Consider the following 56,476-nt stretch of genomic DNA (forward strand, 5'->3'; position numbering starts at 1 on the left):
GCAGGCGCCAGCCCTTCAGACGCGGTACCAGCCAGCGTGCGCCGAAGGTCGAAGGCGTCGAGACGCGCAGGACTTCGGTCTCGCCGCCGTAGGAACGCAGGTAATGCGTGGACATTTCCACCTGGGTGAGGATTTTTCGGACCTCCACCAGGTACAAATCTCCGGCCGGGGTCATCTGCAAACGCCGACGCACCCGGCGGAACAACAAGTGCTGCAACAATTCCTCAAGCTGCGCGACCTGTTTGCTGACGGCGCTCTGGGTCAGGTTCAGTTCTTCGGCGGCCCGGGTGAAGCTCAGGTGCCGGGTCACGGCTTCGAAGCACTGCAACGCAGTGATCGACGGCAAGTGGCGTTTGTTCAGCATGGGTGATCCCTTTTTCTTGTCTTTCTATGCGCAGCATGAATAAACGGAATGATATCTCGCGTAAAGGTCGTTTGTTGCCTCGCCGTACTGACGCTACAACTAAAGGCCTGCCCGGTCGCGACAATGCGTCCGCACACATTCAGTTTTTCGCTTGAGGAGTGACCCATGGTTGCCGCATTGCTTGATCGTCTTGGTGTGAACCCGGCCCTGTACCAGAACGGCAAAGTGCCGGTGCATTCGCCCATCGACGGCAGCCGCATCGCCGCCGTGAACTGGGAAGGCCCGGCCGAAGTCGAGCAGCACATCAGTCGTGCAGATCATGCTTTCGAGCAGTGGCGCAAGGTGCCGGCCCCGCGTCGCGGCGAACTGGTGCGTCAGTTCGGCGAAGTGCTGCGCGAGTACAAGGCTGATCTCGGCGAACTGGTGTCGTGGGAGGCGGGCAAGATCACTCAGGAAGGCCTCGGTGAAGTGCAGGAGATGATCGACATCTGCGACTTCGCCGTCGGTCTGTCCCGTCAGTTGTACGGCTTGACCATCGCTTCCGAGCGCCCGGGCCACCACATGCGTGAAACCTGGCATCCGCTGGGCGTGGTCGGCGTGATCAGTGCGTTCAACTTCCCGGTCGCGGTGTGGGCGTGGAACACCACGCTGGCGCTGGTCTGCGGCAACCCGGTGGTGTGGAAACCGTCGGAGAAAACCCCGCTGACCGCACTGGCCTGCCAGGCACTGTTCGACCGTGTGTTGAAGAATTTCAGCGATGCGCCGGCGCACCTGTGCCAGGTGATCATCGGTGGCCGTGATGCCGGCGAAGCGCTGGTGGATGACCCGCGTGTCGCGCTGATCAGCGCCACCGGCAGCACCCGCATGGGCCGCGAAGTGGCGCCGAAAGTCGCCGCGCGTTTCGCCCGCAGCATCCTCGAACTGGGCGGCAACAACGCGATGATCCTCGGCCCGAGCGCCGATCTGGACATGGCCGTGCGCGCCATTCTGTTCAGTGCGGTCGGCACCGCCGGTCAGCGTTGCACCACCCTGCGTCGCCTGATTGCTCATGAGTCGGTGAAGGAAGAAATCGTCACCCGCCTCAAAGCCGCGTACGCCAAAGTGCGCATCGGCCATCCGCTGGAAGGCAATCTGGTCGGCCCGCTGATCGACAAACACAGCTTCGAAAACATGCAGGACGCGCTGGAGCAGGCGCTGAGTGAGGGTGGCCGGGTGTTCGGCGGCAAGCGTCAGCTGGAAGAGCAGTTCCCCAACGCCTACTACGTGTCGCCGGCCATCGTCGAAATGCCGGAGCAGAGCGACGTGGTCTGCAGCGAAACCTTTGCGCCGATCCTCTACGTGGTCGGCTACAGCGACTTCCAGGAAGCGCTGCGCCTGAACAATGCGGTGCCGCAAGGCCTGTCGTCGTGCATCTTCACCACCGACGTGCGCGAGGCCGAGCAATTCATGTCGGCGGTCGGCAGCGACTGCGGCATCGCCAACGTCAACATCGGCCCGAGCGGCGCGGAAATCGGCGGCGCGTTTGGTGGCGAGAAGGAGACCGGTGGCGGTCGTGAGTCGGGCTCCGACGCCTGGCGCGCGTACATGCGCCGCCAGACCAATACCGTGAACTACTCGCTGGAGCTGCCGCTGGCGCAGGGCATCACCTTCGACTGAGTTTGGAATGAAGCAGATCCCCTGTGGGAGCGGGCTTGCTCGCGAAAGCGGTGGGTCAGTCGACACAGATGTTGGCTGAAACACCGCTTTCGCGAGCAAGCCCGCTCCCACAGGATCAGCAGTGTGTTTGGCAGGTTTCTGTTGGAGTCTGGCAATGCCGTTACGCGAAGAATGTCTGTGGGAAAAACTCACGCCTCAGCGCCCGGATAACACCGCGCTACGGGGCGAGGTCAAAGTCGATGTCTGCGTGATCGGCGCCGGGTTTACCGGGTTGTCGGCGGCGCTGCATCTGTTGGAAAAAGGCAAAAGCGTCTGCGTGCTCGAAGCGCATCGCGCCGGGCATGGCGGCTCCGGACGCAACGTCGGGCTGGTCAACGCCGGCATGTGGATCCCGCCGGACGAGATCGAGGCCGGATTCGGCGAAGCGGTCGGCAGTCAGCTCAACCGCATGCTCGGGGCGGCGCCGGCGCTGGTGTTCAGCCTTGTGGATAAATACAACATCGATTGCCAGTTGCGCCGCGAAGGCACCCTGCACATGGCGCACAACGCCAAGGGCGAAGCGGATCTGCGCAGTCGCGAGCAACAATGGAAGCGCCGCGGGGCGCCGGTTGAACTGCTCACCGGAAAGGCCTGCGAGCAAGCCACCGGTACGCAGAAGATTGCCGCCGCACTGCTCGACCGGCGTGCCGGCACGCTCAACCCGATGGCTTATGTCACCGGCTTGGCCAACGCGGTGAAGGGGCTGGGCGGGCAGATGTTCGATCACTCGCCGGTTACCCGTCTCGAGCGCGTGGGCCAGCTATGGTCGGTGCAGACCGAGCACGGTTCGGTGCTCGCCGGGCAAGTGGTGATCGCCTCCAACGCCTACACCGAAGGCGACTGGACCGAACTCAAGCGCAATTTCTTCCCCGGTTACTACTATCAGGTCGCTTCGGTGCCGCTGACCGAAGACGCGGCCCATGACATCCTCCCCGGCGGGCAGGGCTCGTGGGACACGCGGCAGGTGCTGAGCAGCATCCGTCGTGACAAGGACGGCCGGTTGTTGCTCGGCAGCCTGGGCAACGGCAATCAGAAACCGACGTGGTTCCTCAAAGCCTGGGCCGACCGGGTGCAGCAGCACTACTTCCCCAACCTGAAACCGGTGGAATGGGAATGCACCTGGACCGGGCGCATCGCCTTCACCCCCGATCATTTGATGCGGCTGTTCGAGCCGGCACCCGGACTGGTGGCCGTCACCGGTTACAACGGTCGTGGCGTGACCACCGGCACCGTGGTCGGCAAAGCCTTCGCCGACTACCTGTGTAACGGAAATCCTCAAGCCCTGCCGATCCCCTTCGCACCGATGCAGCCCCTGGCCGGTGTCGGCCTGCGCAGTTGTCTGTACGAGGCCGGGTTCTCGCTGTATCACGCGGGCCAGTGCCTGCGCATCGTCATCTGAGTGTTGAAATATGTTGCCGGAAGCGGCGCTTTTCGGCGTAGCGACTAGCCTGTAATGGTGCGGGTTGTAGCAGTCCCGCACCAGCAGTGTGCAGTTCGGTGACGCGAGCTGTTACAGGCTGGTTGCACGTCGTTTGGTGCCGCGGTTGCAATGATGGCGCAAGCGGGTTGCGCCTCAGATTTAAAAAGGTTTCACCTTCCGCGGTTTAGACGGTTGCACGCCCAATGAAAATGGGAACGAAACAGTCGAAATAACAAGAAAGCAGCGACTTTTTGAAGAATAAAAAACCGATGGCACGGCGCTTGCTCAGAGCATTCAGTGAAGTGAAGTCGCAGTGCCAACTAAAAAAAACCTTGGAGCACCACCTCATGTCCCAGACGTTTTACAAGAAAGGCTTTCTGGCCCTCGCAGTGGCTACTGCGTTGGGTGTTTCTGCGTTTGCTCAAGCTGATGTGAAAATCGGTGTAGCGGGTCCAATGACTGGCGCCAACGCGGCATTTGGCGAGCAGTACATGAAGGGTGCACAGGCAGCGGCGGACGCGGTCAACGCGGCGGGCGGCGTCAACGGCGAGAAAATCGTACTGGTCAAGGGCGATGACGCCTGCGAACCGAAGCAGGCGGTGACAGTCGCCAAGGACCTGGTCAACCAGAAAGTTGCCGGCGTGGTCGGTCACTTCTGCTCTTCCTCCACCATTCCAGCCTCGGAAATCTACGACGAAGCCGGCGTTATCGCGATCACCCCGGGTTCCACCAACCCGCAGGTGACCGAGCGCGGTCTGAGCGCGATGTTCCGTATGTGCGGGCGTGACGACCAGCAAGGCATTGTCGCTGGCGACTACATCGTCGACGTGCTCAAGGGCAAGAAAGTCGCGGTGATCCACGACAAGGACACCTACGGTCAAGGTCTGGCCGATGCGACCAAGGCTCAGTTGATCAAACGCGGCGTGACCCCGGTGATCTACGAAGGCCTGACCCGTGGCGAGAAAGACTTCAGCGCCCTGGTCACCAAGATCCGCGCCGCTGGCGCCGACGTCGTGTACTTCGGCGGTCTGCACCCGGAAGCCGGCCCACTGGTCAAGCAACTGCGGACCGAAGGCCTGAAAGACGTGAAGTTCATGTCTGACGACGGCATCGTTACCGACGAACTGGTGACCACCGCCGGTGGCCCGCAATACGTTGACGGCGTGCTGATGACCTTCGGCGCCGACCCGCGCCTGCTGCCGGAAAGCAAGGCCGTGGTCGAGCAGTTCCGCAAGGCCGGAACCGAGCCTGAAGGCTACACCCTGTACGCCTACGCTTCGATTCAGGCCCTGGCGGCCGGTTTCAATGGTGCCAAGTCCAACAGTGGCGAAAAAGCCGCCGAGTGGCTGAAGGCCAACCCGGTGAAAACCGTCATGGGCGAGAAGTCCTGGGACAAGAAAGGCGACCTGAAAGTGTCCGACTACGTGGTTTACCAGTGGGACGCGAGCGGCAAATACCATCAGCTGGAAAAACAGAAGTAAGGGCTGACGCGATCATCTGACTCCCTCGGTTCCATTGTAGGAGTGAGCCTGCTCGCGATGACGGAGTTACAGGCAACACATGTGTTGAATGTTGATCCGCTATCGCGAGCAGGCTCACTCCTACAAGGGGCGGTGGTGACTGGCTGATCGCGCTCTGACGTTACTCCGACGTAAATCTGTATTTTTCCTAGAAGAACCGCCCGCTCCGGTGGGCAGGTTCTCATTGCGTGAGATTGCGTTATGGATGGTATTTTCCTGCAGCAACTGGTCAACGGCCTGACCCTCGGGTCGGTCTATGGCCTGATCGCCATCGGCTACACAATGGTCTACGGCATCATCGGCATGATCAACTTCGCCCACGGCGAGGTTTACATGATTTCCGCGTACCTCGCGGCAATCAGTCTGGCTCTGCTGGCTTACTTCGGTATCGAATCCTTCCCGCTGTTGATGCTCGGCACGCTGGTCTTCACCATCGTCGTCACCGGCGTCTATGGCTGGGTAATCGAACGCGTCGCCTACAAACCTCTGCGCAACTCCACCCGACTGGCACCGCTGATCAGCGCCATCGGCATCTCCCTGATCCTGCAAAACTATGCCCAGATCAGCCAGGGCGCCCGCCAACAGGGTGTTCCGACGCTGCTCACCGGTGCCTGGCGCATCGACGTCGGCACAGGTTTCGTCCAGCTCACCTACACCAAGGTGTTCATTCTGGTCGCCGCGTTCGTCGGTATGGGCCTGCTGACCTACGTGATCAAGTACACCAAGCTCGGCCGCATGTGCCGCGCCACGCAGCAAGACCGCAAGATGGCTTCGATTCTCGGGATCAACACCGACCGGGTGATTTCCTACGTGTTCATCATCGGTGCAGCGATGGCGGCCCTGGCCGGCGTGCTAATCACCATGAACTACGGCACGTTCGACTTCTACGCAGGCTTCGTCATCGGCATCAAGGCGTTCACCGCCGCCGTGCTTGGCGGGATCGGCTCACTGCCCGGCGCGATGCTCGGCGGGATCATTCTCGGGATCTCCGAGTCGCTGTTCTCGGGCCTGGTCAACTCCGACTACAAAGACGTGTTCAGCTTCTCGCTGCTCGTACTTGTTCTGGTCTTCCGGCCTCAGGGTCTGTTGGGCCGTCCTCTTGTGTCGAAGGTGTAAGCGATGTCTTCAACCACCCAAAAATCCATCGATATCAAAAAAAGTCTGGTTGAGGCGATTCTGGCCGGCCTTATTGCCCTGATCGTGTTCGGCCCGATTGTCGGCGTCGTGCTCGAAGGCTACAGCTTCAATCTTGAGCCGACCCGCGTCGCGTGGCTTATCGGCATCGTGATGATCGGCCGTTTTGCCTTGAGTCTGTTTCTGCAAACGCCCAGGGGCCTGAAGATTCTCGACGGATTCGAGAGCACCGGTTCCGGTGTACACGTACTGCCTGCCGATCATAAATCCTCGCTGCGCTGGATCATCCCGCTGCTGATTGTGCTCGCGGTCATCGTGCCGTTTGTCTCCAACTCGTACCTGCTGGGCGTGGTCATCCTCGGGTTGATCTACGTGCTGCTGGGGCTGGGGCTGAACATCGTGGTCGGTCTGGCCGGCCTGCTCGACCTCGGTTACGTGGCGTTCTACGCCATCGGCGCCTACGGTCTGGCGCTGGGTTATCAATACCTCGGGCTGGGCTTCTGGACCGTGCTGCCACTGGCGGCGATCACCGCGGGCCTGGCCGGCTGCATCCTCGGTTTCCCGGTGCTGCGTCTGCACGGTGACTATCTGGCGATCGTGACCCTGGGCTTCGGTGAAATCATCCGGCTGATCCTCAACAACTGGCTGTCACTGACCGGCGGTCCGAACGGGATGCCGGCGCCACTGCCGACGTTCTTCGGTCTGGAATTCGGCAAACGGGCCAAGGATGGCGGGGTGCCGTTCCATGAGTTCTTCGGCATCGCCTACAACCCGGACGTGAAGTATTACTTCATCTACGCGGTGTTGTTCCTGGTGGTGCTGGCCGTGCTGTACATCAAGCATCGTCTGGTGAAAATGCCGGTGGGTCGCGCCTGGGAAGCCCTGCGCGAAGATGAAATCGCCTGCCGCTCGATGGGCCTGAACCACGTGTTGGTCAAGCTCTCGGCGTTCACCATCGGTGCATCGACTGCAGGCCTGGCCGGGGTGTTTTTCGCCACCTACCAGGGCTTTGTCAACCCGACCTCGTTCACCTTCTTCGAATCGGCACTGATCCTCGCCATCGTCGTGCTCGGCGGCATGGGCTCGACCATCGGCGTGGTGATTGCAGCGTTCGTGCTGACGGTTGCCCCGGAACTGCTGCGCGGCTTCGCCGAATACCGCGTGCTGCTGTTCGGCATCCTGATGGTGTTGATGATGATCTGGCGACCACGCGGGCTGATCCGCATCAGCCGTACCGGGGTCACTCCACGCAAAGGTGCCATTCACTATGAGAGGACTGCGCCATGAGTGAAGTCGTACTCTCTGTGGAAAAACTGATGATGCACTTCGGTGGCATCAAGGCCTTGAGCGATGTCAGCCTCAAGGTCAAACGCAACTCGATCTTCGCCCTGATCGGCCCCAACGGCGCCGGCAAGACCACGGTGTTCAACTGCCTGACCGGGTTCTACAAGGCCTCCGGCGGCAAGATCGAACTCAACGTGCGCGGCAAGCAGACCAACGTCATCCAGCTGCTGGGCGAATCGTTCAAGCCGACTGATTTCGTGTCGCCGAAAAGCTTCCTCAGTCGCCTGTACTACAAGATGTTCGGCGGTACGCACCTGGTGAACCGCGCCGGCCTGGCCCGGACGTTCCAGAACATTCGCCTGTTCAAGGAAATGTCGGTGCTGGAAAACCTGTTGGTGGCGCAGCACATGTGGGTCAACCGCAACATGCTCGCCGGCATCCTCAACACCAAGGGCTACCGCAAGGCCGAAAGCGATGCGCTGGACTGCGCCTTCTACTGGCTGGAAGTGGTCGATCTGGTGGACTGCGCCAACCGTCTGGCCGGTGAACTGTCCTACGGTCAGCAACGCCGTCTGGAAATCGCCCGGGCCATGTGCACGCGGCCGCAGATCATTTGCCTCGACGAACCGGCCGCCGGCCTCAACCCTCAGGAAACCGAAGCGCTGAGCGCGATGATCCGGCTGCTGCGCGACGAGCATGATCTGACCGTGGTGCTGATCGAACACGATATGGGCATGGTCATGAGCATTTCCGACCACATCGTGGTGCTGGATCACGGCGTGGTCATCGCCGAAGGCGGGCCTGACGCGATCCGCCATGATCCAAAAGTGATTGCCGCCTACCTGGGCGCCGACGAAGAGGAGCTGGTATGAGCAAACCGATCCTCGAACTGAAAGACCTGGACGTGTTCTACGGCCCGATCCAGGCCCTCAAAGGCGTGTCGCTGCAGATCAACGAAGGCGAGACCGTCAGCCTGATCGGCTCCAACGGCGCGGGTAAATCGACGCTGCTGATGTCGATCTTCGGCCAGCCGCGCGCGGCGGGCGGGCAGATCCTCTATCAGGGCGTCGACATCACCCACAAGTCCTCGCACTACATCGCCTCCAACGGCATCGCGCAGTCGCCGGAAGGACGGCGGGTGTTCCCCGACATGACCGTCGAGGAGAACCTGCTGATGGGCACCATCCCGATTGGCGACAAGTACGCCAAGGAGGACATGCAGCGCATGTTCGAGCTGTTCCCACGGCTCGAAGAACGCCGTACCCAGCGGGCGATGACCATGTCCGGCGGCGAGCAACAAATGCTCGCCATCGCCCGTGCGCTGATGAGCCGGCCGAAACTGCTGCTGCTCGATGAACCGAGCCTGGGCCTGGCGCCGATCGTGGTGAAACAGATCTTCGCCACCCTGCGGGAACTGGCGAAAACCGGCATGACCATTTTCCTCGTCGAGCAGAACGCCAACCATGCGTTGAAGCTGTCGGATCGGGCGTACGTGATGGTCAACGGCGAGATTCGCCTGACTGGCACTGGTAAAGAGCTGCTGGTGAATGAGGAGGTGCGTAACGCTTATCTGGGCGGGCACTGATTCTTCATGCGTTGTCCACAAGCCCCGCGACGAAAGTCCCGGGGCTTTTTACATCTCAAATCCAGCACAAGTCCCTTGTGGGAGCGGGCTTGCTCGCGAAGAGGGTGTGTCAGATAACACCGTGTTTGATGGCACACCCTCTTCGCGAGCAAGCCCGCTCCCACAGTTGATCTACGCCAGATTTCAGAATTGTGGAAAACAAATTCCCACACCTGCCAAAGCGCGACATATAGACGCTGCAAATGGCTGTTTTTCCACAGTTTCGACTTGTCCCCGTTTGCTGTGGAGCTGGCTGTGAATAACGTGGGTGTAGCTGTCTGCAGGCCATTGGAACCGTGGCTTGTAGCGTGGTGATTGTTTTTTGATCAGGTGCTTTTGCGATAACGATAGACGCCTTTGTCAACCTTTTTATGGCCGCTGCAGAATCGGCAATTCCATGTGCGCAAGCTTGTGGATAAGTCTGTGATTAAACTCTGGAAAGACCGCGCGGAGCACCGTGATTACTGGCCTCGCGCAAACACTGCTGTGACCGTGCAGTCGTGCAGAATGCCATCACCGGCACAACTGCCAGATCAGGGTCAAGCAAAAAACTTTCTATTTCGCCCGCAAAGCCTTGTGTGGCGCGGCTTTACGCTTTTTCACTTGCCCCCGGAAACTGTGGAAGGGGCTGTGGATAACATGCGTGCACATGGCTACAGGCCACGGTGCATATGGTGTGGCGGCCATTGATCAATTAATGAGCAGGATTCGGTGGTTGCCGGTTAAAGCGGGGCCGGGCATGCTGCCTGCTGATTGTCCATTCCAATGACCGCACGGCGGTCGATGCAAGGAGAACACGATGTCCAACACCCTGTTTATTACCGGCGCGACGTCCGGTTTTGGTGAAGCCTGTGCCCGTCGTTTTGCCGAGGCTGGCTGGAAACTGGTGCTGACCGGTCGTCGTGAGGAACGCCTCAATGCGCTGTGCGCAGATCTGTCGAAGCAGACCGAAGTGCATGGTCTGGTGCTCGACGTGCGTGACCGCAAGGCGATGGAAGAGGCAATTGCCAATTTGCCGCCGTCGTTCGCCAAGCTGCGTGGCCTGATCAACAACGCCGGGCTGGCGCTGGGCGTCGATCCGGCGCCCAAATGCGACCTCGACGACTGGGACACCATGGTCGATACCAACGTCAAAGGCCTGATGTACAGCACCCGTCTGCTGTTGCCACGTTTGATCGCCCACGGCCGTGGCGCCGGTATCGTCAACCTCGGCTCCATCGCCGGAAACTACCCGTACCCGGGCAGCCACGTGTATGGCGCGACCAAGGCGTTCGTCAAGCAATTCTCGCTGAACCTGCGCTGCGACCTGCAGGGCACTGGCGTGCGCGTCAGCAACATCGAGCCCGGCCTGTGCGAAAGCGAGTTCTCGCTGGTGCGCTTTGCCGGTGACCAGGAACGCTACAACGCGACCTACGCCGGGGCCGAGCCGATCCAGCCGCAGGACATCGCCGAGACCATCTTCTGGGTACTCAACGCGCCAGCACACATCAACATCAACAGCCTGGAGCTGATGCCGGTGAGCCAGACCTGGGCCGGGTTTGCGATCGAGCGTAACAAGGCGTAGGACCCTGTGGCGAGGGAGCTTGCTCCCGCTGGACTGCGCAGCAGGCCCGTTTTTTTGAACTGAAGAGCGGGGGGCGCTCCGCACCCAGCGGGAGCAAGCTCCCTCGCCACAAAACCGGGCAAAACCGCCAATAAGGTAAACTCATCTCCGACAAACCCCACCGCACCCCGCGGTTCAAAGGTTTTTAGAGGAGGCTACGTGAGTAACCGAGGTGAGCAGTCACTGCTCAAACAATCGACCATCCTGATGTTCGCGGTGTCGATTGCCGGGATCGCTACCGGTTTTGTTTCAGGTTCCCAATCCATCCTTTTCGATGGTTTTTTCTCGCTGATCGCAACGTTCATCAAAGTGCTGATGCTGATCACCGCCCGGCTGATCGCCAAGGAAAGCAATCACCGTTTTCAGTTCGGTTTCTGGCATCTGGAGCCGATGGTGCTGCTGATCGAAGGCAGCTTCCTGCTGTTGATCGCGATCTATGCCTTTCTCAACGGTGTGTTCGGCATCATCAACGGCGGCCGCGAGATCGAGCTGGGCTTGGTGATCATTTATGCGGCGGTGTTCACCGTCGTCGAGTTCGCCTACTTCTTCTATGTGCGTCGGCGCAATCGCAAGCTCAAGTCGAGCCTGATCCAGTTCGACAACATCAGCTGGCTGGTGGACGCGATGCTCTCGGTCGGCCTGTTGATCAGTTTTCTCGCCGCGTTGCTGCTCAAGGCCCAGGGCTTTGACGAGTGGGCGAAGTTTGTCGACCCGCTGATCCTGATCGTCCTGGCGCTGACCATGTTGCCACCAGCGTTCAAGATCATCGGCCCGGCGTTGCGCGATGTACTGGGCATTGCCCCGGACACCCTGGATGATCAGGTGCGCCAAGTGATGGAGGCGGCAAAGGTCGAGCATGGTTTCGACGATTACGTGACCTACGTGCAGAAGCACGGGCGGGCGCGGTTCATCGAGATTCATGTGGTGTTGCCGGCGGATTACCGGCTGCAGAGCGTGGGGCAGCTGGATGCGTTGCGTGAGGAAATCTCGGCGCAGCTCGGCGAGCCGGATGCGGCGCGCTGGTTGACCATCAGCTTTACCGGTGACAAGAAGTGGATTGCCTAGAGACCGTGTAACGGCTATTCGCGAGCAAGCCCGCTCCCACAGGGATCCGAGCTGTTCACAGATTATGTGTTCGGCGAAATTCCCATGTGGGAGCGGGCTTGCTCGCGAAAGCTATTTTTCAATCAACGCAGATATTCGGCTAAACCGCTGTAGCACGTCGCCAAGTGATAAGGCGTCGTCGAAGGCATGTCCTTGCGGCTGACCTCTCCTTGCTCATCCCGGCATTCATGCCACCCGCTCACATGCAGAAATCGCTGTTGCAGCGCCTGCAACTGGCGCAGCACTGTAGCTTCGCTGCCCGCACGCAAGGTCAGCGCGCGCAGGTATTCAGCCTGAGCCCAGATCCGCTGAGTCGAATCTTTCGGGCGACCGTCCAGTTGCAGATCGAGCATCGCCCGCACCGCACCTGAAGGTTGTTCAACGCCGAATTGCTCGGTGAAAGCGAATGCCCGGTCCAGCGCTGCATGCAGTTTCGAACCACGCAGCAGGGCTGAAGACTCGAGCAGGAAATACCATTCGAACTGATGCCCCGGCTCGTACCAGTTATCCACAGCCCCCAGCGGTTTCTCCATCAGCACGCCATGCTGCGGGTCGACGAACTGCTTGTGCATGGCTGTGCATAACTCCACCAGCGCTTGCTGCGTCGCCGCGTCCTCACGTACCGCGAGGGTGGCGAGGAACGCCTCGGCCAGGTGCATCAGCGGGTTTTGCAGCGGGCCGGTTTGCAGGGTGATCCAGTCGCGGTCCAGGCACGCTTCGTACAAGCCATCGCCGGTAGCGAAACGCCGGGCGATGACTTCCAGTGCGGCGTTGAGTGTGGACTCCACCAGCGGCTCGCGGGACTTGGCCCAGTAATGGGCGCAGGCGAACAGGATGAAAGCGTGGGTGTAGAGATCCTTGCGCTGATCCAGCGGCTTGCCTTGCGCGTCGATGCTGTAGAACCAGCCGCCGTGCTCGGCATCATGGAAATGCCGTTGCAGCGAGCGGAAAAGTGCGGCGGCGCGCACCTCGGCGTTATCCACAACCCCGATCAGGCTGGAAAACAGGTACAGCTGCCGTGCGCAGGCCATCGCCCGGTAGCGTTGCGGCGGCAGCGGCTGATGTGCGGCGTCCAGTGCTTCGTAGGGCAGCGCCATGTCGGCATTCCAGCCCGGGCCTTGCCAGAGCGGCACGATCACGTTCAGAAAGTGCTGTTGCACGTCGCTGAACAGGGCGGTCAATTCGGGCAGAGAGGTGGAGCGGGAAGCATGGGGCATTGGCGGACGTCGTCACGGCTGGGGCGATTGCGCGACATGGTAGCAGAGCGACGGCCTGATGAGACGCGGTGTCTGTCAGTCCGCCTTCGCGAGCAAGCCCGCTCCCACAGGTTTTGTGTACACCGCAAATCCAGGGTGGGAGCGGGCTTGCTCGCGAAGAGGCCGGTTCAGGCGATAAAGATCAGCCGGCCAGCAACCATGCACCGGTCACCGCCGAAGCAGCCCCCGCCACTCGCACCAATGGTGCAGCAGCTTGAGGCAACACACGCACCAGGCCATAACCCGCCGCATGCAGCGCCGCCGTCGCCGCGACGAAACCGGCGGCATACGCCCAAGGGCTGCTCATGTCCGGCAGTTCCAGGCCATGCGCCACACCATGGAACAGCGCAAACAACGCCGTCGCGGCCACCGCCATCAGCAGCGGCGGACGCACCGCCAATGCCACGGCCAGGCCCAGTGCCAGCACCGAAGCCGCAATTCCGCTTTCCAGCGCCGGCAGTTGCAGCCCTTCAAAACCGAGCATGCCGCCGATCAGCATGGTGCCGACGAATGTGCAGGGCAGCGCCCAGCGTGCCGCGCCTTGCTGCTGCGCGGCCCACAGGCCGACTGCAACCATCGCCAGCAAGTGGTCGAGGCCGCCGATCGGGTGGCTGATGCCGGCGATCAAGCCGCTGTCGCCGTGGCCCGGGTGGGCGAAGGCCAGGGCCGGGGTCAGCAGCAGCGCCACGGCGCCGAGAATGCGTTTGAGTGTCATGGATAAGCTTCCTTGTTGGTCATTGAATCAGGCGGCGTTCAGCAGGCCCTGGCGCTCGATGAAGGCGATGATGTCTTCCAGGCCCTGGCCGGTTTTCTGGTTGCTGAAGACGAATGGCTTGCCGTTGCGCATGCGCTTGGTGTCGCTATCCATCATTTCCAGCGAGGCACCGACCAGCGGCGCCAGGTCGATTTTGTTGATCACCAGCAGGTCGGACTTGCAGATCCCCGGCCCGCCCTTGCGTGGCAGTTTGTCGCCGGCCGAGACGTCGATCACGTAGATGGTCAGGTCCGACAGCTCCGGGCTGAAGGTCGCCGACAGGTTGTCGCCGCCGGACTCCACCAGAATCAGGTCCAGCCCCGGAAAGCGCCGGTTCAGTTGATCGACCGCTTCGAGGTTGATCGAGGCGTCTTCGCGGATCGCCGTGTGCGGGCAGCCGCCGGTCTCCACGCCGATGATCCGCTCCGGCGCCAGCGCTTCGTTGCGCACCAGAAAGTCGGCGTCTTCGCGGGTATAGATGTCGTTGGTGACGACGGCCAGGTTATAGCGGTCGCGCAGCGCCAGGCACAGGGCCAGGGTCAACGCGGTTTTGCCGGAACCGACCGGGCCGCCGATGCCGACGCGCAGGGGTTGTGTGTTCATGTGCTTCTCCAAGATAACAGGGCCCTAGGAACGGAAAAGTCGGCTGTACTGGCGCTCATGCGCCATGCACGCCAGGGACAGGCCGAACGCGGCGCTGCCGATGTGTTCGGGATTGATTTGGCTGGCGTCCTGCTGCGCCTGTTGCAGCAATGGCAGCAATTCGCTGGTCAGGCGCTGGGCGGCTTGCTGGCCCAGCGGCAGGGTTTTCATCAGCACCGCGAGCTGGTTTTCCAGCCAGCTCCACAGCCACGCGGCGAGGGCGTCCTGCGGGCTGATCTGCCAGGCGCGGGCAGCCAGTGCCCAGCCGAGGGCCAGATGCGGTTCGGCGCATTGCTCAAGAAAGCTGCGGGCCGGCGCGTCAAGTTCCGGCAACCCGTTGAGCAACTGCTGCAGCGAGTAACCCATCTGCCGGCTCTCCAGATGCAGTTCGCGGGTCTCGCGGCTGGCCCGGTGGGTTTCGCAGATGCGCAGCAACTCGGGCCAGTTTTCGTCGGCAGCGGCCTGACAATGGGCGAGCAGCAGCGGCGCTTCGAAACGGGCGAGGTTGAGCAGCAATTGATCGCTGATCCAGCGCCGGGCACTGTCCGGGTTGTGCACGCGGCCGTTATCCACCGCCATTTCCAGGCCTTGCGAATAGCTGTAGCCGCCAATCGGCAGTTGCGGACTGGCCAGGCGCAACAGCGCCCAGGCTGGGTTCATAAACGAACGCCGAACTGGTGCAGTTTCGGCGCGTAATTGAAGTCCTCGTCGCCATGCCGCGAATGATGATGACCACCGCCGTAGGCACCGTGCTCCGGCTGGAACGGCGCTTCAATCGCTTCGACTTGCGCGCCGAGCTGTTCAAGCATCGCCTTGAGCACGTAATCGTCGAGCAGGCGCAGCCAGCTGTCGCCGACTTGCAAGGCGACATGGCGGTTACCGAGGTGATAGGCGGCGCGGGTCAGTTCGAAGGCGTTGGCGCAGGTGACGTGAAGCAGTTGCTCGGGGCGAGCGCAGACGCGAACGATGCGGCCGTCTTCGGCCTGCAGGCATTCGCCGTCATATAACGGTGCCTGACCGCGCTCCAGAAATAACCCGACGTCTTCGCCATCGGCACTGAAACAGCGCAAACGGCTCTTGCTCCGCGCTTCGAAGGTCAGGTGCAACTCGGCGGACCAGACAGGTTGAGGGTCGATTCTGCGATGAATCACCAGCATCGGAAAGCTTCCAGCAGTGGACTGTAGAGAGGGCTAGAGCAAGGGGCTTGCCAACCGGCTGAGATGTAGGAAATCCCTGTCGGAGCGTAGTGGATGTTTCAAGATGTTGCAGAGTTTTGGAAGGTTTTGGTGCGTGAAGATTTTTACATGCACCAAATATGGGCGGCGCAAAACCAATGTGGGAGCGGGCTTGCTCGCGAAAGCGGTAGGTCAGTCACTTTATTGTTGACTGATACACCGCTTTCGCGAGCAAGCCCGCTCCCACAGGGGATTTGCGTTGTGTTTGAAAAAAGGCAAGTTACTCGGTACTGCCCAGCCCTTGCCAGTGCTTGAGACCGATAAAGATGAAGCGCAGTTGCTGGGTGATCTTTGCCTGTGGCGTCAGATGTTCCGGCAGGGCTTCGGCGGGCGGGTCGATGATGTCCGGCAGGGTGGCGAACACCGATTTGACGATCAGGTCGGCGATCACGCTCAGGCCGGCTGCGTCCAGATGTTGCAGCTTGGGCATCAGCCTCAGGTCGGCCGCGAGGTCGGCGCTGATGTTTTCGCGCAGTCGGCCAATCGCTTGGCGCACCGGCTGCGAGCCGCCGTACTGCTCGCGGGCGAGAAACAGGAATTGCGAACGGTTGGCGCTGACCACGTCGAGGAAGATCCGCACCGACGCATCGATAATGCCGCCCATGACGAATTCGTTGTGGCGCACCAGGCGGATGGTTTCGCGGAAGGTCTGGCCGACTTCACTGACCAGCACCAGGCCCAGCTCGTCCATGTCGGCGAAATGCCGATAGAAACCGGTGGGCACGATGCCGGCGGTCTTGGTCACTTCGCGCAGGCTCAGGCTGCCGAATCCTCGGCCGCTTTCCATCAAATGGCGGGCGGCGTCCATCAGGGCGTTGCGGGTCTGTTGTTTCTGTTCGGCGCGGGGCAGCATCGCAAAGGCGTTTTCTTGAGCGGGACAAGCGCCGCACTCTAGCAAATCGGCTTTGCTGGCGTCGAACGTCGGGGGAAAGTCAACGGGGGGAAATGCGCTTTTGCGATTGGCCGGGGCTGAAAAAGTCAAAAGCCCAATCGGCTGATCGGGCTTTTTTTCCAGGCCGCCATGGGCTTAGCTCAAAGCGCTGTTGCGTTCGATCACACGGTCACCACCACCTTCAGCGAGGGTCTGGCCCTGTGGCGTGCGGTCACTACCGTCGGAAGCGAGGGTCTGGCCTTGTGGGGTGCGGTCGCTGCCGTCGGAAGCGAGGGTTTGACCTTGTGGAGTGCGGTCGCTGCCATCAGAGGCCAGAGCCTGGCCCAGTGGAGTGCGATCGGAACCGTCCTGAACCAGACCTTTCTCTTCGAGACGGTCACGGCCACCTTCTGCTACAGCTTGACCTTGTGGAGTCTTGTCGTAGCCATCTTGTACCAGGCCTTTTTCTTCCAGACGATTGCGGCCGTTTTCAGCCAGGGTCTGACCTTGTGGAGTGCGGTCACCGCCGTCAGCAGCAACAGTCTGGCTGAACACCGAGTGGCTGGTTTTTACTTGTGGGGTAGCCTGATCGGCAGCGGGCAGGGCGAAAGCAGTGCTGGCTAGCATCGACAGGGTAAGGCTGAGCAGTAATTGGCGTTTCATGATGGGTTGCTCCTTGGGAGGGCGATAAAGTGGGTACGAAGCCAATGCTACTCTCGATAAGTCGATATAAAAGTTCATAAACGCAATGGTAATAATCAACAGAATTGATTGTTCTGCCGAGGCGCTCTAGCTCGGGCGTTTGCGGACGCTGGTTTTGCACCGCAGTGGGTATTTTCGACTCACTCGCGCCTCGCAAATGTGCGGGTGGCGGTAACGCTGTTCGACCAATCGGTCAGCATTCGCGCGATTTTTTGCCGCGGAATCTATATTCCGATTAAACCTGCGTACTGTTTGCCAGTCGTAGATTTCATGAGGGCCGCTTTGGCCCGCCGTTTCAGCTGTGCGTCGCGAAGTCGGCGTGCGGTCGTCATCAGGAGTTTTGTGCATGACGCGCACCGGAAAAATCTTCAGTTGGACCCTCGCCATCCTCGTACTGCTGCTGGCGGTGCTGGTTCTGATCATCGTGTTCTTCGATTGGAACCGGATCAAACCGCCGCTCAATGCCAAAGTCTCGGAAGAACTGCATCGACCGTTCGCCATCAACGGCAACCTCGCAGTGATCTGGCAACGCGAGCCGGACGAGGGTGGCTGGCGGGCCTGGGTGCCGTGGCCGCATGTGGTGGCTGAAGACCTGACGCTGGGCAATCCGGACTGGTCGAAGCAGCCGCAGATGGTCACGCTCAAACGCGTGGAACTGCGCATCTCGCCGCTGGCCCTGCTGGCGCAACGGGTGACGATCCCGCGCATCGACCTGACCGAACCCAACGCGCAACTGCAGCGTCTGGCCGATGGTCGTGCCAACTGGACGTTCAAGTTCGATCCGAAAGACCCGAATGCCGAACCGTCGAATTGGGTGGTGGACATTGGTGCCATCGGTTTCGACAAGGGCCACGTCACCCTGGATGACCAGACGCTGAAGACCAATCTCGACGTGGTGATCGATCCGCTGGGCAAGCCGATTCCGTTCAGCGAGATCGTCGGCGACAAAGCCGCGAAGACCGCCCAGGACAAGGGCGCCGCGCCTCAGGACTATGCGTTTGCGCTGAAGGTCAAAGGCCAATACCACGGCCAGAATCTCACCGGCCAGGGCAAGATCGGCGGGCTGCTGGCGTTGCAGGATGCGAACAAGCCGTTCCCGCTGCAGGCGCAGGCGAAGATCGGCGCCACCAGCATCGAACTCGCCGGCACCCTGACCGACCCGCTGAACCTCGGCGCCCTCGATCTGCGTTTGAAACTGGCCGGCGCCAGCCTCGGCAACCTTTATCCACTGACCGGCGTGACCCTGCCGGATACGCCACCGTACTCCACCGACGGTCATCTGATTGCCAAGTTGCATGACGCCGCTGGCGCCAAATTCACTTATGAGCAGTTCAACGGCAAGATCGGTGGCAGTGACATTCACGGTGACCTGACCTACGTCGCCAGCCAGCCACGGCCAAAACTCAGTGGCGCGTTGCTGTCCAATCAACTGTTGTTCGCCGACCTCGCGCCGCTGATCGGCGCCGACTCGAATGACAAGCAAAAGGCCCGCGGCGGCGAGAGCAAACAGCCGACCGACAAAGTGCTGCCGGTGGAAGAGTTCAAGACCGACCGCTGGCGCGCGATGGATGCCGACGTCGAGTTCACCGGCAAGCGCATCGTCCACAGCGAAAAGCTGCCGTTCACCGACCTCTATACCCACCTGAAACTCAACGACGGCGAACTCAGCCTCGAACCGCTGCGCTTCGGCGTGGCCGGGGGCAAACTGGATGCGCAGATCCGCCTCAATGGCCGTACCGAGCCATTGGAAGGCCGGGCCAGACTGACCGCGCGCGGGTTCAAGCTCAAGCAGTTGTTCCCGACCTTCGAGCCGATGAAAACCAGTTTCGGCGAACTCAATGGCGATGCCGACATCAGCGGGCGCGGCAACTCCGTAGCCAAACTGCTGGGCGGGGCCAACGGCAACCTGAAGATGCTGATCAACGACGGTGCGATCAGTCGTGAACTGATGGAACTGGCGGGGCTCAATGTTGGCAACTACGTGGTCGGCAAAGTCTTCGGCGACAAGGAAGTGAAGATCAACTGCGCGGCGGCGGACTTCGATATCAAGACCGGCCTGGCGAGCACGCGGCTGTTTGTGTTCGATACCGAGAACGCGATCATCTACATCGACGGCACCGCGAACATGGCCACCGAGCAACTGGATCTGACGGTAACGCCGGAATCCAAGGGCTGGCGTCTGATTTCGCTGCGTTCACCGTTGTACGTGCGTGGCAAGTTCATCAAGCCGGACGCCGGGGTCAAGGCTGTGCCGTTGATGCTGCGCGGAGCGGGGATGGTCGCGCTGGGCGTGATTGCTGCACCGGCGGCCGGGCTGCTGGCGCTGGTGGCGCCGAGCGGTGGTGAGCCGAATCAGTGCGCGCCGTTGCTGGAGCAAATGAAGGCGGGCAAGGCGCCAGTCACCGTCAAGCCAACCAAGTAAATCTTCAGCGTCTGTAAACGCGTCATCGCGAGCAGGCTCACTCCTACAAGTACAGTGCAAAACTTGTAGGAGTGAGCCTGCTCGCGATAGCGGTATCGAAGGTTCAGAGGTCTTTCAGAATGTCGGCCATGTCATCCGCATGCTCTTCTTCCTGCGCCAGGATGTCTTCGAAGATGCGCCGGGTGGTCGGGTCTTTCTCACCGATGTACTGGATGATTTCGCGGTAGCTGTCGATGGCGATCCGCTCGGCCACCAGGTCTTCGTAGACCATTTCCTTCAGGGTGTTCCCGGCCACGTACTGGGCGTGGGACATTTTCGACAGCAGGTCCGGATTGAACTCCGGCTCGCCGCCCAGTTGCACGATGCGCTCGGCCAGACGGTCGGCGTGTTGTGCTTCCTGGGTCGCGTGTTCGAGGAATTCGTCGGCGGCCACGTTGGCTTTCAGACCGTTGGCCATGAAGTAGTGACGCTTGTAGCGCAGCACGCAGACCAGTTCGGTGGCCAGCGATTCGTTGAGCAGGCGCAGCACCTCCTCACGGTTAGCGCTGTAGCTCTCGGTAACCGCGCCGTTCTCGACGTGTTGCCGCGCACGTTCGCGCAGGGTTTTGACATCTGACAAGTGCAGGTCGTCGCTCATATTGATCTCCAGGAGGCTAATCCAATGGCGCCACGCTCTACAGGCGTGATCGTTTACCCAAGTTGTGAGTCCTGCGCGATGCAAAAAGTTTTATGGGATTTCGTGCGACCTTGGCATCAGCCCCAGACCTTGCGTGGCAATCGCCGCTTGCGGGGTGTAATGCTCTTCATCGCTTGCGGTCGGTAGGACTGATTGTGGCGGGGGGAGTGGGCCTGAAGTAGGCTGAAGGTGGCGTTGTCATCATCACGGAGGAGGCTTGGCGGGCGTTTTGCACGTTTGGCATCCACTTACGACCACAAGGATGTTTGCCCATGTCACACGCTACGGCGACACGTTATCCACTGGTGCTGGTCCCGGGCATGCTCGGGTTTATCCGGCTGGTGCTGTATCCGTACTGGTACGGGATCATCAAGGCGTTGCGCCGTGGCGGGGCGACGGTGATTGCGGTGCAGGTGTCGCCGCTCAACTCCACCGAGGTGCGCGGCGAGCAACTGCTGGCGCGCATCGAGGAGATTCTGCGCGAGACCGGCGCCGCGAGGGTCAATCTCTTCGGGCATAGTCAGGGATCATTGACGGCACGTTATGCCGCCGCCAAACGGCCGGATCTGGTGGCTTCGGTGACGTCAGTGGCCGGGCCTAATCACGGCTCGGAACTGGCCGACTATCTGCAGAAGCACTATCCGGCGGACAGCGCCAAGGGCCGCGTGCTTGAGGTGCTGCTGCGTGTTGTCGGCTGGCTGATGGCGCTGCTGGAAACCGGTTACCGCGGGCCGAAGCTGCCGGTGGACATCCACGCCTCGCATCAATCGCTGACCAGTGCAGGCGTGGCGCTGTTCAATCAGCGTTATCCACAGGGCCTGCCCGAGACCTGGGGCGGTCACGGGCCGGAAGAGGTCAACGGCGTGCGTTATTACTCGTGGTCGGGGACGTTGCAGCCGGGCAAGACCGATCGTGGCGGCAACCTGTTCGACGGCACCAATCGCAGCTGTCGCCTGTTTGCGAAAACCTTTGTGCGGGAGCCGGGGCAGTGTGACGGGATGGTCGGGCGCTACAGCTCGCACCTGGGCACGGTGATTGGCGATGACTATCCGCTGGATCACTTCGACATCGTCAACCAGTCGCTGGGGCTGGTGGGGAAGGGGGCGGACCCGGTGCGGTTGTTTGTCGAGCATGCGGCGCGGCTCAAGGCTGTCGGGGTTTAACCTGCTCTTGTGGCGAGGGAGCTTGCTCCCGCTGGACTGCGCAGCAGGCCCCGGCTTTTAAAAAAGGGGCCGCTTCGCGCCCCAGCGGGAGCAAGCTCCCTCGCCACAGGAATTTGTCAGGCAACGCTGATCCGGCGGCCCAATACCGTGGTCCAACGCTCGGAAAGAATCACCCCACCCAACGTCAACACCCCACCCACCAGGTGATACATCGCCAACTGCTCCTTCAACACCACCGCCGCAATCAGCGCGGTGATCAGCGGCAGCAGGTTAAAGAACAACGTCGTGCGGCTCGGCCCCAGGCGCTGCACCGCCTGCATCCACGCCAGCGGCGCGAGCATCGAGGCCAGCAGGCACGCGTACAGCACCAGCGGAATGTTCTGCGCGGTGAAGCCGGTTTTCGGCGAGGCGGCGTACAGCGGAAACAGCACCACAATCGCCACCAGCACCTGCAGGTACAACAACACCAGCGGCGGCAGGCGCAGCTGCCATTTTTTCAGCAGGGTGCTGTAGATCGCGTAGGCCAGGGTGGCGATCAGCATCATCGCGTCACCCAGGTTCACTCCATGTTGCAGCAGCGCGCCGAGGCTGCCGGACGACACCACCACCAGCACGCCGGCGAACGACAGCACCGCGCCGAACAGCGCACCGGCAGTCAGGCGCTGGCCGAGGCTGATGATGGCCATGGCCAGCGACATCAGCGGCATCAGCGACAGGATGATGCCCATGTTGGTCGCCGTGGTCAGCGTCGCGGCGAAGTAGGCGAGGCTTTGATAGACCGCCATCCCGAGCACGCCGAGGATGAAGATCTTGCCCAGGTTCGGGCGGATCTGCGGCCAGTGCGCGATCACCGCTTTGAGCATGAATGGGGTGAACAGCAGCCCGGCGAGCAGCCAGCGGTAGAAACCGATCTCGGCGGGGAAGATCGCCCCGACCGCCAGTTTGTTGATCACGGTATTGCCGGCCCAGATGAAAATCGCCAGCAGCGGAAACGCGTATTGCATGGGTTAAAACCAGAACGTTGATGAACGGTGATTATCGCCTGTCTGGATGCAGCCCTATACTGCGAACCGGACAACCTGCCTCTGCAACCGGACAGCATGAACAGCAAACACATCGATCTGCTGGATTTCAGCGAACTGCCGTCGGCGGTGTACTTCCGCTATGCCGACTTCAACGCCCATGAATACGCCGCGCCGCACCGTCATCCGTGGGGCACGCTGGAGTACGCGGCCCACGGCGTGCTGCACATGGACGTCGACGGCAGCCGCTTCATGTCGCCGCCGCACTATGCGGTGTGGGTGCCGCCGCAGGTCGAGCACAGTTTCTACAGCCACCAACCGGTCAACTACCGCGCGGTGTGCCTCGATCCCAAAGTCTGTGCCGATCTGCCGCCGCGCGCCTGCACCCTGGCGATCAGCGACATCCTCAAGGCGATTCTCAAGGACTTCGCCGCCCGCGACGTGAAGATCCCCGAACTCGACGCTGACCAACGTCTGGCCCAAGTGCTGGTCGATCAACTGCAACAGGCGCCGGTGCATGAGTGTTATCTGCCGTATGCGCACAACCCCGGGTTGCTGGCGATTCTCGATGCATTGCAGGCTGATCCGGGGAATAACCAGCCACTGGCGCACTGGGCGGCGCAGGTACACGTCAGCGAGCGCACGCTGGCCCGGCAGTTCGTGCGCGAACTGGGGATGAGTTTCGGCGAATGGCGCCAGCGCCTGCGCTATCTGGCAGCCATCGAGGCGCTGGAAAGTACCCGCAGCGTGCAGGAAATCGCCTTCGACCTCGGCTACAGCAGCGGCTCGGCCTTCATCGCCATGTTTGCCCGTCAGGCCGGGTGTACGCCGGAGCAATACCGACGCAGCCATCTGGAGGGCAGGAAGGTGTAACAAGATTTGGCTACACTCCAGCAGAGGCCGCATCCATCGATGCGGCGACAAGGAGAAAACTCCATGAAGATGTTGCGTGTCCCTTTGTTGATGATCGGTCTGCTCCTGTGTTCCCAGGGTTTCGCCGCCACGGCGCAACAGAACAAAATGACCACCTGCAATGCTGACGCTACCGCCAAGAGCCTCAAGGGCGACGAGCGCAAGACTTTCATGAGCACTTGTCTCAAGGCAGCACCGGCCGCCAATGACGCCAAGGTGCTGACCCCGCAGCAGGAAAAAATGAAGACCTGCAACGCCGATGCGAAAACCAAGGCCCTGACCGGCGATGCGCGCAAGACCTTCATGAGTGATTGCCTGAAGAAAAAGTAATCAGCAATGATTTGCGGTGAACGGGCCGGCCTCTTCGCGAGCAGGCCCGCTCCCACATTGAAATGCGTAGCCCTTGTGGGAGCGAGCCTGCTCGCGAAGGGGCCATTGAGCGCGACAATAGCCCCTGCATATCCCTAGTGCTCTCCCCGGATCGCTGGCAGACTGCCAATCCTTTTACGCCGTTCGTTTTGAGGCTGTATGCCAACGTTTTCTGAGCGTCATGTTGTGTTTTGGGTCAGTTGCATCATCATTTGCGGCGGTTTGTTGCTGGCGTTGCCATTGCGCTTGTTGCCCAGCCTGCTGGCCGGTTTGCTGGTGTTCGAGCTGGTCAACATGCTCACCCCGCAACTGCAGCGGCTGATCGAAGGGCGGCGCGCGCGCTGGCTGGCGGTGGCGCTGCTGGGCACTTTGGTGGTCAGCGTGCTGGCGTTGATCTTTGCCGGCGCCATCAGTTTCCTGCTGCACGAAGCGGAAAACCCGGGCGCCTCGCTCGACAAATTCATGGGCGTGGTCGACCGCGCGCGCGGGCAACTGCCACCGTTTCTCGATGCTTACCTGCCGGCCAGTGCTGCGGAGTTTCGCGTGGCCATCGGCGAATGGGCCAGCAAACACCTGGCCGAGCTGCAACTGGTGGGCAAGGACGCGGCGCACATGTTCGTCACCTTGCTGATCGGCATGGTCCTCGGCGCGATCATCGCCTTACAGCGAGTGCCGGACCTGACCAAGCGCAAACCACTGGCCGCCGCCCTGTTCGACCGTCTGCACCTGGTGGTTCAAGCCTTTCGCAACATCGTCTTCGCGCAGATCAAGATTTCCCTGCTGAACACCCTCTTCACCGCGATCTTCCTCGCGGTGATTCTGCCGCTGTTCGGCATCAAGCTGCCGCTGACCAAGACCCTGATCGTCCTGACGTTCCTGCTCGGCCTGCTGCCGGTGATCGGCAACCTGATGTCGAACACGCTGATCACCATCGTCGGTCTGTCGCTGTCGATCTGGGTGGCGGTGGCGGCGCTGGGCTACCTGATTTTTATCCACAAGCTCGAATACTTCCTCAACGCGCGCATCGTCGGCGGGCAGATCAGTGCCAAGTCGTGGGAGCTGCTGCTGGCGATGCTGGTGTTCGAAGCCGCGTTCGGCCTGCCGGGAGTGGTGGCGGGGCCGATTTATTACGCGTATCTGAAGAGTGAGTTGAAGCTGGGCGGGATGGTGTAGGGCGTCCACTGTGGCGAGGGAGCTTGCTCCCGCTGGGGTGCGAAGCACCCCCGCTCTTTGAGTCAAGAGCTTGGGCCTGCTGCGCAGTCCAGCGGGAGCAAGCTCCCTCGCCACAAGATGTGTGATCAGACCATTACAGGTTGTGTATCAGGCCATTGCGCCGTAACGCTTCATCGCCTCAATCGCCAGGCCGCTGCCAATGCTGCCAAAGATATTGCCTTCAACATGTCGCGCATTCGGCAGCATCGCCGAGACGCTGTTGCGCAGCGCGGGGATGCCGCTTGAACCGCCGGTGAAGAACACCGTATCGACCTGAGCGACCGACACGTTGGCATCGTTCAACAGCTGCGTAACGCTGCCGCGCACGCGCTCAAGCAAGGCGTCGATGGACGATTCGAACAGGGCGCGGCTCAGTTCCACGCTCAGGCCCGGCTCGATCCGGTCCAGCGGCACGTGGCGGCTGTCGGCGTGGGTCAGCTGGATCTTGGTTTCTTCGACTTCCATCGCCAGCCAGTGCCCGGCGCGCTGTTCGATCAGCTTGAACAGACGGTCGATGCCGCCGGTGTCTTCGATGTCGTAACGCATGCTGCCCAGCGCCAGGGTGGATTTCTGCGAGTACACCGAGTTGATGGTGTGCCAGGTCGCCAGGTTCATGTGGTGACTGGTCGGCATGTAGGCGCCGCTCTTCATCCGGCTGCCGTAGCCGAACAGCGGCATCAGGCCTTGCAGGCTCAGCTGTTTGTCAAAGTCGGTCCCGCCGATGTGCACGCCGCCGGTGGCGAGGATGTCATCGTGACGGTTGTCCATGCCGCGACGCTCGGGCGACAGGCGCACCAGCGAGAAGTCGGACGTACCACCGCCGATGTCGACGATCAGCACCAGTTCTTCTTTCTCTATGGTCGACTCGTAGTCGAATGCCGCCGCGATCGGTTCGTACTGGAACGACACGTCCTTGAAACCGAGCTTGCGCGCCACTTCGACCAGGGTGTCTTCGGCTTCCTGGTCGGCCAGCGGGTCGTCATCGACGAAAAATACCGGACGCCCCAGCACCACCTGCTCGAACTCCCGACCGGCGGCCGTTTCGGCGCGGCTCTTGAGCTGGCCGATGAACAGCCCCAACAGATCCTTGAACGGCATCGCCGTGCCGAGGACGCTGGTGTCGTGCTTGATCAGTTTGGAACCGAGCAGGCTCTTGAGCGAGCGCATCAGCCGGCCTTCGTAGCCTTCCAGGTACTCGTGCAGGGCCAGACGACCGTAAACCGGACGGCGCTCTTCGATGTTGAAGAACACCACCGACGGCAGGGTGATCTTGTCGTCTTCCAGCGCGATCATCGTTTCCATGCCGGGGCGCAGCCAGCCGACGGTGGAGTTGGAGGTGCCGAAGTCGATACCGCAGGCACGGGCTGGAGAGGCGTTGTTCATGTCTTTCGGGTTCCGGTCAAAAAACGGCCGCGCAGTGTATGTCAGTGCGCGGCAGATTCGAAGGCCGGTCATCTGCTATTTCGCGACTAAGCTTCTTGAAAGTCGCAGCTTCGCCCCAAACTTGCTGGCATGGGCCGGCAGACATACCGGCGGTCGCAAGAACCGTCGTCCACTGCCGATAAACTTCTGCTGCGCCACCCGGTCACAAACTTGAGATCGGTCAACCCGGCACGCGCGAATGAGCGCATGCTGGCCTCGGCGCGAAATCGATAACGGATGGTGATTCCTTCGATGGACTTCAAAGACTATTACAAGATACTCGGCGTGGAGCCGACAGCGGACGACAAGGCAATCAAGGCTGCCTATCGCAAGCTGGCGCGCAAATACCACCCCGATGTCAGCAAGGAAAAAGACGCCGAGGCCAAGTTCAAGGACGCCTCGGAAGCCTATGAAGCGCTGAAAAGCGCCGACAAACGCGCCGAATACGACGAACTGCGCCGTTATGGCCAGCACGGTCAGCCGTTCCAGGGCCCACCGGGCTGGCAGAGCCGTGGCGGCTTTGGTGGCGGCGGTGGCGACACCGGCGACTTCTCGGACTTCTTCAGTTCGATCTTCGGCAATCGCGGCCCCGGTTTCGGTGGCGGCGAGGGTCGGCAATCACGCAGTGCAGGGCGCCGAGGGCAAGACGTGGAAATGGAACTGCCGATCTTCCTCGAGGAAACGCTCTCGAATGAATCGAAGAAGGTCACCTTTCAGGTGCCGCAATACAACGCCAACGGCCAGCACGTCAGCAACACCAGCAAGAGCCTGAACGTGAAGATCCCGGCGGGCGTGAGCGACGGCGAGCGCATCCGCCTCAAGGGGCAGGGCGCACCGGGCATCGGTGGCGGGGCCAATGGTGATCTGTACCTGACCATTCGCTTTGCGCCGCACCCGAAATTCGATGTCGAAGGCGAAAACCTGATCATCACCCTGCCATTGGCACCGTGGGAGCTGGCGCTGGGCGCTGAAGTGGCGGTGCCGACCCTGACCGGCAAGATCAACCTCAAGGTTCCGGCCGGCAGCCAGAACGGCCAGCGCATGCGCGCCAAGGGTCATGGCTTGAAAAACAAGGCCGGTGAGCGCGGTTATCTGTTCGTGCAGCTCAAGGCCGTGATGCCGAAGACTTCGGACGACGAGGTCAAGGCGCTGTGGCAGGAACTGGCGAAGAAAGCCGCGTTCAATCCACGCGAGAACTTCTGAATTCGACGACGGAGTAGCCCATCATGAGCAGCCCCCTGATCGTTCAACTGGACATGGCAGAATTCTGTGAGGCGGCCGATCTGTCGGACGTCTACGTGATCGAAATCGTCGAACACGGCATCCTCGAACCTCAGGGCGCGCAGCCCCGGGAATGGCGGTTCACCGACTACGAGTTGAGCTTGGCCAAGCGCGCCGCGAAGTTGCGGCGCGAGCTGGAGCTGGAGTGGGAGGGCGTCGCGCTGGCACTGAATCTGCTTGAGGAGGTGCATGAGTTGCGGGCGGAGAACCGGATGCTCAGGCAGCGCTTGGGGCGCCTGGTGGTCGAATAGTTTTTTAGTGTCTTTGCGGGCCCCTTCGCGAGCAAGCCCGCTCCCACAGGAGATCGCGATCTAAATGTGGGAGCGGGCTTGCTCGCGAAGAGCGATTACGCGGTAAGCCTGCTTAAACCTTTCTCGGCAACACCACACTGAACAATGTCCCGTCAGCCGCGCTCGAGCTGACTTCGATCGTCCCGCCATGGGCGGTCACCACTTCCTTGACGATAAACAAGCCCAACCCGAGGCTGGTCGACGGCTGTCCGAGTTCTTCGTCGGCGCTGCGCACCAGCGGGTCGAAAATCGTGCCAATGGCTTCTTCGGAAATCGGCGTGCCGTAGTTGTGCACCGACAGGCACACGTTGTCGCCCTCGCCACGCAGGTTGAGGGTCACGTCGCGCTGGCTGGTGCCGTGCTGCAAGGCGTTGCCGATCAGGTTTTGCAGTAACTGGTCGATTCGCCCGGCGTCCCACACCCCGCTGGTATCGCCGTGCACCGTGAGCTTGGGATCCGATAGCGGATTACCGGCGCAGGCTTCGGCAATCGCCGCTCGCGCTGCAACGGCCAGATCCATCGGTGCCGGCTCGATCGGCAGGCTACGGCCCAGACGACTGCGTACCAGTTCCAGCAGATCGCTGACCATCGTCGCCATGTGCCGCGCGCCACGCTTGATGTGCTGGGCGCAGGCCAGGGCATCGCCCTCAAGGCTGGATTTGCGCAGCAGCAGTTCGGTGGACATGCTCACCGCTTGCAGCGGCGCGCGCAGGTCATGGCCGAGGATGGCGAGGAAAATGTCCCGCGAGCGGTTGACCTGCTCGGCGTAGGCCGCAGTGGATTCGGCGAGGGCTTCATCGATGGCTTCGTTGAAGCGGATCATGTCCTGGAAATAGGTCATGTCCGGTGAGGTGAGACTGCTCACCCAGCGGCGGATCACACAGGCGCGCAAATGGCGGAATTCGCTGGTCATCTGCACCAGATCGAAACCGACGGTGTGGCGCAGCTCGCCATGGCTGGCGCCGGCCTCGTCCAGGCTCGGGGTCTTTTCCGGGCCTTCGCCCTTGGCCTTGGCGGCCTGTTCGGCGGGGCTTTGCGGCTTGTTCATGTCACGGGCGGCAGCCCGCAGAATCTCGCTGGCGTGATCGCGCAGCGCAGTGGAATCCAGATAGTCGGCGGCCGGAGTGATGGTCGCGGCGAACTGTTCCCACTCATCGACGATAGGGTCGATATTGGCCACGATGAACTCGGAAAGACGCATGGAAAGTTCCTGAAAATAGGCGGAGCGAATCGAATATTAGCCCCTTTGGCGGGAAATACACGACCGTTTGCAAAGTGCTTTTCCAGCACCATGAAAAAGGCCCCGGGACCGTGCGCAAGACACGGCTCCGGGGCCTTTTGCCGTGCGTCAGAACAGGAAGTAACGCTGGGCCATCGGCAGAGTCTCCGCCGGTTCACACCAGAGCAGCACGCCATCGGCCTTGACCTGATAGGTTTGCGGGTCGACGTCGATGTTCGGCAGGTAATCGTTATGGATCAGGTCGGTTTTCTGCACGTCGCGGCAGCCTTTGACCACGCCGATTTTCTTCTTCAGGCCCAATGCCTCGGGCAACCCGGCCTCCTGCGCGGCCTGACTGATGAAAGTCAGGCTGGTGGCGTGCAGCGAGCCGCCGTAGCTGGCGAACATCGGGCGGTAGTGCACCGGTTGCGGGGTTGGAATCGATCCGTTGGCGTCGCCCATCAAACTGGCGGCGATGGCGCCGCCCTTGAGGATCAGCGTCGGTTTCACACCGAAGAACGCCGGACGCCAGAGCACCAGGTCGGCCCATTTGCCGACTTCGATCGAACCCACTTCATGGCTGATGCCGTGGGTGATCGCCGGGTTGATCGTGTATTTGGCGATGTAGCGCTTGGCGCGGAAGTTGTCGTTGCCTTCGCCGTCCTGGGGCAGCGGGCCGCGCTGCTTTTTCATCTTGTCGGCGGTCTGCCAGGTGCGCGTGATGACTTCGCCGACACGGCCCATGGCCTGGCTGTCGGAGCTGATCATCGAGAACGCGCCGAGGTCGTGGAGAATGTCTTCGGCGGCGATGGTTTCACGGCGGATGCGACTTTCGGCAAACGCCACGTCCTCGGCGATGCTCGGGTCGAGGTGGTGGCAGACCATCAGCATGTCGAGGTGTTCGTCGATGGTGTTGCGGGTGAATGGCCGGGTCGGGTTGGTCGAGCTCGGCAGCACGTTAGGGAAACCGCAGGCCTTGATGATGTCCGGCGCGTGGCCGCCGCCGGCACCTTCGGTGTGGTAGGTGTGAATGGTGCGACCCTTGAACGCGCCGAGGGTGGTTTCGACGAAACCCGATTCGTTGAGGGTATCGGTGTGGATCGCCACCTGGACGTCGTACTGGTCGGCGACGCTCAGGCAGTTGTCGATGCTCGCCGGGGTGGTGCCCCAGTCTTCGTGCAACTTGAGGCCGATGGCCCCGGCCTTGACCTGTTCGATCAGCGGCTCCGGCAGGCTGGCGTTGCCCTTGCCGGTGAGGCCGATGTTCATCGGGAACGCGTCGGCGGCCTGGAGCATGCGCGCCAGGTGCCACGGGCCGGAGGTGCAGGTGGTGGCGTTGGTGCCGGTCGCCGGCCCGGTGCCGCCGCCGATCATGGTGGTGACGCCGCTCATCAGCGCTTCTTCGATCTGCTGCGGGCAGATGAAGTGAATGTGCGTGTCGATGCCGCCAGCGGTGAGGATCATGCCTTCGCCGGCGATCACTTCGGTGCTGGCGCCGATGGCGATGGTCACGTTCGGTTGCACGTCCGGGTTGCCGGCCTTGCCGATCGCGGCGATACGCCCGTCCTTGAGGCCGACGTCGGCTTTGACGATGCCCCAGTGGTCGATGATCAGCGCATTGGTGATCAGGGTGTCGACCACTTCGGCGGCGAGCAACTGGCTCTGGCCCTGACCGTCGCGGATCACTTTGCCGCCGCCGAATTTGACTTCTTCGCCGTAGGTGGTGAAGTCCTTTTCGACTTCGATCCACAACTCGGTGTCCGCCAGGCGCACCTTGTCGCCGACGGTGGGGCCGAACATGTCGGCGTAGGCTTGCCGGGAAATCTTCATTTCAATTCCTTGCAAAAATTTATTGTGGCGAGGGAGCTTGCTCCCGCTGGGCTGCGCAGCAGCCCCAAAACCTGCCAATGATTTCTTACAGACACACCGCGTTCCCCGGGTTGGCGAGTGCTACGCACTCGAGCGGGAGCAAGCTCCCTCGCCACAGGGTTTTGTGCATGTCAGTCGAGATCACCCATGACCCGCCCGGCAAAGCCGAACACCCGGCGATGCCCGGCGTACTCCACCAGCTCGACCTCGCGGCTCTGCCCCGGCTCGAAGCGCACGGCGGTGCCGGCCGGGATGTTCAGGCGCATGCCACGGCTGGCGGCGCGGTCGAAGGTCAGGGCGTCGTTGGTTTCGAAAAAGTGATAGTGCGAGCCGACCTGGATCGGCCGGTCGCCGCTGTTGGCGACTTTCAGGCTGAGGGTGCGGCGGCCGACATTCAGTTCGATGTCGCCGGGCTGGATCTGGTACTGGCCGGGAATCATGGCCGGGCTCCTTGCAGAATCTTGTAGTAGAGGGCGGTCGGTCGATACGTGCCATGCGGATCGCAGGCGTAATCCGGAATTTCACCGGCTCGGGTGTAACCCAGGGCCTTGTAGAAATCTTCGGCGGGCGAACCCGCCTCGGTGTCGAGGTAAAGCATGCCGCGCTTGTGCTTGGCCGCTTCAAGTTCCAGCGCATTCATCAATTGCTGGCCGAGGCCACGACGCCGCGCCTGTTCGCGCACCAGCAGTTTCTGCACTTCGGCGCGATTGAGGCCGTTGGCCTTCTGACACAGGCCCAACTGCACGCTGGCCTGCACCTCTTCATCCTTGACCACCACCCAGAGCAACACGCTGCCCTTGTTCACTTGTTGCTGCACTTCATCGAAATAGGCGCGCGCCTGTGCGGCGTCGAGGTCGGCCATGAAGCCGACGCTGGCGCCATAGCCCACGGCGTCGAGCAGCAAGTCGATCAAGCCCTGACGGTAGTGCGCAAAACTTTCAGCATTGACGCGGCGCAGTTGGGCAGCGTTCATCGTTATCACTCCTTGTTGGCGTCAGGCGGCTCCGCGCCAGGATTGAGGGTCAGTTGCATGAAGGTCAGGTCGAGCCAGCGGCCGAACTTGGTGCCGACTTGCGGCATCTGCCCGGTGATGCTGAAACCGGCGCGTTCATGCAAACGAATGGAAGCGGTGTTGCCACTTTCGATGGCGGCGACCATCACATGCTTGTCGCAGGCTTTGGCTCGCTCGATCAGCACGCTCATCAGTTGCGGGCCAAGACCATTGCCGCGTTGGTCGCTGCGCACGTAAACCGAGTGCTCGACGGTATGGCGGAAACCGTCGAACGGCCGCCAGTCACCAAATGAAGCGTAGCCGAGCACGCTATTGTCGGCGTCGACGATCACCAGAATCGGGTAGGCCTGGGCCTGACGGGCGCTGAACCACGCCTGGCGGTTGCCGAGATCGACCGCCGATTCGTTCCAGATCGCCGTGGTGTTGAGCACCGCGTCGTTGTAGATGTCGCGGATCGCCGGCAAGTCGGCGTGCAGGGCATCGCGAATGGAGTAAGTCATGGCGCGGCCTCAGACGATCGGTTGGTGAACGGTGACCAGCTTGGTGCCGTCGGGAAACGTCGCTTCGACCTGAATCTCCGGGATCATTTCCGGGATGCCTTCCATCACTTGCTCGCGGCTCAGCAGGGTGGTGCCGTAGTGCATCAGCTCAGCCACGGTCTGGCCGTCACGGGCGCCTTCAAGCAGCGCGGCGGAGATGTAGGCCATGGCTTCCGGGTAGTTGAGCTTCACGCCACGGGCCAGTCGGCGCTCGGCGACGAGGCCGGCGGTGAAGATCAACAGCTTGTCTTTTTCGCGTGGGGTCAGGTCCATTGTGGGTATCCATCAGGGCAGATTGAAAAATGTGCACAAATCTCCTGTGGGAGCGGGCTTGCTCGCGAAAGCGGTAGGTCAGCCGGCATCTGTGTGAATGACACATCGCCTTCGCGAGCAAGCCCGCTCCCACAGTTGGATTGCATTTCAGGTGTTCCAGATTCGCGGGGGCTGGGCTTCACGGCCTAGCAGAACCGGGCGTAACAAACGCCATAAATCGATGAGCCAGGCACGGGCGAGCAGTGCTTCTGACGCCAGACACCGAGCCACCAACAGGCCGGGCAACTGGGTCAGATCGCCGCGCACTGCATGCCCCAGCGAACGACAGCGCTCCAGCAATTCGGCATCGATTTCACCGGTCACCAGCAGCGTCGCAAACACCGGATGGCCATCCAGGCCGATCGGCGAATCGAGCAAGCCGTCATTGCCGGTGATCCGTTGACGCTCGTGCCAGAGCAATCGCCCGTCGCGGCGGATATCCAGATGCGCTTGAAAGTGTCCGAGGTCGAAGCGCTCGCCACTGGCCGGTCGGCCCAGCGCCACCACGTCCCAGTAAAACAGCCGCGCATCGCCCTCCAGCTCGATCGAGGTGCTGAGTTCAGCCTGGGCGGCGCTGTAGACGATGGTTTCCTGTGGCAGCCATTCCAGCGTCGCACCGGCCGCGATTTTCAGGTCGAGCTGCTGATACGCCGGCCCCGCTGCGCGATACCACTTGGCGGCGCCGGGGCTGGTGATCTGCGCCCAGGCGTCTGCTTCGACGCGGGCGCTGATGTTCAACCGGTCACCCCCGGCGATCCCGCCCGGCGGGTGGACAATGATGTGCTGGCAGACTTCGGGGCCTTCGGCATACAAGTGCTTTTGCACGCGCAACGGGCCGAGGTGTCGGCGCTGAACCGGGCGCGTACAATCGCCGAAGCGGGCGTAGGCCAGCTCCAGCTCGGCGTGCCAGCTCGGGTTAAACAGGGCAGTGGGAAGCGCTAGATTCATGGTTTGTAATTATCGTTAGGAAGCTACAGATTAAATTGTTACCAGACCTCGTACACCCTCGGCCTCCATATTTTCGCCGCGCCCCTGTTGCACGATCTCGCCCCGGGACATCACCAGGTACTGATCGGCCAGTTCGGCGGCGAAGTCGTAAAACTGCTCAACCAGCAAAATCGCCATGTCGCCCCGCGCCGCGAGCTTCTTGATCACCGCGCCGATCTCCTTGATCACCGAGGGCTGGATGCCTTCGGTGGGCTCGTCGAGGATCAGCAAACGCGGACGACTGGCCAGGGCGCGACCGATAGCCAGCTGCTGTTGCTGACCGCCGGACAGGTCACCGCCGCGGCGCTGCTTCATTTGTAGCAGCACCGGGAACAATTCGTAGATGAAACTTGGTACTTCTTTCGCTTCGCTGCCGGGAAACCGTGACAGGCCCATCAGCAGATTTTCCTCCACCGTGAGCCGGCCGAAGATTTCCCGGCCCTGTGGCACATAGGCGATGCCGGCGTGTACCCGCTGGTGCGACTTGAGCGTGGTGATCGCTTTGCCTTCCCAGTTCACCACGCCTTCCTTGGCCGGCAACAGGCCCATCAGGCATTTGAGCAGGGTGGTCTTGCCCACGCCGTTGCGCCCGAGCAGGCAGGTGACTTCGCCGACTTTTACGTCAAAGCTCAGGCCGCGCAGGATGTGGCTACCGCCGTAGTACTGGTGCAGCTTGTCGACTTGCAGCATGTCCAGAATCTCCTCAAATCCCTTGTAGGAGTGAGCCTGCTCGCGATAGCGGCGTGTCAGTCAACGCCGGCTTATCTGATACACAGCTATCGCGAGCAGGCTCGCTCCCACAGGTTGTGCATTCGCAAAATTCAGCGGCCGAGATAGACCTCGATCACCCGCTCGTTTTCCTGCACCTGCTCCAGCGATCCTTCCGCCAGCACGCTGCCCTGATGCAGCACCGTCACGTGGTCGGCAATCGAGCCGACGAAGCCCATGTCGTGCTCGACCACCATCAGCGAATGCTTGCCGGCCAGCGACTTGAACAGCTCGGCGGTGAATTCGGTTTCGGCGTCGGTCATGCCCGCCACCGGCTCATCGAGCAGCAGCAGTTGCGGGTCCTGCATCAGCAACATGCCGATCTCCAGAAACTGCTTCTGACCGTGGGACAGCAGTCCGGCAGGGCGATTGACCGAGGTGGTCAGGCGGATGGTTTCCAGCACTTCGCTGATGCGATCCTTCTGCTCACCGCTCAGACGCGCGCGCAAACTGGCCCAGACCGACTTGTCGGTTTTCTGCGCCAGCTCCAGGTTCTCGAACACGCTGAGGGCTTCGAACACCGTCGGTTTCTGGAACTTGCGCCCGATCCCCGCCTGGGCGATCTGCACTTCGCTCATCTGCGTCAGATCCATGGTTTCGCCGAACCAGGCTTTGCCGTGGCTGGGGCGGGTCTTGCCGGTGATCACGTCCATCAGCGTGGTCTTGCCTGCGCCGTTGGGGCCGATGATGCAGCGCAGTTCGCCGACGCCGATGTACAGGTTCAGATTATTCAGCGCGCGGAAGCCATCGAAGCTGACGCTGATGTCTTCCAGGGTCAGGATCGTGCCGTGCCTGGTGTCGAGGCCGGGGCCGACGCGCTGGCCGAGGCCGATCGAGTCGCGGCTGGTGCCCTCGTCCTTGTTCGGTTCCACGGGGAAAAACGCCGGTTCGAGCATGAATTCAGCACTCGCAGTGACTCTCATTGTTCACCTCGTTTCTTCAGCAGGCCGATCACGCCTTTGGGCAAATACAACGTCACGACGATGAACAGCGCACCGAGGAAGAACAGCCAGTATTCGGGGAAAGCCACGGTGAACCAGCTCTTCATGCCGTTGACCACACCGGCACCGAGCAACGGCCCGATCAGCGTGCCGCGACCGCCGAGGGCGACCCACACGGCCGCTTCGATCGAGTTGGTCGGCGACATTTCGCTCGGGTTGATGATCCCCACCTGCGGTACATACAACGCCCCGGCCAGACCGCACAGCACCGCGCTCAAGACCCAGACGAACAGCTTGAAGCCGCGCGGGTCGTAGCCGCAGAACATCAGGCGGTTTTCCGCATCGCGCAGCGCGGTCAGCACCCGGCCGAACTTGCTCTGTGCCAGACGCCAGCCGATGAACAGACTCGCCACCAGCAGCAGTACGGTCGCCAGAAACAGCACCGCGCGGGTGCCCGGCTCAGTGATACCGAAGCCGAGAATTGTGCGGAAATTGGTGAAGCCGTTGTTACCACCGAAGCCGGTCTCGTTGCGGAAAAACAGGAGCATCCCGGCGAAGGTCAGGGCCTGGGTCATGATCGAGAAATACACGCCCTTGATCCGCGAGCGGAAGGCGAAGAAGCCGAACACCAGCGCCAGCAGACCCGGCGCCAGCACCACCAGGCACATCGACCAGATAAAACTGCTGGTGCCGCTCCAGTACCACGGCAATTCGGTCCACGACAGAAACGTCATGAACGCCGGCAAGCCATCACCTGCGGCCTGGCGCATCAGGTACATGCCCATCGCATAACCACCGAGGGCGAAGAACAGGCCGTGGCCCAGCGACAGCAGCCCGGCGTAGCCCCAGACCAGATCCAGCGCCAGAGCGACGATGGCGTAGCAGAGGATTTTGCCAACCAGCGTCAGGGTGTAGGCCGAGACATGCAGCGCGCTGTCCGGTGCCAACAGCGAGAGCAGCGGCAGGGCGATCAGCAGCGCGAGGACCACCGCGCCGATGGCAAGGGTGACTTTCGGCCCGGCCTTTTGCGTGGCCGTGACAAGTAGAGGCTGGTTCATCAGTCGATCACCCGTCCTTTCAGTGCGAAGAGGCCTTGCGGACGTTTCTGGATGAACAGAATGATCAGCGCGAGGATCAGGATCTTGCCGAGTACCGCACCGATCTGCGGTTCGAGAATCTTGTTGGCGATGCCGAGGCCGAAGGCGGCGAGCACGCTGCCGGCAAGTTGACCGACGCCACCAAGCACCACCACCAGGAACGAGTCGATGATGTAGCTCTGGCCGAGGTCCGGGCCGACGTTGCCGATCTGGCTCAGCGCCACGCCACCGAGGCCGGCGATGCCCGAGCCGAGGCCGAAGGCGAGCATGTCGACGCGCCCGGTGGGCACGCCGCAGCAGGCAGCCATGTTGCGGTTCTGCGTGACCGCTCGCACGTTGAGGCCGAGGCGGGTCTTGTTCAGCAGCAACCAGGTCAGCACCACCACGAACAAGGCGAAGGCGATGATCACGATGCGGTTGTACGGCAGCACCAGATTCGGCAGCACCTGAATCCCGCCGGACAGCCACGCCGGGTTCGCCACCTCGACGTTCTGCGCACCGAACAGCAGACGCACCAACTGGATCAGCATCAGGCTGATGCCCCAGGTGGCGAGCAGGGTTTCCAGCGGTCGGCCGTAGAGATGACGAATCACCGTGCGTTCCAGCGCCATGCCGATCGCCGCCGTGACGAAGAACGCCACCGGCAGCGCGATCAGCGGGTAGAACTCGATGGCTTGCGGGGCGTAGCGCTGGAACATCAGCTGCACCACGTAGGTCGAGTAGGCGCCGAGCATCAGCATCTCGCCGTGGGCCATGTTGATCACCCCAAGCAGGCCGAAGGTGATCGCCAGACCGAGTGCCGCGAGCAGCAGAATCGAGCCGAGGGACATGCCGCTGAAGGCTTCACCGAGGATTTCGCCGACCAGCAGTTTGTGTTTCACCTGCGCCAGACTGGTTTCGGCGGCGGTGCGCACGCCGGCATCGTTTTCGACGCCGGGTTCGAGCAGGCCTTCGAGGCGGGTGCGGGCCAGGGGATCGCCGGTTTCACCGAGCAGGCGCACGGCGGCCAGACGCACCGCCGGATCGCTGTCCACCAGTTGCAGATTGGCCAGGGCCAGGCTCAGGGCGGCGTGGACGCTTTCATCTTTTTCGCCAGCCAGTTGCTGGTCGAGGAATTTCAGCTGCGCGGGTTTCGCGCTTTTCTGCAATTGCTGCGCAGCAGTCAGACGGATTTTGGCGTCGGCGGCGAGCAATTGGTGGCTGGCCAAAGCGGTGTCGATCAGACCCCGCAGGCGGTTGTTCAGGCGCAGGGTTTTCGGCTGGCCGTCGAGGGTCAATTCGCCCTGTTGCAGGGCGTTGATCAGCTCGACACGCGCCGGCTCGGGCTGCGCGGCCCAGGCTTCGAGCAGTTTGGCTTGCTGCACGGGATTGGCGGTGACGAAGTCTTCGGCGTCGCCGGCAAAGGCAGTCATCGGCAACAGAAGTGCGATGACGAGGATGAAGCGGTAAAGGGTAGTCGGCATAAAGAGTCGCCTTGCGCGGACTAATGGTGGGAGCGGGCTTGCTCGCGAAAGCGGTGTGTCAGCTTGCATTTAAGTTGAATGACGAACTGCTTTCGCGAGCAAGCCCGCTCCCACAGGGGGAGTGTGTCGGACTGAAAGTCTTAACAGCCCGACACCCAATGGCTCAGTTGCTCTTCACCGCATAATCCGGCTTCTTGTCGTTGCCATCGATAAACGGACTCCACGGCTGGGCACGGATCGGGCCTTCGGTCTGCCAGACCACGTTGAACTGACCGTCAGCCTGGATCTCGCCGATCATCACCGGTTTGTGCAGGTGGTGATTGGTCTTGTCCATGGTCAGGGTGTAACCGGACGGCGCGGCAAAGGTCTGGCCGGCGAGGGCTTCGCGGACTTTGTCGACGTCGGTGGACTTGGCTTTTTCAACGGCTTGCGCCCACATGTGGATGCCGACGTAGGTGGCTTCCATCGGGTCGTTGGTCACCGCTTTGTCGGCGCCCGGCAGGTTGTGTTTCTTCGCGTAGGCCTTCCAGTCAGCGACGAACTTCTTGTTCACCGGGTTCTCCACGGACTCGAAGTAGTTCCACGCGGCGAGGTTGCCCACCAGCGGTTTGGTGTCGATGCCGCGCAGCTCTTCTTCACCCACCGAGAACGCCACCACCGGTACGTCGGTAGCCTTCAGGCCCTGGTTGGCCAGCTCTTTGTAGAACGGCACGTTGGAGTCGCCGTTGACCGTAGAGATCACAGCGGTCTTGCCACCGGCGGAGAATTTCTTGATGTTGGCGACGATGGTTTGATAGTCGCTGTGACCGAACGGGGTGTAGACCTCTTCGATGTCCTTGTCGGCCACGCCTTTGGAATGCAGGAACGAGCGCAGGATCTTGTTGGTGGTGCGCGGGTAGACGTAGTCGGTGCCGAGCAGGAAGAAACGCTTGGCGCTGCCGCCTTCTTCGCTCATCAGGTATTCCACCGCCGGAATCGCCTGTTGGTTCGGCGCGGCGCCGGTGTAGAACACGTTCGGCGACATCTCTTCGCCTTCGTATTGCACCGGGTAGAACAGCAGGCCGTTGAGTTCTTCGAACACCGGCAGCACCGATTTACGCGACACCGAGGTCCAGCAACCGAACACCACCGCGACCTTGTCCTGGGTCAGCAACTGCCGGCCCTTCTCGGCGAACAGCGGCCAGTTCGACGCCGGGTCGACCACCACCGGTTCGAGCATCTTGCCGTTCACGCCGCCCTTGGCGTTGATCTCGTCAATGGTCATCAGCGCCATGTCTTTGAGCGATGTTTCGGAGATCGCCATGGTCCCGGACAACGAATGCAGGATACCGACCTTGATGGTCTCGGCGGCCTGGACAGTCCAGGTCATGCCCATCGCGGCAATGGATGCCGTGAGTGTGAAAGCCTTGATCAAACTGCGACGCTTCATTGTGCGATCTCCATGAACATTAAAGTTTTTTATGGTTGGCAGATGCGGACGACTGAAGACTGTTTTGCAAGGGCTGTGCCCGGTCGGGATCGGGCAGGAAAATGTCGGTTTAGAGCGGTTGCGCGCGGGCGGGGTGCACCATGAAGGGACGCGGAGAGAGCGTTGGTGCAAGCGGCCGCGCCAGATTGGGGCGCGATTTCAAGGACAACACTGTCCCCTGTAGGAGTGAGCCTGCTCGCGATAGCGTTCTGTCATCCGCATTGATGTCGAATGTGCCGCCGTCATCGCGAGCAGGCTCACTCCTACAAGTTGATTATGCTGGATCAGCGGCGGCGCATCAGGCCGATGAAGAACAGGCCGCCGATAGCCGCAGTGGCAACGCCGATGGGCAGGTCTTCCGGCGCGATCAGGGTGCGCGCGGCGACATCGACCCACACCAGGAACAGGCTGCCAAGCAGTACGCAGGCCGGCAGCAGTCGCCGGTGTTCGGCACCGACCAGACGCCGGGCAATGTGCGGCACCATCAGCCCGACGAAACCGATCGAGCCGCTGATCGACACCAGCACCCCGGTCATCAAGGACGCGATCACAAACACCCGCAGGCGCACCGCGCGGGCATTCAGGCCGAGGGTCACGGCGGTCTGTTCGCCGGCCATCAAGGCGTTCAACGGTCGGGCCATGCCCAGCAGCAAACCGAGGCCGAGCAACACACTCAGCGCCGGCACCGTCAGCAGTTCCCAACGCGCCAGGCCGAGGCCGCCGAGCATCCAGAACATCACCGCCGAGCTGGCGCGATGGTCGCCCATGAACAGCAGCAGATTGGCGATTGCCATCATCACGAACGACACCGCCACGCCGCACAGCAGCAAGCGGTCGCTGTCGAGCCGACCCTGACGGTTGGCAATGCCCAGCACCAGAAACATGCTCAGCAAGGCGCCGATGAATGCGGCAATCGGCAAGGTCAGCAGGCCGACGATTTCACCGATGTGCAGCACCACGATCACGGCGCCGAGTGTCGCGCCGGAGGTGACGCCAAGCAGGTGCGGATCGGCCAGTGGATTGCGCGTCACCGCTTGCAGCACCGCGCCGATCAACGCCAGCCCGGCGCCGACCAACGCCCCGAGCAACATGCGCGGCACGCGGATCAGCCAGACGATGTGTTCCTGCCCGGCGCTCCAGCTCACCTCGCCGAGACCGAAGGCCTTGTGCAGCAGAATCCGCCACACCACGTCCACCGGCACCCGTGCCGGGCCGAATCCCAGCGACACCACGCACGACACCAGCAGCAGGGTGCCGAGGGCGGTCAGCAACAAGGCGTAGCGCCGGTCGATCATTCGCCGTGGAACCCCTTGGCCAGGGTTTCCACCGCCAGCACGTTATCGATCCCCGGCGTGGCCTGCACGTAGGGGATGACGATGAAACGCTGGTTCTTTATCGCATCCACCGATTGCAGCGCCGGGTTCTTCAGCAGGAATTCGACCTTCTGCTCGGCGGTGATTTCGCTGTAATCGACGATCACGATCACCTGTGGATTGCGTTCGACCACGGTCTCCCAGTTGACCCGGGTCCAGCTCGCTTCGACGTCGTCGAGAATGTTGCGCCCGCCCGCCGCATCGATCAGCGCCTGCGGCATGCCGAGGCGGCCGGAAGTCATGGCGCGGTCTTCGCCGCTGTCGTAGAGAAACACGCGTGGCTTGTCGGCGGGCAGATCTTTGCGGATTTCGGCGACCTGTTGCTGCATGTCGGCGATCAGTGCGTTGGCGCGATCCTGCACGTCGAAAATCTTCCCGAGGTTGCGCAGGTCGTTATAGGTGTCGTCCAGTGTCGCCGCCGGGCGTTTCATCACGAAGGCGCAGGACTCGGTCAGCTCATACACGTTGATGCCCAGCGGTTGCAGGGTCTGCGGGGTGAGATCGCCGCCGACGCGCATGCCGTAATCCCAACCGGCGAAGAAGAAATCGACGTTGGCGTTGAGCAGGGTTTCCACCGACGGATATTTCGCGGCCAGCTCCGGCAAACCGTCGAGCAGCGACTGCATCGCGGGCGTCACCGACTTCCAGCCACTGACGCCGCTGTACCCGGCCATGCGCGATTTGAGGCCGAGGGCGAGCATCATCTGGGTCATGTTGATGTCGTGACTGACCGCGTGTTTCGGCGCCTGCTTGAAGGTCACTTCGCGGTTGCAGCTATGGATGGTCAGCGGGTACTTCGTGGCTTCGGCGAAGGCCTGGGCACTGCACAACAAAAGAGCGACGCAAAGCAGGGAACGCACAGTCATGGTCGGGTTATCCAGGTGATTCGCGGGTAGTCGTGGAGGGGGTGGGAGTCGATCAACGCTTCGACGCCGAACACGTCGCGCAGCAGCTCGGCGGTCAGTACTTGCTGCGGCGTGCCGCTGGCGACGATCCGTCCGTGGTTGATCACGTACAGTCGGTCGCAGAAGGCGGCCGCGAGGTTCAGGTCGTGGATGCTGGCGAGGGTACCGATCTGCAGGCGTTTGACCAGTTGCAGCAGCTCAAGCTGATAACGCGGGTCGAGGTGGTTGGTCGGCTCGTCGAGGATCAGCAGTTGCGGTTGCTGGGTCAGGGCGCGGGCAAGGATCACCCGCTGTTTTTCACCGCCGGACAGCGTGGCGAAAGCATGATCTTCGAAGCCGTCGAGACCGACGGATGTGAGCGCTTGCGTCGCCAGATTGCGATCTTCCAGCGTGTCGCCATCGAACAGGCCTTTGTGCGGCGTGCGGCCCATGGCGACCACTTCTTCGACGGTCAGGCCAAAGGCATCGGGGAATTCCTGCAGGACCACGGCGATGCGTTTCGCGCACCAGCGTGAGGATTGCTTCCACACGTTGTGGTGATCGAGTCTGACCTCACCGCTTTCCGGCTGACTGAAGCGATAGGCGCACCGCAGCAGGCTGGTCTTGCCGCTGCCGTTGGGGCCGATCAGCCCGACGAACTCACCGGCAGCCACCTGCAACGAGGCGTCACGCAGCTGGAACTGGTGATGGCAGTGGCCGTGGCCCAGAGGTGTCCAGGCGAGGTTGGTGAGGTTTAGCGAGGTCATGCTTCTACTCTGAAATATCTGGCGTTGCTGATGACGCCTTCGCGAGCAAGCCCGCTCCCACAGTTGATCGCGTTTCAATGTGGGAGCGGGCTTGCTCGCGAAGAGGGCCATGAATCAAAAGGTGTAATCGGCCGTGACGAAGAACGATCTCGGTTCGCCGAGAATCCACTGCTGGCCCTCATTGTATTGGCTTTGTGCGTACTGGCGGTCAAACAGATTGTTCACCTGCAGACCCAGCGTAGTGTTGCGCAAAGCTTTCCACGACAGCGTCGCATCGACCACGGTGTAACTCGGCAGCTCGTTGCGATTGGCCATGTCGGCGTAACGCGCATCGACATAACGCACGCCGGCGCCGGCCTTCAGGTCATCGCTGAGGTTTTTGTTCAGCCACAGATTGGCGGTGCGCCGTGGCACATCCACCGGGCGATTGCCGTTGTACGACAGCGTCTGCCCGTTGACCACTTCGGAGAAGTCATCGTACTTGGCTTTCACAATCGCCGCGTTGGCCTGCAGTTGCCAGGCGTGCGGCAGTTGCAGATCGAGGCTGGCTTCCAGGCCGTCGGACGATTGCTGGCCGACTTGCTGCTTGAGCGTCGGGTTGCCCGGATCGTCGGTCAGCAGTTTCTTTTTGACGATGCGATAGGCCGCCAGGGTGAACTCACCGCGCTGATCCCAGAACAACTGCTTCATGCCGATTTCTGTCTGCCGCGCGGTCGACAGGTCGTATTGCTGCTGGCTCGGGCTCAGCGAAATCAAGCCACCGATGCCGTCGGTGCTGGTCGCGACCTGACCGTAGAACGAGGTCTCGGGCGTCAGGGCAAACACCAGTCCGGCCTTCCAGTTGTTGCCGGTCAGGGTCTTGTCGCTCTGGCTGTCGTCGACCAGATTAGTGCGATCCACATGCACGTAATCACGGCGCACGCCGGTCACCAGCGACCAGCGCTCGCTCAGTTGCGTGCGGTTTTCAGCGAACACTGACATCTGTCTGGTGGTGCTGTCGAACTGGTCGCGGTACGGGTTGGCGCTTTCGAAATAGCCCGGTTGCGGGTGATACAGGTCCAGCGCCTGACCGTTCGGCAGCACATCGTTGAACGGTGAGTTGCTGTTGAGTTGGAAGCGGATGCGGTTGTAATCGACGCCGGTCACGGTCTGGCTGTCGAGGCCGAACAGCGAGTGTTTGAAGGTGAAGGTCTGGCGGTCGCCGACCTGCTCTTGCTGGTGGCCGATGCCGAAGTAGCCGCTGCGGCTGAGTTGTTGCGTGGCGGCGTCGAAGTTGTAGTTCTCGGCGTTCTGCCAGCGGCGCTGGGCCTTGAGGTAGTACAGCTCATTGCTGGCGCTGAGCGCGTCGTTGATCTGCCAGTCGCTGGTCAGACGCGTCCACTGATCGTTGTAGTGCTGCTGGTCGTCACGCACGTTGTAGTTCTTGTTGCGCAGGCTGTCTTGCAATTGGCCGTTGATCAACGGCGTGCCGAAGTAGTTCTGCGGACGCTGGTCGCCATAGTCGTGGGCGAGGGTGAACGTCAGATCATCAGTGGCCTGCCAGCGCAGGGCGGCGCTGATGAAGTCGCTTGAAGAATCACCGCGATCGATCCAGCCGTTGCTGCGCAGACGATTGAGATTGAGCCGATAGCTCAGGGTGTCGCTGAGCGAGCCGCCGCTGTCGAACGCCTGTTGCTGGCTGTCGTAGGAACCGTAGCCGAGGCGCAGGTGGTTTTCGATTTCGCCCTCGAACGGTTTCTTCGGGATCACGTTGACCACCGCACCGGTCGCGCCTTCGCCGTACAGCACCGAGGCCGGACCGCGCAGCACGTCGACGCGCGCTACCGACCAGGTGTCGACCGGAAAGGTCACGGTGCCCATGCCGGTGTACATCCGGTTGCCGTCATACAACTGCATCACCGAACTCTGCCCGGTAAAACCGCGTGCCTGCAACGAGGTGCCGCCATCGCCCGGGGTGCCGGTGCGGCTGATGCCGGTGCTGCGTGACACGGCGTCCTGCACGCTGCGATCGCCACGGGCACGCACCTGCTCGCCGCTGAGGCTTTCGACGCTGGCCGGGGTTTCCATGGCCGTCAGGTTCAGGCGCGAACCAGCGGTGGTTGGTGTGGTCAGGCTGACGTTTTCGTCATCCATGGCCGGGGCGCTGATGGTGCCGGTGGGCAGCGTCAACGGTTGGCCATCGGCGCTGGCGTTGTTCAGGGCAAGCAGGCAGAGACTGGACAAGAGGTACTTGTTCATCTGGGCGGTGAATCACTTCTTCAAAAGAAAGCCCGCAACTTGTGGTTGCGGGCAGAGCGGCCTATTTGTGTTACACAGTAACACTAAAAAATGCCGGAGTTTAAGCCCCGGCAGTTTAAAGATCTGTCTAAAACGCGCATCTCGCCTGCTTCATGATGAAGTTGAGGCAGATTCAGCTTGGCGGCCCAAACGCGACAACAGCAGCCGATCCAGCAACCACACCAGCACCAGCGAAGCCCCCACCAGCGGAAAAATCACCGCCAGCACCAGCATGATCGCCACCCCGGTTTTCCATTTCGGCAGGTCATGGCGCAGCGGCGGCACGCCGAATTTGCCCTGCGGACGACGCTTCCACCAGATCACCACACCGCTGACGGCGCTGAGCAGTATCATCAGGCAGATCAGCAGCACGACAATCTGGTTGAAGGTGCCGAACATCTTGCCTTCGTGGAGCATCACGCCGATTTCCGTGGCCCGCGCCACCGCGCCGTACTGCTCGAAACGCACATCGGCGAGGACCTTGCCGGTGTACTGATCGACATGCAGGGTCGCATCGTTACGCGGGTCGTCGGCAAACACGGCAATGGTGAACACACCGGTCGCGGTGGTTGGCAGGGTGATGCTGTAGCCGGGTTCGACTTTGCGTTCAATGGCGATGTTCTGCACATCTTGCAGGCTGATCGCGGGTGCGGCGGGACCGTGTTGCATGCCGCCGTGGGCCATGTGTTCGGCGTGGTCGCCGGACATCGGCATCGGTGTGTTTTCCATCGCCCATGGCACGGTCTGACGCGCGGCGTTGTTCAGGCTGCCGGCCTCGACGTCGGAGGTCGGCACGTTGTTCCACATCGCGGCCGGGAACACGTTCCACACCTGGGCATACTGCTTGCCCCAGAAGCCGGTCCAGGTCATGCCGCTGAGCAGCATCACCAGCAGCAATGCCGCGCCCCAGAACCCGGTGACCGCGTGCAGATCACGCCATAACACCCGACCGCGACTGTTCAGGCGAGGCCACAGAATCCCCGCCGCCTGACCGCGCGGCCACCACAGAAAGACCCCCGATACCACCAGCACCACGCCCCAACCGGCGGCGAGTTCGATCAGGCGATCACCCACCGTGCCGATCATCAATTCGCCGTGAATGGCGCGGGCGATGGCTTGCAGGTTTTTCTTTGCATCCTGCTCGCCGAGGATGTCGCCGTGGTACGGATCGATGAATACGTTGAGTTCATGGCCGGCGTTTTTCACCACGAACTGCGCGCTGCGCTCGGCGTTGGCCGGCGGCAGGTACTGGGTGATCTGACCCTGTGGATAAGCGCTCTTGACCCGTTGCAGCAGCTCATCGGCCGGCACCGTGTGATGCGCGGCCGGGACGTTGAGCAGGCTGCTGTACATCAGTGAGTCGAGTTGCGGTTTGAACAGGTAGATGATGCCGGTCAGGGCCAGCATCACCATGAAGGGCGCGACGAACAATCCGGCATAGAAATGCCAGCGCCAGGCCAGGTTGTAGAAATTCGCTTTGGGCTTTTGCATCACGTGTGCTCCGCTTGGCTTGGATCTTTTCGTTGTTCTGTATGGGGAGTTTCACCACTGCACTCCTGTGGGAGCGGGCTTGCTCGCGAAAGCGTCGTGTCAGGCGCCACCCATGCTGGATGGACCGCCGTCTTCGCGAGCAAGCCCGCTCCCACAAGGGCAGGGCGTGCCGCTCGGTTAGAAACTCATATCGACCTTGGTCCAGAGCGTGCGCCCCGGCTCGTTAATCGCTTGCGGGTCGTTGGCCGGGTAGCCGAAACCGGCGTTACCGGCCAGGTTCAGGTGTTCGGCGTAAGCCTTGCCGAACAGGTTGTCGACGCCGGTGCTGACCTTCCAGTTCTTGTTGATCCGGTACGCGCCGTTGAGCGAGAACACGCCAAAGCCGCCGCTCTTGTCGTAGTCCTTGCCGACCACGTTGCCCTTGTTCTGGTCGATGCGGTTCTGCGCCGCGACCACACGCCACAGTGCTCCGGCGCTCCAGTTGTCTTCGCTGTAGGTCAGGCCGAAACGCGCATCCAGCGGCGGCATTTGTGGCAGGGCCTTGCCGTCGCTGCTGTTCTTGCCCCAGGCGTAAGCCAGCGTCGCATCGGCTTTCCAGTGCTCGGTGAGCTTGTACGCAGCACCAAGTTCACCACCCATGATTCGCGCGTCGATGTTCTCGGCACGGGAGCTGCTCATGCCCATCATCGTTGGCGTGTAGTCGAACAGGATGTAATCGCGCACCACACCGATGTAGCCCGAGGCCCAGGCTTCGAGTTCGGCGGTCTTGTAGTTCACGCCGAAGTCGAACTGAGTGGTCTTTTCCGGTTTGATCGAGTCGAACGCATTCAGCGAACCGACCGGGCCAGACGTCGCTGAAAACAGCTCCCAGTAATCCGGGAAGCGCTGCGCGTGGCCGAGGCCGGCGTAAAGCGTGGCCGGGCTGTCAGCCAGGTCATGCTCGTAACGTACGAAGCCACTTGGTAGGGTGTCGGCGCGGGTCTCGCCGGCGGTCGGGTTGGGGCTGCTCATCATTCCCGAACCGATGCTCTGTCGGTAATCCCTGGCCGAAGCGCGGTCGACCCGGGCGCCAGTGATCAGGCGATCACGGTCGGCGGCGTACCAGGTCATTTCGCTGAACACGCCATAGTTATGGAAATCGGCGTCCTTGGTGTAGGGCTGATCCTTGTAGGTGTCGATGCCCATGCCGCTGCGCTGGCGGTGCTCGTTGGTCTGCGCATCGAGGCCGGTGATCAGCTGGATGTCGGCCCAGCGCCAGGTCGCCTTGATCCGCGCGCCGAGGGTGCGACGGTCGACGTTGGAGGCTATGGGACCGGCCATCATCCCGGTGCCGGACGGCGTGCGCAGGGTGTAGTTGTCCATCACGTGGTCGGCGTAGTTGTAGTAGACCTGTGCTTCGAGCTTTTCCAACACATCAGTGATGTTGGATTTTTCGAAGCGCAGGCCGAGGCTTTCGCGCAGGAACTGCGAACCGTCCATGCCACGTCCGGCGTAGCGTGCTTCGCCGTCGCCCTTGCCGGCCGTCAGTTCGATCAGAGTGTCGGCGTCCGGGGTCCAGCCGACGGCGATGTCACCGTTCCACTTGTCGTAGCGCGACGGCACGGTGTCGTTGTTGCCGTCGCGATAGTCGTCGGAGTGCGCGGTGTTGCCGATCACTCGCACATAGCCCAAAGGCCCGCCGGCAGCAGCGTCGACAACCTTGTCGAAGCGTCCGTTGGAGCCGGCCAGCACGCTGGCATTCACCCGTGTGCCGAGCTCGCCGAAGCTTTCCGGTTCACGGTCGAACAGCACCGTGCCGGCCGAGGCACCCGGCCCCCAGAGCACGGTTTGCGGGCCTTTGATCACCGTGAGCTTGTCGTAGGTTTCCGGCGAGATGTAGGAGGTCGGCGCGTCCATGCGGCCGGGGCAGGCGCCGAGCAACATGCTGCCGTTGGTGAGAATGTTCAGCCGCGAACCGAACATCCCGCGCAGCACCGGATCACCGTTGGTGCCGCCGTTGCGCACCAGGGCGAAGCCGGGAATGGTCTTCAGGTAATCGCCGCCGTCACTGGCCGGCACCGGTTGGCGCGGGTCCTTGGGGTTGGTGACGATGGTCAGCGGCGAGCTCGGGGCGATCGCGGTGATCACCGTTGGACTCAGTTCTTCGTTGTGCCCGGCGTGGTCATCGGCCAACACCAGCGGGGACAGCAGGACGCCGCAAAGGACGGCGATGGCGTGCGAGAAACGAATGCGCGATTCGTTCAAGGCAAAGGACGCCCGAGCAGCGCTCAAACGTGGAACAGCAGAAAACCTGGACATGACAATTTCCATCAAACAGTCGTAAACGACACGGCCGGCAGCCTGAAGCTGTCTTCTCAACCGTGTGCAATCAAAGGTGCGGTGTTTACGCGGCGATGGGCGGGGCGCGGGTTCGGGCGCCGGGAAAGAAGGTCTGCCGGGCATGGCCCAGACGCGGGGAGGGTGGAGTGAAAGTGTTGACGTGGGCGATGCTGAACGTGGCGAAAGTGCCGCCACCGGTCAGCGCCGGGCAGTTGAACAGCAGGCTGCAATAACCGCATTTTTCCCACAGGGCGTGGTGCGAGGATTGCGGCGGACAGTGTTCGGCAGCCGGTTGTGCACCGTGCGTGGCGTGATCCATGCCCGGCATGGTCATCGACATGTCCATGGGCATCGCCATGGAAGTCGAGGCGTGCTGATCCATCGGCATCGACTGAGAAATCAGCGGGCCGATGAAGATCATCAACATGGCGAACAGGGCGATCCAGCTACCGCGGGTCAGAGTCTGGCTCTGGCGATGCAGGCGGGACGCCCCGGCGCGTTGCGGGCGCACGGGCGTGGTCAGCCGGATCGGTTACTGGGCGTGATCGTGTGCCTGGGTTTCTTGCGGAGGTTTCTTCTGCACCGCGACCTCGACGGTCACGTCACCGGCCTTCTCGAAGTGCAGGGTCAGCGGGAAGCGTTTGCCGTCGCTGAGCAGACTGCGGTCTTTCGGGTTGAGCAGCATCACGTGATAGGCCATCGGTGCGAACGTCACCGTGCCGCCGGCAGGAATCACCACGTCGGGCACCTGCTGCATTTTCATCAGGTCGCCCTGCATCACATGCTCGTGCAGTTGCGCTTCGGCGGTGATCGGCGAGTCGACGCTGAGCAGGCGGTCGTCGGTCTTGCCGGGATTGCTGATCACGAAATAAGCCGCGACGGTCGGCGCGTTGGGCGGCAGCTCCTGCGACCACGGGTGAGCGATTTCCAGCTCGCCGGCCTTGTATTCGTGGGCATGGGCGAAGTACGCAGGCAGCAACAGCGCAGCGATGACGATGAGTTTGTTCAACATGGCAGTTCTCCGGAACGATGTGAAACGCAGGTCAATTGCGAGACAGATCAGACCAGAGGCGAGGCGCGGGGATTGAGGCTCGGCCATTGCTGGCGCGGTGTCGGTGTTTGCAACGAGGGCGGCGCCACGCTGCGATTGCTTTCGTAGCGGGCGAAATACAGCTGCGGCGTATGGCCCGGCAACGCCACCAGCGGCGCGGAACCCGAGCAACACCAGCAATGCTGCATGTTGGAATGGCTGTCGTTGGACGGGGCTTTCTGCTCCGTGGTGCCGATGTTGATCGCCACCATCTTCGTCCCGCTGCCGGTGCAGAAACTGCTCCACAGCAACTGTTCGGCCGGTGAATTGGCCGCCTGCGCCATCGCCCCGGTCATCGGCATGGCGAGCATGTTGAACAGCACTGCGAAGCAGGCGATCCAGGCAAATGCGAGCCGGTGTCGGTTCATGGGACAGATCCGTTGGGTGGGCGATCAGGCGCGGCTATTTAGCCTGATCAGGGCCGATAAGTAAAAAGGCGTCGTGCGGTTTGGTGTCGCAGATCAATTGAAACAGAGTGTAGCGGTGGAAATTCGCAACGCCAGACTCATCCGCCGTTCCTGTAGGAGCTGACGAGTGGAACGAGGCTGCGATCTTTTGATCTGCTTTTTAACGTTCAGGATACGAGCTGTCAGGTCGCACGCCTTCGCGAGCAAGCCCGCTCCCACAGGATCCCTGGCATACACAAACTATGCAGTCGCCGCCGACCACTGTGGGAGCGGGCTTGCCCGCGAAGGCGTACTCGAGATCTGCGCTTGGTTAAAGTCGAGTGAAGGAGGCAAGGGCAGCGAGGACTTCAGCCGTCGTCACAAACTCCCGATCAACTCCCGGCAACACCGGCCGTTTCAACACCATCACCGGCACTCCCAACTCCCGCGCCACTTCCAGTTTCGGCTCGGTCGCGGTGCTGCCGCTGTTCTTGCTGATCAGCACATCGATCTGCCGGCGTTCGAACAGTGCGCGTTCTTCCTCAAGCAGAAATGGCCCACGGGCGCCGATGACTTCGCAGCGTTCGTTACCGGGGTAGACGTCGAGGGCGCGCAGGGTCCAGAACTGGTTGGCGGGGATTTCGTCGAGGTGTTGCAGCGGTTCGCGGCCGAGGGTGAACAGCGGGCGGCGGAACGGTTTGAGGGCTTCGCTCAGTTCGGCCCAGTCGCTGACCTCGCGCCAGTCGTCGCCGGCCTGTGCCTGCCACGCGGGGCGGCGCAAGGCCCAGCAGGGGATGCCGGACAGTTGCGCGGCGCGGGCGGCGTTGTGGCTGATTTGTGCGGCGTAGGGGTGAGTGGCGTCGAGCAGCAGGTCGATGCCTTCAGCGCCAATGAACTGCGCCAGACCTTCGGCCCCGCCGTAGCCGCCGACCCGCACCTGGCAGCTCAGATCAGTCGGCACCCGGCCCACGCCCGCCAGGCTGTAAATGTGTTCTGGCCCCAGCGTGCGGGCGATGGCCAGCGCTTCGGTGACGCCACCGAGCAACAGAATACGTTTCATGCAAAACCTCCGGCATGGCCGACGATGCCGCCCTGACGATCAATCGCAAACACCTCGACCTGCACCTGCGCCGGCACCACGCTGCGGGCGAAATTCAGCGCGTGGCGACAGACCTCATCGCCGAGGGCAATACCCGCCGCGCTGGCCATCGCCAAGGCCTGCTGACTGGTGTTCGCTTCACGAATGCTCTGCTGCAACGCCTGATCAGCGCCAATCGCCGCCGCCCATTCAGCCAGTTGCGGCAGGTCGATACTCGAATGCCGCGAGTGCAGATCCATGTGCCCGGCCGCCAGTTTGCTGATCTTGCCAAAGCCGCCGCACAGGCTGAGTTTATCCACCGGCACTTTGCGCAGATGCTTGAGCACCGCGCCGACAAAGTCGCCCATTTCGATCAGGGCGATTTCCGGCAGGTCGTAGACCCGGCGCATGGTGTCTTCGCTGGCGTTGCCGGTGCACGCGGCGATGTGCAGATAGCCGTTGGTTTTCGCCACGTCGATGCCCTGATGGATCGAGGCGATGTACGCCGCGCAGGAAAACGGCCGGACGATGCCGCTGGTGCCGAGGATCGACAGGCCGCCAAGAATGCCCAGGCGCGGGTTCATGGTTTTCAGCGCCAGCGCTTCGCCTCCCTCGACATTGACGGTGATCTCGAAACCGCCGCCATAACCGCTTTCGGCGGCGAGCAGGCTCAGGTGATCGCTGATCATCTTGCGCGGCACCGGGTTGATCGCCGGCTCACCGACGCCGAGCACCAATCCCGGCCGGGTCACGGTGCCGACGCCTGCGCCCGCGATGAAGCGAATCCCCGGCTCGGCCAGCAGCCGCACTTGCGAATAGAGCAGCGCACCGTGCGTTACGTCCGGGTCGTCGCCCGCGTCCTTGATCGTCCCGGCCTCGGCGCCGTCGGCGGTCAAACGGCAGAACTCCAGGCGCATCTGCACTTGCTTGCCTTTGGGCAAAACGATCTGCACTGCATCCGCCGACGTGCCGCCAAGCAGCAGGCGTGCCGCGGCGAGGCTGGTGGCGGTGGCACAGCTGCCGGTGGTCAGGCCGCTGCGCAGGGGCGCGGGTTGTTCGGCGGTTTCGTCACGCATCGAGGGGTTTGACCAGGTCCAGCAGGGTGATCGGCAGCGCCTGACGCCAGGTGTCGAACTCGCCCAGCGGTTGCGCCTGGGCGACATGGATACGGGTCAGTTCGCCGCCGTGGCGTTCGCGCCAGTTCATCAGGGTGACTTCGCTTTGCAGGGTCACGGCGTTGGCCACCAGTCGGCCACCGGGCTTGAGTTGATCCCAGCAGGTTTCAAACACGCCTTCACGGGTCACGCCGCCGCCGATGAAGATCGCGTCGGGTCGCTCCAGCCCGGCAAGTGCCTGCGGCGCACGGCCACGCACCAATTGCAGACCGGGTACGCCCAGCGCGTCGCGGTTGTGTTCGATCAAGGCCTGTCGGCCTGCGTCCGCCTCGATGGCGATGGCGCGACAGCTTGGATGCGCGCGCATCCATTCGATGCCGATCGAACCGCAACCGCCGCCGACATCCCACAGCAGTTCGCCGGCGATCGGCGCAAGGCGGGCGAGGGTGATGGCGCGGATATCGCGTTTGGTCAGTTGGCCGTCGTGCTGGAATGCCGAGTCGGGCAGTCCGGCCAGACGCGACAGACGCGGTGCCAGCGCATCGGCCAGGCATTCGATGGCGATCACATTCAGATCGGCAATCGTTGGGTCATTCCAGTCATTGGCAGTACCGTCGATGCGCCGCTCGGCGTCGCCGCCCATGTGCTCCAGAACGCTCAGGCGACTGCCACCAAAACCGCGCTCACGCAGCAGCGCCGCGACTGCCGCCGGACTTTGTCGGTCATTGCTCAGCAACAACAGGCGCACCCCGCTGAACAGGTGCGCATTGAGTGCCGCCAGCGGCCGCGCGACCAGCGACAGTGTCACGACATCCTGCAACGGCCAGCCGAGGCGGGCGGCGGCCAGCGAACAGGACGATGGCGCTGGCAGGATCAGCATCTCGGCGCTCGGCACGTGGCGCGCAAGGCTGGCGCCGACGCCATAGAACATTGGATCACCGCTGGCCAGCACGCACACGGCTGCGCTGCGCTGCTCCAGTACTGGCGCGAGAGAAAACGGACTCGGCCACAGTTCGCGTTCGCCGCGTATGCACACCGGCAGCAAGTCCAGTTGCCGCTGGCCGCCGATGATCCGCGAGGCGCTCATAAGGGCGCGCCGGGCGTTTTTGCCCAGGCCCTTGAAGCCGTCTTCACCGATTCCCACAACCGTCAGCCAGGGTGTCATGCCGTTCCTTAATTCAGGGTAGATCTTCAAGGGCGGCATGATAACGCGGCTGCCGGCATCTGACGCGGGTCTGTCGTCGCGGCGCGTTGAGAGCGGCACGGAAACTTGATGTTGAGCAAAAGTACTTTTTTCAACGAGTGTTTTTGTTAGTTTGGTTCAAGTCAGCATTTGTGAGTAAGTCTGGCGCCATAAAGCCTATAACTTTAAATCAATGCCAAGTTGGCAGGAGATGATATGGATATCAGTTCCAGTACACGTTCAAATCAGAATAATGCAATGGCCGTTAACAATATGTTATTCACCGGCCTGGAAGGTCGGGCCGAGGCCGATAACAACTTTGTGAAGAACTGCATTTATCTCGCGCAGATCAAGGCGGACAGTGTTTATAACAGCAACACTCAGCCGGCGCAGTGGTTCGATTATTTTGCCGGGGTCCTCTGGTCGTACGACTGGGTCCCTGAGGAGCAACCGGCGGTGCTGGTCCGGACGGAGTTTTCGGGAAGTGTGCAGGATGCATGGCGGCGGTTGGCAGCCCCCTTGCTCGCGCGCTCTCAATTAGAGCAGGTTGAAGCAGGGCTGAAAGCGCTGGAAAAAGATGCAGCACTGCTACAAAGGTTTACCGCCCTGAGTGGCAAAACCTTCACCTCGCATATTTTGCCGGTCAGCCAGAACGCCAGCGGCGAACTGGTCGTGGTGCTTAGCCATATCCGCTTTATCAAGTTGGTATTGAGTACCAACTATCTGTTCTGGCAGGTTCATCAGCCGATGTCGCAACTGGACATCCGCGCGAGAAAACTGGTGATCACGCGCCGGGCGATGGATGCCAGACGGGCAAGCGTGGAGCAAGCCATTCGCAAGAGTGCGTCCAGATTTGAGGAATACGAGCTCTGAGGCAGCGCCAGGCGGCGAGATTTGCAGCCTGGCTGCAGTTTCCGACCGGCAGGCATTTTCATGCGCTTGGGCAAAGCAGGCATAATGGCGACCTTTCGCCCACCACAGCGCTGCCAGCCAGCCGGTCATCCCTTGAACGAACGCCCTATGTCCACCGCTTTACGCCCCTCGGCTTGCCCGGGGTTGCTGCGTATTGTCCAGGCGCTGGACGGCGGCATCTGCCGGATCAAGCTCAATGGCGGCTCGATCAGCGCCGATCAGGCTGACGCGGTGGCCGATGCCGCCGAGCGTTTCGCCAGTGGCGCGATCGAGGCGACCAACCGCGCCAATCTGCAGATTCGCGGCATTGGTGAGCAGTCCGCGGCATTGATCGAAAGCTTGCTGACCGCCGGCCTGGGGCCGCAAACCGCTGCGGGCGACGATGTGCGCAACCTGATGCTCAGCCCGAGTGCCGGCATCGATCGGCAACTGCAATTCGACACTCGGCCACTGGCGGAGCAGATTCTGGCGACCCTGCAAACGCATCCCCGTTTTCACGAGTTGAGCGCCAAGTTTGCCGTGCAACTGGACGGCGGAGAGGCATTGGCGATGCTCGAACATCCGCATGATCTGTGGCTGTCGGCGTTCGAACGTGACGGTGAAATGCTCCTGGCGTTCGGTCTGGCTGGCTGCCCGACGGATCGTGCGGTCGGCGCCGTGACCGTGGAAAACGGCCATGCGCTGGTGGTCGCGGTGCTGGAATTGTTCCTTGAACTGGCTCGGCCGGAGCAGACGCGCATGCGCCACTTGCTCGATGAATGGCCGACGCTGGCCTTTCTCGAACAGTTGCGCGAACGCGTGGCGATCAAAGCCGCCATTGCCCGACAGCGCACGCCGCTGGCGGATGCGCTGCACATCGGTGTGCACGCGCAAAACGCTGACGACCGGGTGTATATCGGCGCGGTGCCGGCGCTCGGCCGTCTCGATCCGGCCATGCTGCGTGGTGCGGCCCGATTGGCCCGTGAGTTCGGTGATGGCAGCCTGCGTTTCACCCCTTGGCAAAGTCTGCTGTTGCCGAACGTGAAGTCCACCGACGCTGCGCAAGTCCTGCAACACCTGGCGCAATTGCACTGGCTGACGGAGGCCGGCGAGCCGTTGTCCCGGCTGATCGCCTGCACCGGCTCCAGCGGCTGCGGCAAAGGCCTGGCCGATACCAAACACGACGCCCGGCGGCTGGCGACGCTATTGCCACAGGCGCAGAGCGTGCACCTGTCCGGTTGCCCGCGCTCTTGCGCCGCGGCCCATCGCACACCGGCGACTTTGCTGGCGGTCAGCCCCGGTCACTACGACCTCTATTTTCGCGATGCAACGCTGCCGGGTTTCGGCACGCTGCACGCACGCAACCTTACTATTGAAGCGGCCGCGATCCTGCTCGACGCCCGCTCACGGAGCCCCCTTGATGCTTGATTACATCCGCGACGGTCAGGAGATCTATCGCAACTCCTTCGCGATCATTCGCAGCGAGGCCAATTTGGCGCGCATCCCGGCCGATCTGGAAAAACTCGCGGTGCGGGTGATCCACGCCTGCGGCATGGTCGAGGCAGTCGATGGTCTGCAGTTCTCCGAGGGCGCCGGCAAGGCCGGACGCGATGCGCTGGCGGCCGGTGCGCCGATTCTCTGTGATGCGCGGATGGTGTCCGAAGGCGTGACCCGTGCGCGTTTGCCGGCGAACAACCCAGTGATCTGCACCCTGCGCGACGACAGCGTGCCGGAGCTGGCCCGCGAGTTGGGCAACACCCGTTCGGCGGCCGCGCTGGAGCTGTGGCGTCCGCACCTGGAAGGCAGCGTGGTGGTGATCGGCAACGCGCCGACCGCACTGTTCTATCTGCTGGAAATGCTCGATGCCGGCGCACCGAAACCGGCACTGATCCTTGGTTTCCCGGTGGGCTTCGTCGGCGCCGCCGAATCGAAAGCGGCCCTGGCGGCGGACAGTCGTGGCGTACCGTTCG

Annotated in this window: 54 protein-coding genes (2 of these 54 running past the window's edge); 19 read left to right on the top strand and 35 right to left on the bottom strand. The window is 62.0% G+C overall.

Features of this window, described 5'->3' with window-relative positions:
• Nucleotides 1–364, bottom strand: the 5' portion of a protein-coding gene (locus tag LCH64_RS07880) for a LysR family transcriptional regulator (RefSeq protein WP_098966954.1). Its footprint begins 548 nt before the window's first position; only the first 364 of its 912 coding nucleotides appear in the window; the start codon lies at nt 362–364; its stop codon lies beyond the left edge, outside the window.
• A gap of 165 nt (nt 365–529) precedes the next feature.
• On the opposite strand from LCH64_RS07880, the gene LCH64_RS07885 reads away from it, so the two are divergent.
• The 9 genes from LCH64_RS07885 (at nt 530) to LCH64_RS07925 (ending at nt 11,709) form a co-directional block, all read left to right on the top strand.
• The gene (locus LCH64_RS07885; RefSeq protein ID WP_226499911.1) at nt 530–2,020 is read left to right on the top strand and encodes an aldehyde dehydrogenase family protein; all 1,491 of its coding nucleotides are present in this window, start codon (nt 530–532) and stop codon (nt 2,018–2,020) included.
• 154 nt (nt 2,021–2,174) lie between these two features.
• Nucleotides 2,175–3,458, top strand: a complete 1,284-nt coding sequence (locus tag LCH64_RS07890) for an FAD-binding oxidoreductase (protein WP_226499912.1) — start codon at nt 2,175–2,177, stop codon at nt 3,456–3,458.
• Between the two features lie 368 nt (nt 3,459–3,826).
• Nucleotides 3,827–4,960, top strand: a complete 1,134-nt coding sequence (locus tag LCH64_RS07895) for a branched-chain amino acid ABC transporter substrate-binding protein (RefSeq protein ID WP_003221158.1) — start codon at nt 3,827–3,829, stop codon at nt 4,958–4,960.
• A 240-nt stretch (nt 4,961–5,200) separates the two neighbouring features.
• Nucleotides 5,201–6,115 (top strand): branched-chain amino acid ABC transporter permease, encoded by a 915-nt coding sequence (locus LCH64_RS07900; RefSeq protein WP_003221160.1) that lies wholly within the window; start codon nt 5,201–5,203, stop codon nt 6,113–6,115.
• A gap of 3 nt (nt 6,116–6,118) precedes the next feature.
• Nucleotides 6,119–7,420: a high-affinity branched-chain amino acid ABC transporter permease LivM gene (gene livM / locus LCH64_RS07905; protein WP_003221162.1), complete on the top strand. Its 1,302-nt coding sequence runs from the start codon at nt 6,119–6,121 to the stop codon at nt 7,418–7,420.
• Nucleotides 7,417–8,289: an ATP-binding cassette domain-containing protein gene (locus tag LCH64_RS07910; protein WP_103485078.1), complete on the top strand. Its 873-nt coding sequence runs from the start codon at nt 7,417–7,419 to the stop codon at nt 8,287–8,289. Before livM ends, LCH64_RS07910 begins: the two co-directional genes overlap by 4 nt.
• On the top strand, nt 8,286–9,002 hold the full coding sequence (locus LCH64_RS07915) for an ABC transporter ATP-binding protein (RefSeq protein ID WP_047600666.1): 717 nt from the start codon (nt 8,286–8,288) through the stop codon (nt 9,000–9,002). Before LCH64_RS07910 ends, LCH64_RS07915 begins: the two co-directional genes overlap by 4 nt.
• 838 nt (nt 9,003–9,840) lie before the next feature.
• A complete protein-coding gene (locus tag LCH64_RS07920; protein WP_226499913.1) occupies nt 9,841–10,605 on the top strand; it encodes an SDR family oxidoreductase in 765 nt (254 codons plus the stop codon).
• A 198-nt stretch (nt 10,606–10,803) separates the two neighbouring features.
• Complete coding sequence (locus LCH64_RS07925) at nt 10,804–11,709, top strand: cation diffusion facilitator family transporter (protein WP_103522239.1); 906 nt, start codon at nt 10,804–10,806, stop codon at nt 11,707–11,709.
• Between the two features lie 122 nt (nt 11,710–11,831).
• Here the strand turns inward: LCH64_RS07925 and LCH64_RS07930 are convergent, their stop codons facing one another.
• The 7 genes from LCH64_RS07930 to LCH64_RS07960 all read right to left on the bottom strand — a co-directional run bounded on the left by LCH64_RS07930 (nt 11,832) and on the right by LCH64_RS07960 (nt 17,169).
• The gene (locus tag LCH64_RS07930) at nt 11,832–12,965 is read right to left on the bottom strand and encodes an AGE family epimerase/isomerase (protein WP_226499914.1); all 1,134 of its coding nucleotides are present in this window, start codon (nt 12,963–12,965) and stop codon (nt 11,832–11,834) included.
• Nucleotides 12,966–13,146: 181 nt separating this feature from the next.
• Nucleotides 13,147–13,719 (bottom strand): HupE/UreJ family protein, encoded by a 573-nt coding sequence (locus tag LCH64_RS07935; RefSeq protein ID WP_103522241.1) that lies wholly within the window; start codon nt 13,717–13,719, stop codon nt 13,147–13,149.
• Nucleotides 13,720–13,746: 27 nt separating this feature from the next.
• Nucleotides 13,747–14,361, bottom strand: a complete 615-nt coding sequence (gene ureG, locus LCH64_RS07940; protein WP_003221176.1) for an urease accessory protein UreG — start codon at nt 14,359–14,361, stop codon at nt 13,747–13,749.
• Between the two features lie 24 nt (nt 14,362–14,385).
• Complete coding sequence (locus LCH64_RS07945) at nt 14,386–15,060, bottom strand: urease accessory protein UreF (protein WP_103522242.1); 675 nt, start codon at nt 15,058–15,060, stop codon at nt 14,386–14,388.
• Nucleotides 15,057–15,557, bottom strand: coding sequence for an urease accessory protein UreE (gene ureE, locus LCH64_RS07950; RefSeq protein WP_226499915.1), 501 nt, complete (start codon nt 15,555–15,557; stop codon nt 15,057–15,059). The genes LCH64_RS07945 and ureE overlap by 4 nt, the downstream gene beginning before the upstream one ends.
• Nucleotides 15,558–15,855: 298 nt before the next feature.
• Nucleotides 15,856–16,488: a TetR family transcriptional regulator gene (locus LCH64_RS07955; RefSeq protein WP_045122272.1), complete on the bottom strand. Its 633-nt coding sequence runs from the start codon at nt 16,486–16,488 to the stop codon at nt 15,856–15,858.
• Nucleotides 16,489–16,662: 174 nt separating this feature from the next.
• A complete protein-coding gene (locus LCH64_RS07960; protein ID WP_003221182.1) occupies nt 16,663–17,169 on the bottom strand; it encodes a hypothetical protein in 507 nt (168 codons plus the stop codon).
• Between the two features lie 385 nt (nt 17,170–17,554).
• On the opposite strand from LCH64_RS07960, the gene LCH64_RS07965 reads away from it, so the two are divergent.
• Entirely contained in the window at nt 17,555–19,630 is a 2,076-nt protein-coding gene (locus LCH64_RS07965; RefSeq protein WP_226499916.1) for an AsmA family protein, read from the top strand.
• Nucleotides 19,631–19,733: 103 nt separating this feature from the next.
• Here LCH64_RS07965 and LCH64_RS07970 read toward each other — a convergent pair whose 3' ends face one another.
• Nucleotides 19,734–20,267 (bottom strand): ferritin-like domain-containing protein, encoded by a 534-nt coding sequence (locus LCH64_RS07970; RefSeq protein WP_003221186.1) that lies wholly within the window; start codon nt 20,265–20,267, stop codon nt 19,734–19,736.
• A 311-nt stretch (nt 20,268–20,578) separates the two neighbouring features.
• Between LCH64_RS07970 and LCH64_RS07975 the strand changes: the two genes are divergently transcribed.
• Entirely contained in the window at nt 20,579–21,469 is an 891-nt protein-coding gene (locus tag LCH64_RS07975; protein WP_226499917.1) for a triacylglycerol lipase, read from the top strand.
• A 116-nt stretch (nt 21,470–21,585) separates the two neighbouring features.
• Here LCH64_RS07975 and LCH64_RS07980 read toward each other — a convergent pair whose 3' ends face one another.
• Entirely contained in the window at nt 21,586–22,473 is an 888-nt protein-coding gene (locus LCH64_RS07980) for a DMT family transporter (protein WP_003221189.1), read from the bottom strand.
• Nucleotides 22,474–22,569: 96 nt separating this feature from the next.
• Between LCH64_RS07980 and LCH64_RS07985 the strand changes: the two genes are divergently transcribed.
• The 3 genes from LCH64_RS07985 to LCH64_RS07995 all read left to right on the top strand — a co-directional run bounded on the left by LCH64_RS07985 (nt 22,570) and on the right by LCH64_RS07995 (nt 24,945).
• On the top strand, nt 22,570–23,364 hold the full coding sequence (locus LCH64_RS07985) for a helix-turn-helix transcriptional regulator (protein WP_226499918.1): 795 nt from the start codon (nt 22,570–22,572) through the stop codon (nt 23,362–23,364).
• Nucleotides 23,365–23,427: 63 nt separating this feature from the next.
• Nucleotides 23,428–23,733 carry a PsiF family protein gene (locus LCH64_RS07990; RefSeq protein ID WP_003221193.1) on the top strand — a complete coding sequence of 102 codons (306 nt, stop codon included), beginning with the start codon at nt 23,428–23,430 and terminating at the stop codon, nt 23,731–23,733.
• A gap of 198 nt (nt 23,734–23,931) precedes the next feature.
• Nucleotides 23,932–24,945: a hypothetical protein gene (locus tag LCH64_RS07995; RefSeq protein WP_003221195.1), complete on the top strand. Its 1,014-nt coding sequence runs from the start codon at nt 23,932–23,934 to the stop codon at nt 24,943–24,945.
• A gap of 147 nt (nt 24,946–25,092) precedes the next feature.
• Here the strand turns inward: LCH64_RS07995 and LCH64_RS08000 are convergent, their stop codons facing one another.
• Nucleotides 25,093–26,367: an Hsp70 family protein gene (locus LCH64_RS08000; protein ID WP_064585745.1), complete on the bottom strand. Its 1,275-nt coding sequence runs from the start codon at nt 26,365–26,367 to the stop codon at nt 25,093–25,095.
• Between the two features lie 291 nt (nt 26,368–26,658).
• Here LCH64_RS08000 and LCH64_RS08005 point away from each other — a divergent pair, with 291 nt between their 5' ends.
• Both LCH64_RS08005 and LCH64_RS08010 read left to right on the top strand, forming a co-directional pair.
• Nucleotides 26,659–27,609, top strand: coding sequence for a DnaJ C-terminal domain-containing protein (locus LCH64_RS08005; protein ID WP_003221199.1), 951 nt, complete (start codon nt 26,659–26,661; stop codon nt 27,607–27,609).
• Between the two features lie 23 nt (nt 27,610–27,632).
• Entirely contained in the window at nt 27,633–27,938 is a 306-nt protein-coding gene (locus LCH64_RS08010; protein WP_003221201.1) for a chaperone modulator CbpM, read from the top strand.
• 112 nt (nt 27,939–28,050) lie between these two features.
• On the opposite strand, the gene LCH64_RS08015 is transcribed toward LCH64_RS08010, so the two are convergent.
• The 24 genes from LCH64_RS08015 to cbiE form a co-directional block, all read right to left on the bottom strand.
• A complete protein-coding gene (locus LCH64_RS08015; RefSeq protein ID WP_103485949.1) occupies nt 28,051–29,178 on the bottom strand; it encodes a sensor histidine kinase in 1,128 nt (375 codons plus the stop codon).
• Between the two features lie 147 nt (nt 29,179–29,325).
• Entirely contained in the window at nt 29,326–31,026 is a 1,701-nt protein-coding gene (gene ureC, locus LCH64_RS08020) for an urease subunit alpha (protein WP_103485950.1), read from the bottom strand.
• Between the two features lie 170 nt (nt 31,027–31,196).
• Nucleotides 31,197–31,505, bottom strand: coding sequence for an urease subunit beta (locus LCH64_RS08025; protein WP_007966984.1), 309 nt, complete (start codon nt 31,503–31,505; stop codon nt 31,197–31,199).
• On the bottom strand, nt 31,502–32,038 hold the full coding sequence (locus LCH64_RS08030; RefSeq protein WP_003221211.1) for a GNAT family N-acetyltransferase: 537 nt from the start codon (nt 32,036–32,038) through the stop codon (nt 31,502–31,504). Before LCH64_RS08030 ends, LCH64_RS08025 begins: the two co-directional genes overlap by 4 nt.
• Before the next feature lie 5 nt (nt 32,039–32,043).
• The gene (locus LCH64_RS08035; RefSeq protein ID WP_003221213.1) at nt 32,044–32,577 is read right to left on the bottom strand and encodes a GNAT family N-acetyltransferase; all 534 of its coding nucleotides are present in this window, start codon (nt 32,575–32,577) and stop codon (nt 32,044–32,046) included.
• A gap of 9 nt (nt 32,578–32,586) precedes the next feature.
• Entirely contained in the window at nt 32,587–32,889 is a 303-nt protein-coding gene (ureA, locus tag LCH64_RS08040) for an urease subunit gamma (RefSeq protein WP_003221215.1), read from the bottom strand.
• Between the two features lie 147 nt (nt 32,890–33,036).
• The gene (locus LCH64_RS08045) at nt 33,037–33,876 is read right to left on the bottom strand and encodes an urease accessory protein UreD (RefSeq protein WP_226499919.1); all 840 of its coding nucleotides are present in this window, start codon (nt 33,874–33,876) and stop codon (nt 33,037–33,039) included.
• 30 nt (nt 33,877–33,906) lie between these two features.
• Nucleotides 33,907–34,605, bottom strand: coding sequence for an urea ABC transporter ATP-binding subunit UrtE (gene urtE, locus LCH64_RS08050; RefSeq protein ID WP_226499920.1), 699 nt, complete (start codon nt 34,603–34,605; stop codon nt 33,907–33,909).
• Between the two features lie 131 nt (nt 34,606–34,736).
• Nucleotides 34,737–35,579 (bottom strand): urea ABC transporter ATP-binding protein UrtD, encoded by an 843-nt coding sequence (gene urtD, locus LCH64_RS08055; protein WP_226499983.1) that lies wholly within the window; start codon nt 35,577–35,579, stop codon nt 34,737–34,739.
• Between the two features lie 23 nt (nt 35,580–35,602).
• Nucleotides 35,603–36,682 carry an urea ABC transporter permease subunit UrtC gene (urtC, locus tag LCH64_RS08060; protein WP_226499921.1) on the bottom strand — a complete coding sequence of 360 codons (1,080 nt, stop codon included), beginning with the start codon at nt 36,680–36,682 and terminating at the stop codon, nt 35,603–35,605.
• Nucleotides 36,682–38,184: an urea ABC transporter permease subunit UrtB gene (gene urtB, locus LCH64_RS08065; protein ID WP_226499922.1), complete on the bottom strand. Its 1,503-nt coding sequence runs from the start codon at nt 38,182–38,184 to the stop codon at nt 36,682–36,684. The genes urtC and urtB overlap by 1 nt, the downstream gene beginning before the upstream one ends.
• A 163-nt stretch (nt 38,185–38,347) precedes the next feature.
• Nucleotides 38,348–39,613 (bottom strand): urea ABC transporter substrate-binding protein, encoded by a 1,266-nt coding sequence (gene urtA, locus LCH64_RS08070; protein ID WP_003221226.1) that lies wholly within the window; start codon nt 39,611–39,613, stop codon nt 38,348–38,350.
• 323 nt (nt 39,614–39,936) lie between these two features.
• The gene (locus tag LCH64_RS08075; protein WP_226499923.1) at nt 39,937–40,947 is read right to left on the bottom strand and encodes an iron ABC transporter permease; all 1,011 of its coding nucleotides are present in this window, start codon (nt 40,945–40,947) and stop codon (nt 39,937–39,939) included.
• Nucleotides 40,944–41,891: an ABC transporter substrate-binding protein gene (locus LCH64_RS08080; RefSeq protein WP_226499924.1), complete on the bottom strand. Its 948-nt coding sequence runs from the start codon at nt 41,889–41,891 to the stop codon at nt 40,944–40,946. Before LCH64_RS08080 ends, LCH64_RS08075 begins: the two co-directional genes overlap by 4 nt.
• Nucleotides 41,888–42,676: an ABC transporter ATP-binding protein gene (locus LCH64_RS08085; RefSeq protein ID WP_003221231.1), complete on the bottom strand. Its 789-nt coding sequence runs from the start codon at nt 42,674–42,676 to the stop codon at nt 41,888–41,890. Before LCH64_RS08085 ends, LCH64_RS08080 begins: the two co-directional genes overlap by 4 nt.
• 114 nt (nt 42,677–42,790) lie before the next feature.
• Nucleotides 42,791–44,914, bottom strand: coding sequence for a TonB-dependent receptor (locus LCH64_RS08090; protein ID WP_226499925.1), 2,124 nt, complete (start codon nt 44,912–44,914; stop codon nt 42,791–42,793).
• A gap of 150 nt (nt 44,915–45,064) precedes the next feature.
• Entirely contained in the window at nt 45,065–46,444 is a 1,380-nt protein-coding gene (locus LCH64_RS08095) for a PepSY domain-containing protein (RefSeq protein WP_226499926.1), read from the bottom strand.
• Between the two features lie 177 nt (nt 46,445–46,621).
• Nucleotides 46,622–48,742, bottom strand: coding sequence for a TonB-dependent copper receptor (locus LCH64_RS08100; RefSeq protein WP_226499927.1), 2,121 nt, complete (start codon nt 48,740–48,742; stop codon nt 46,622–46,624).
• A gap of 85 nt (nt 48,743–48,827) precedes the next feature.
• Nucleotides 48,828–49,274 (bottom strand): DUF2946 domain-containing protein, encoded by a 447-nt coding sequence (locus LCH64_RS08105; RefSeq protein WP_201135913.1) that lies wholly within the window; start codon nt 49,272–49,274, stop codon nt 48,828–48,830.
• Nucleotides 49,275–49,295: 21 nt separating this feature from the next.
• On the bottom strand, nt 49,296–49,775 hold the full coding sequence (locus LCH64_RS08110) for a copper chaperone PCu(A)C (RefSeq protein ID WP_226499928.1): 480 nt from the start codon (nt 49,773–49,775) through the stop codon (nt 49,296–49,298).
• A 47-nt stretch (nt 49,776–49,822) separates the two neighbouring features.
• Nucleotides 49,823–50,221, bottom strand: coding sequence for a DUF2946 domain-containing protein (locus LCH64_RS08115; protein ID WP_003221242.1), 399 nt, complete (start codon nt 50,219–50,221; stop codon nt 49,823–49,825).
• A 349-nt stretch (nt 50,222–50,570) separates the two neighbouring features.
• Nucleotides 50,571–51,299: a cobalt-precorrin-6A reductase gene (locus LCH64_RS08120; protein WP_226499929.1), complete on the bottom strand. Its 729-nt coding sequence runs from the start codon at nt 51,297–51,299 to the stop codon at nt 50,571–50,573.
• Nucleotides 51,296–52,393: a cobalt-precorrin-5B (C(1))-methyltransferase gene (locus LCH64_RS08125; protein ID WP_103520960.1), complete on the bottom strand. Its 1,098-nt coding sequence runs from the start codon at nt 52,391–52,393 to the stop codon at nt 51,296–51,298. The genes LCH64_RS08120 and LCH64_RS08125 overlap by 4 nt, the downstream gene beginning before the upstream one ends.
• Nucleotides 52,386–53,597, bottom strand: a complete 1,212-nt coding sequence (gene cbiE, locus LCH64_RS08130; protein ID WP_226499930.1) for a precorrin-6y C5,15-methyltransferase (decarboxylating) subunit CbiE — start codon at nt 53,595–53,597, stop codon at nt 52,386–52,388. The genes LCH64_RS08125 and cbiE overlap by 8 nt, the downstream gene beginning before the upstream one ends.
• Nucleotides 53,598–53,831: 234 nt before the next feature.
• Between cbiE and LCH64_RS08135 the strand changes: the two genes are divergently transcribed.
• From LCH64_RS08135 to LCH64_RS08145, 3 genes are all read left to right on the top strand, one after another.
• Entirely contained in the window at nt 53,832–54,488 is a 657-nt protein-coding gene (locus LCH64_RS08135) for a hypothetical protein (RefSeq protein WP_226499931.1), read from the top strand.
• A 147-nt stretch (nt 54,489–54,635) separates the two neighbouring features.
• Complete coding sequence (cobG, locus tag LCH64_RS08140) at nt 54,636–55,934, top strand: precorrin-3B synthase (protein WP_275948730.1); 1,299 nt, start codon at nt 54,636–54,638, stop codon at nt 55,932–55,934.
• A protein-coding gene (locus tag LCH64_RS08145; protein WP_003221256.1) for a precorrin-8X methylmutase crosses the window boundary here: on the top strand, nt 55,927–56,476 show its 5' portion. It continues 77 nt past the right edge of the window; only the first 550 of its 627 coding nucleotides appear in the window; its start codon is at nt 55,927–55,929; the stop codon falls past the right edge of the window. The genes cobG and LCH64_RS08145 overlap by 8 nt, the downstream gene beginning before the upstream one ends.

The organism is Pseudomonas sp. MWU16-30322 (genome assembly GCF_020515535.1).
Lineage (GTDB): Bacteria > Pseudomonadota > Gammaproteobacteria > Pseudomonadales > Pseudomonadaceae > Aquipseudomonas > Aquipseudomonas fluorescens_H.

Coding starts and splice junctions, on each gene's coding strand:
- LCH64_RS07885 (WP_226499911.1), top strand. CDS start 530: ATGGTTGCCGCATTGCTTGATCGTCTTGGTGTGAACCCGGCCCTGTAC.
- LCH64_RS07890 (WP_226499912.1), top strand. CDS start 2,175: ATGCCGTTACGCGAAGAATGTCTGTGGGAAAAACTCACGCCTCAGCGC.
- LCH64_RS07895 (WP_003221158.1), top strand. CDS start 3,827: ATGTCCCAGACGTTTTACAAGAAAGGCTTTCTGGCCCTCGCAGTGGCT.
- LCH64_RS07900 (WP_003221160.1), top strand. CDS start 5,201: ATGGATGGTATTTTCCTGCAGCAACTGGTCAACGGCCTGACCCTCGGG.
- livM (WP_003221162.1), top strand. CDS start 6,119: ATGTCTTCAACCACCCAAAAATCCATCGATATCAAAAAAAGTCTGGTT.
- LCH64_RS07910 (WP_103485078.1), top strand. CDS start 7,417: ATGAGTGAAGTCGTACTCTCTGTGGAAAAACTGATGATGCACTTCGGT.
- LCH64_RS07915 (WP_047600666.1), top strand. CDS start 8,286: ATGAGCAAACCGATCCTCGAACTGAAAGACCTGGACGTGTTCTACGGC.
- LCH64_RS07920 (WP_226499913.1), top strand. CDS start 9,841: ATGTCCAACACCCTGTTTATTACCGGCGCGACGTCCGGTTTTGGTGAA.
- LCH64_RS07930 (WP_226499914.1), bottom strand. CDS start 12,965: ATGCCCCATGCTTCCCGCTCCACCTCTCTGCCCGAATTGACCGCCCTG.
- LCH64_RS07935 (WP_103522241.1), bottom strand. CDS start 13,719: ATGACACTCAAACGCATTCTCGGCGCCGTGGCGCTGCTGCTGACCCCG.
- ureG (WP_003221176.1), bottom strand. CDS start 14,361: ATGAACACACAACCCCTGCGCGTCGGCATCGGCGGCCCGGTCGGTTCC.
- LCH64_RS07945 (WP_103522242.1), bottom strand. CDS start 15,060: ATGAACCCAGCCTGGGCGCTGTTGCGCCTGGCCAGTCCGCAACTGCCG.
- ureE (WP_226499915.1), bottom strand. CDS start 15,557: ATGCTGGTGATTCATCGCAGAATCGACCCTCAACCTGTCTGGTCCGCC.
- LCH64_RS07955 (WP_045122272.1), bottom strand. CDS start 16,488: ATGCTGCCCCGCGCCGAACAGAAACAACAGACCCGCAACGCCCTGATG.
- LCH64_RS07960 (WP_003221182.1), bottom strand. CDS start 17,169: ATGAAACGCCAATTACTGCTCAGCCTTACCCTGTCGATGCTAGCCAGC.
- LCH64_RS07965 (WP_226499916.1), top strand. CDS start 17,555: ATGACGCGCACCGGAAAAATCTTCAGTTGGACCCTCGCCATCCTCGTA.
- LCH64_RS07970 (WP_003221186.1), bottom strand. CDS start 20,267: ATGAGCGACGACCTGCACTTGTCAGATGTCAAAACCCTGCGCGAACGT.
- LCH64_RS07975 (WP_226499917.1), top strand. CDS start 20,579: ATGTCACACGCTACGGCGACACGTTATCCACTGGTGCTGGTCCCGGGC.
- LCH64_RS07980 (WP_003221189.1), bottom strand. CDS start 22,473: ATGCAATACGCGTTTCCGCTGCTGGCGATTTTCATCTGGGCCGGCAAT.
- LCH64_RS07985 (WP_226499918.1), top strand. CDS start 22,570: ATGAACAGCAAACACATCGATCTGCTGGATTTCAGCGAACTGCCGTCG.
- LCH64_RS07990 (WP_003221193.1), top strand. CDS start 23,428: ATGAAGATGTTGCGTGTCCCTTTGTTGATGATCGGTCTGCTCCTGTGT.
- LCH64_RS07995 (WP_003221195.1), top strand. CDS start 23,932: ATGCCAACGTTTTCTGAGCGTCATGTTGTGTTTTGGGTCAGTTGCATC.
- LCH64_RS08000 (WP_064585745.1), bottom strand. CDS start 26,367: ATGAACAACGCCTCTCCAGCCCGTGCCTGCGGTATCGACTTCGGCACC.
- LCH64_RS08005 (WP_003221199.1), top strand. CDS start 26,659: ATGGACTTCAAAGACTATTACAAGATACTCGGCGTGGAGCCGACAGCG.
- LCH64_RS08010 (WP_003221201.1), top strand. CDS start 27,633: ATGAGCAGCCCCCTGATCGTTCAACTGGACATGGCAGAATTCTGTGAG.
- LCH64_RS08015 (WP_103485949.1), bottom strand. CDS start 29,178: ATGCGTCTTTCCGAGTTCATCGTGGCCAATATCGACCCTATCGTCGAT.
- ureC (WP_103485950.1), bottom strand. CDS start 31,026: ATGAAGATTTCCCGGCAAGCCTACGCCGACATGTTCGGCCCCACCGTC.
- LCH64_RS08025 (WP_007966984.1), bottom strand. CDS start 31,505: ATGATTCCCGGCCAGTACCAGATCCAGCCCGGCGACATCGAACTGAAT.
- LCH64_RS08030 (WP_003221211.1), bottom strand. CDS start 32,038: ATGAACGCTGCCCAACTGCGCCGCGTCAATGCTGAAAGTTTTGCGCAC.
- LCH64_RS08035 (WP_003221213.1), bottom strand. CDS start 32,577: ATGACTTACTCCATTCGCGATGCCCTGCACGCCGACTTGCCGGCGATC.
- ureA (WP_003221215.1), bottom strand. CDS start 32,889: ATGGACCTGACCCCACGCGAAAAAGACAAGCTGTTGATCTTCACCGCC.
- LCH64_RS08045 (WP_226499919.1), bottom strand. CDS start 33,876: ATGAATCTAGCGCTTCCCACTGCCCTGTTTAACCCGAGCTGGCACGCC.
- urtE (WP_226499920.1), bottom strand. CDS start 34,605: ATGCTGCAAGTCGACAAGCTGCACCAGTACTACGGCGGTAGCCACATC.
- urtD (WP_226499983.1), bottom strand. CDS start 35,579: ATGCTCGAACCGGCGTTTTTCCCCGTGGAACCGAACAAGGACGAGGGC.
- urtC (WP_226499921.1), bottom strand. CDS start 36,682: ATGAACCAGCCTCTACTTGTCACGGCCACGCAAAAGGCCGGGCCGAAA.
- urtB (WP_226499922.1), bottom strand. CDS start 38,184: ATGCCGACTACCCTTTACCGCTTCATCCTCGTCATCGCACTTCTGTTG.
- urtA (WP_003221226.1), bottom strand. CDS start 39,613: ATGAAGCGTCGCAGTTTGATCAAGGCTTTCACACTCACGGCATCCATT.
- LCH64_RS08075 (WP_226499923.1), bottom strand. CDS start 40,947: ATGATCGACCGGCGCTACGCCTTGTTGCTGACCGCCCTCGGCACCCTG.
- LCH64_RS08080 (WP_226499924.1), bottom strand. CDS start 41,891: ATGACTGTGCGTTCCCTGCTTTGCGTCGCTCTTTTGTTGTGCAGTGCC.
- LCH64_RS08085 (WP_003221231.1), bottom strand. CDS start 42,676: ATGACCTCGCTAAACCTCACCAACCTCGCCTGGACACCTCTGGGCCAC.
- LCH64_RS08090 (WP_226499925.1), bottom strand. CDS start 44,914: ATGAACAAGTACCTCTTGTCCAGTCTCTGCCTGCTTGCCCTGAACAAC.
- LCH64_RS08095 (WP_226499926.1), bottom strand. CDS start 46,444: ATGCAAAAGCCCAAAGCGAATTTCTACAACCTGGCCTGGCGCTGGCAT.
- LCH64_RS08100 (WP_226499927.1), bottom strand. CDS start 48,742: ATGTCCAGGTTTTCTGCTGTTCCACGTTTGAGCGCTGCTCGGGCGTCC.
- LCH64_RS08110 (WP_226499928.1), bottom strand. CDS start 49,775: ATGTTGAACAAACTCATCGTCATCGCTGCGCTGTTGCTGCCTGCGTAC.
- LCH64_RS08115 (WP_003221242.1), bottom strand. CDS start 50,221: ATGAACCGACACCGGCTCGCATTTGCCTGGATCGCCTGCTTCGCAGTG.
- LCH64_RS08120 (WP_226499929.1), bottom strand. CDS start 51,299: ATGAAACGTATTCTGTTGCTCGGTGGCGTCACCGAAGCGCTGGCCATC.
- LCH64_RS08125 (WP_103520960.1), bottom strand. CDS start 52,393: ATGCGTGACGAAACCGCCGAACAACCCGCGCCCCTGCGCAGCGGCCTG.
- cbiE (WP_226499930.1), bottom strand. CDS start 53,597: ATGACACCCTGGCTGACGGTTGTGGGAATCGGTGAAGACGGCTTCAAG.
- LCH64_RS08135 (WP_226499931.1), top strand. CDS start 53,832: ATGGATATCAGTTCCAGTACACGTTCAAATCAGAATAATGCAATGGCC.
- cobG (WP_275948730.1), top strand. CDS start 54,636: ATGTCCACCGCTTTACGCCCCTCGGCTTGCCCGGGGTTGCTGCGTATT.